Origin of the sequence: Salinisphaera japonica YTM-1 (assembly GCF_003788585.1) — a bacterium.
GTDB lineage: Bacteria > Pseudomonadota > Gammaproteobacteria > Nevskiales > Salinisphaeraceae > Salinisphaera > Salinisphaera japonica.
Genome location: NZ_AYKG01000028.1, coordinates 1 through 42159 on the forward strand (window position 1 = coordinate 1; position 42159 = coordinate 42159).

The 42159-nt window shown below is 63.8% G+C and carries 39 protein-coding genes; 20 read left to right on the forward strand and 19 right to left on the reverse strand.

Going from position 1 to position 42159, the window contains the following annotated elements:
• Positions 1-68: 68 nt before the first annotated feature.
• The 3 genes from SAJA_RS09375 to SAJA_RS09385 are packed head-to-tail and all read right to left on the reverse strand — an operon-like array spanning position 69 to position 1131.
• Complete coding sequence (locus SAJA_RS09375) at positions 69-341, reverse strand: type 1 glutamine amidotransferase family protein (RefSeq protein WP_123658414.1); 273 nt, start codon at positions 339-341, stop codon at positions 69-71.
• Positions 338-925: a hypothetical protein gene (locus SAJA_RS09380; RefSeq protein WP_123658415.1), complete on the reverse strand. Its 588-nt coding sequence runs from the start codon at positions 923-925 to the stop codon at positions 338-340. The genes SAJA_RS09375 and SAJA_RS09380 overlap by 4 nt, the downstream gene beginning before the upstream one ends.
• Complete coding sequence (locus SAJA_RS09385; RefSeq protein WP_123658416.1) at positions 922-1131, reverse strand: hypothetical protein; 210 nt, start codon at positions 1129-1131, stop codon at positions 922-924. Before SAJA_RS09385 ends, SAJA_RS09380 begins: the two co-directional genes overlap by 4 nt.
• Positions 1132-1270: 139 nt before the next feature.
• Between SAJA_RS09385 and SAJA_RS09390 the strand changes: the two genes are divergently transcribed.
• Genes SAJA_RS09390 through SAJA_RS09400 form a run of 3 tightly spaced genes read left to right on the forward strand, consistent with a single transcriptional unit; the run spans position 1271 to position 7024 of the window.
• Positions 1271-2548 carry a metallophosphoesterase family protein gene (locus tag SAJA_RS09390; RefSeq protein WP_123658417.1) on the forward strand — a complete coding sequence of 426 codons (1278 nt, stop codon included), beginning with the start codon at positions 1271-1273 and terminating at the stop codon, positions 2546-2548.
• Positions 2545-6063 (forward strand): ATP-binding protein, encoded by a 3519-nt coding sequence (locus tag SAJA_RS09395; protein ID WP_123658418.1) that lies wholly within the window; start codon positions 2545-2547, stop codon positions 6061-6063. The genes SAJA_RS09390 and SAJA_RS09395 overlap by 4 nt, the downstream gene beginning before the upstream one ends.
• Positions 6053-7024 carry a S66 peptidase family protein gene (locus SAJA_RS09400; RefSeq protein ID WP_123658419.1) on the forward strand — a complete coding sequence of 324 codons (972 nt, stop codon included), beginning with the start codon at positions 6053-6055 and terminating at the stop codon, positions 7022-7024. The genes SAJA_RS09395 and SAJA_RS09400 overlap by 11 nt, the downstream gene beginning before the upstream one ends.
• 212 nt (positions 7025-7236) lie before the next feature.
• Here the strand turns inward: SAJA_RS09400 and SAJA_RS09405 are convergent, their stop codons facing one another.
• Positions 7237-7620 carry a helix-turn-helix domain-containing protein gene (locus SAJA_RS09405; RefSeq protein WP_245963278.1) on the reverse strand — a complete coding sequence of 128 codons (384 nt, stop codon included), beginning with the start codon at positions 7618-7620 and terminating at the stop codon, positions 7237-7239.
• A gap of 21 nt (positions 7621-7641) precedes the next feature.
• Between SAJA_RS09405 and SAJA_RS09410 the strand changes: the two genes are divergently transcribed.
• Entirely contained in the window at positions 7642-8319 is a 678-nt protein-coding gene (locus SAJA_RS09410; RefSeq protein ID WP_123658420.1) for an XRE family transcriptional regulator, read from the forward strand.
• 63 nt (positions 8320-8382) lie between these two features.
• Here the strand turns inward: SAJA_RS09410 and panD are convergent, their stop codons facing one another.
• The 6 genes from panD to SAJA_RS09440 form a co-directional block, all read right to left on the reverse strand.
• Positions 8383-8793 carry an aspartate 1-decarboxylase gene (gene panD, locus SAJA_RS09415; protein WP_123658421.1) on the reverse strand — a complete coding sequence of 137 codons (411 nt, stop codon included), beginning with the start codon at positions 8791-8793 and terminating at the stop codon, positions 8383-8385.
• A 217-nt stretch (positions 8794-9010) separates the two neighbouring features.
• Positions 9011-9742, reverse strand: coding sequence for an SDR family NAD(P)-dependent oxidoreductase (locus SAJA_RS09420; protein WP_123658422.1), 732 nt, complete (start codon positions 9740-9742; stop codon positions 9011-9013).
• A 67-nt stretch (positions 9743-9809) separates the two neighbouring features.
• Positions 9810-10355, reverse strand: a complete 546-nt coding sequence (locus SAJA_RS09425; RefSeq protein WP_123658423.1) for a DUF427 domain-containing protein — start codon at positions 10353-10355, stop codon at positions 9810-9812.
• A gap of 28 nt (positions 10356-10383) precedes the next feature.
• The gene (locus tag SAJA_RS09430) at positions 10384-11238 is read right to left on the reverse strand and encodes a universal stress protein (RefSeq protein WP_123658424.1); all 855 of its coding nucleotides are present in this window, start codon (positions 11236-11238) and stop codon (positions 10384-10386) included.
• An 11-nt stretch (positions 11239-11249) separates the two neighbouring features.
• Positions 11250-12740 (reverse strand): SulP family inorganic anion transporter, encoded by a 1491-nt coding sequence (locus SAJA_RS09435; protein ID WP_123658425.1) that lies wholly within the window; start codon positions 12738-12740, stop codon positions 11250-11252.
• A 234-nt stretch (positions 12741-12974) separates the two neighbouring features.
• The gene (locus SAJA_RS09440; RefSeq protein ID WP_123658426.1) at positions 12975-13241 is read right to left on the reverse strand and encodes a DksA/TraR family C4-type zinc finger protein; all 267 of its coding nucleotides are present in this window, start codon (positions 13239-13241) and stop codon (positions 12975-12977) included.
• Between the two features lie 112 nt (positions 13242-13353).
• Here SAJA_RS09440 and SAJA_RS09445 point away from each other — a divergent pair, with 112 nt between their 5' ends.
• The 5 genes from SAJA_RS09445 (at position 13354) to SAJA_RS09465 (ending at position 18143) form a co-directional block, all read left to right on the forward strand.
• Entirely contained in the window at positions 13354-14577 is a 1224-nt protein-coding gene (locus SAJA_RS09445) for a hypothetical protein (RefSeq protein WP_123658427.1), read from the forward strand.
• Between the two features lie 3 nt (positions 14578-14580).
• Positions 14581-15399 carry a mechanosensitive ion channel family protein gene (locus SAJA_RS09450; protein ID WP_123658428.1) on the forward strand — a complete coding sequence of 273 codons (819 nt, stop codon included), beginning with the start codon at positions 14581-14583 and terminating at the stop codon, positions 15397-15399.
• Between the two features lie 25 nt (positions 15400-15424).
• Complete coding sequence (locus SAJA_RS09455) at positions 15425-16663, forward strand: MFS transporter (protein ID WP_123658429.1); 1239 nt, start codon at positions 15425-15427, stop codon at positions 16661-16663.
• 44 nt (positions 16664-16707) lie between these two features.
• The gene (locus SAJA_RS09460; RefSeq protein ID WP_123658430.1) at positions 16708-17745 is read left to right on the forward strand and encodes a DNA topoisomerase IB; all 1038 of its coding nucleotides are present in this window, start codon (positions 16708-16710) and stop codon (positions 17743-17745) included.
• Positions 17746-17867: 122 nt separating this feature from the next.
• Positions 17868-18143 (forward strand): hypothetical protein, encoded by a 276-nt coding sequence (locus SAJA_RS09465; protein ID WP_123658431.1) that lies wholly within the window; start codon positions 17868-17870, stop codon positions 18141-18143.
• Between the two features lie 262 nt (positions 18144-18405).
• Here SAJA_RS09465 and SAJA_RS09470 read toward each other — a convergent pair whose 3' ends face one another.
• The gene (locus SAJA_RS09470; protein ID WP_123658432.1) at positions 18406-19908 is read right to left on the reverse strand and encodes a sodium:solute symporter family protein; all 1503 of its coding nucleotides are present in this window, start codon (positions 19906-19908) and stop codon (positions 18406-18408) included.
• A complete protein-coding gene (locus SAJA_RS09475) occupies positions 19901-20146 on the reverse strand; it encodes a hypothetical protein (protein WP_123658433.1) in 246 nt (81 codons plus the stop codon). The genes SAJA_RS09470 and SAJA_RS09475 overlap by 8 nt, the downstream gene beginning before the upstream one ends.
• 215 nt (positions 20147-20361) lie before the next feature.
• On the opposite strand from SAJA_RS09475, the gene SAJA_RS09480 reads away from it, so the two are divergent.
• From SAJA_RS09480 to murI, 4 genes are all read left to right on the forward strand, one after another.
• Positions 20362-21255, forward strand: a complete 894-nt coding sequence (locus SAJA_RS09480) for a LysR family transcriptional regulator (RefSeq protein ID WP_123658434.1) — start codon at positions 20362-20364, stop codon at positions 21253-21255.
• A 1137-nt stretch (positions 21256-22392) separates the two neighbouring features.
• Positions 22393-23625: a CaiB/BaiF CoA transferase family protein gene (locus SAJA_RS09485; RefSeq protein WP_123658435.1), complete on the forward strand. Its 1233-nt coding sequence runs from the start codon at positions 22393-22395 to the stop codon at positions 23623-23625.
• Positions 23622-24545, forward strand: a complete 924-nt coding sequence (locus SAJA_RS09490) for a hydroxymethylglutaryl-CoA lyase (protein ID WP_123658436.1) — start codon at positions 23622-23624, stop codon at positions 24543-24545. Before SAJA_RS09485 ends, SAJA_RS09490 begins: the two co-directional genes overlap by 4 nt.
• Positions 24546-24600: 55 nt before the next feature.
• The gene (gene murI / locus SAJA_RS09495) at positions 24601-25404 is read left to right on the forward strand and encodes a glutamate racemase (protein ID WP_342777547.1); all 804 of its coding nucleotides are present in this window, start codon (positions 24601-24603) and stop codon (positions 25402-25404) included.
• Between the two features lie 6 nt (positions 25405-25410).
• Here murI and pdxY read toward each other — a convergent pair whose 3' ends face one another.
• On the reverse strand, positions 25411-26298 hold the full coding sequence (gene pdxY, locus SAJA_RS09500; protein WP_123658438.1) for a pyridoxal kinase PdxY: 888 nt from the start codon (positions 26296-26298) through the stop codon (positions 25411-25413).
• Positions 26299-26363: 65 nt separating this feature from the next.
• Positions 26364-27542 (reverse strand): MFS transporter, encoded by a 1179-nt coding sequence (locus tag SAJA_RS09505; protein ID WP_123658439.1) that lies wholly within the window; start codon positions 27540-27542, stop codon positions 26364-26366.
• Positions 27543-27730: 188 nt separating this feature from the next.
• Here SAJA_RS09505 and SAJA_RS09510 point away from each other — a divergent pair, with 188 nt between their 5' ends.
• Complete coding sequence (locus tag SAJA_RS09510; protein WP_123658440.1) at positions 27731-29053, forward strand: DUF2252 family protein; 1323 nt, start codon at positions 27731-27733, stop codon at positions 29051-29053.
• On the opposite strand, the gene SAJA_RS09515 is transcribed toward SAJA_RS09510, so the two are convergent.
• Positions 29048-30310, reverse strand: a complete 1263-nt coding sequence (locus tag SAJA_RS09515; protein ID WP_184999834.1) for an MFS transporter — start codon at positions 30308-30310, stop codon at positions 29048-29050. The two genes, SAJA_RS09510 and SAJA_RS09515, sit on opposite strands and share 6 nt — an antisense overlap.
• Before the next feature lie 141 nt (positions 30311-30451).
• Here SAJA_RS09515 and SAJA_RS09520 point away from each other — a divergent pair, with 141 nt between their 5' ends.
• The 4 genes from SAJA_RS09520 (at position 30452) to SAJA_RS09535 (ending at position 35199) form a co-directional block, all read left to right on the forward strand.
• Entirely contained in the window at positions 30452-31372 is a 921-nt protein-coding gene (locus SAJA_RS09520) for a LysR family transcriptional regulator (RefSeq protein WP_184999835.1), read from the forward strand.
• 198 nt (positions 31373-31570) lie between these two features.
• Positions 31571-33814: an NADP-dependent isocitrate dehydrogenase gene (locus tag SAJA_RS09525; RefSeq protein ID WP_123658443.1), complete on the forward strand. Its 2244-nt coding sequence runs from the start codon at positions 31571-31573 to the stop codon at positions 33812-33814.
• 182 nt (positions 33815-33996) lie between these two features.
• Complete coding sequence (locus SAJA_RS09530) at positions 33997-34680, forward strand: DUF6655 family protein (protein ID WP_123658444.1); 684 nt, start codon at positions 33997-33999, stop codon at positions 34678-34680.
• Positions 34681-34767: 87 nt separating this feature from the next.
• Positions 34768-35199, forward strand: coding sequence for a CBS domain-containing protein (locus SAJA_RS09535; protein ID WP_123658445.1), 432 nt, complete (start codon positions 34768-34770; stop codon positions 35197-35199).
• Positions 35200-35277: 78 nt separating this feature from the next.
• On the opposite strand, the gene htpX is transcribed toward SAJA_RS09535, so the two are convergent.
• Positions 35278-36147 (reverse strand): zinc metalloprotease HtpX, encoded by an 870-nt coding sequence (gene htpX / locus SAJA_RS09540; protein WP_123658446.1) that lies wholly within the window; start codon positions 36145-36147, stop codon positions 35278-35280.
• A 259-nt stretch (positions 36148-36406) separates the two neighbouring features.
• Here htpX and SAJA_RS09545 point away from each other — a divergent pair, with 259 nt between their 5' ends.
• A complete protein-coding gene (locus SAJA_RS09545; protein ID WP_123658447.1) occupies positions 36407-37471 on the forward strand; it encodes a putative solute-binding protein in 1065 nt (354 codons plus the stop codon).
• A 74-nt stretch (positions 37472-37545) separates the two neighbouring features.
• Positions 37546-38112 (forward strand): DUF2058 family protein, encoded by a 567-nt coding sequence (locus tag SAJA_RS09550; protein ID WP_123658448.1) that lies wholly within the window; start codon positions 37546-37548, stop codon positions 38110-38112.
• A 36-nt stretch (positions 38113-38148) separates the two neighbouring features.
• Here the strand turns inward: SAJA_RS09550 and ggt are convergent, their stop codons facing one another.
• From ggt to SAJA_RS09565, 3 genes are all read right to left on the reverse strand, one after another.
• Positions 38149-39951, reverse strand: a complete 1803-nt coding sequence (gene ggt / locus SAJA_RS09555) for a gamma-glutamyltransferase (RefSeq protein ID WP_123658449.1) — start codon at positions 39949-39951, stop codon at positions 38149-38151.
• Between the two features lie 83 nt (positions 39952-40034).
• On the reverse strand, positions 40035-41021 hold the full coding sequence (locus tag SAJA_RS09560) for an aldo/keto reductase (protein WP_123658450.1): 987 nt from the start codon (positions 41019-41021) through the stop codon (positions 40035-40037).
• 58 nt (positions 41022-41079) lie between these two features.
• The gene (locus SAJA_RS09565) at positions 41080-42030 is read right to left on the reverse strand and encodes an aldo/keto reductase (RefSeq protein WP_123658451.1); all 951 of its coding nucleotides are present in this window, start codon (positions 42028-42030) and stop codon (positions 41080-41082) included.
• Positions 42031-42159 lie beyond the last annotated feature (129 nt).

A 42159-nucleotide genomic window follows, 5' to 3' on the forward strand; every position in this document is an offset into this window, starting at 1 on the left:
CACTGCGCGGTGTGGGCTACGCCTCGTCTTGCCGCAAAACAGCGCTTGGCGCGGACTCGTATGAAACCTCAACACGCCCTACGCCCGGCCTCGAAGCGAAAACCGCTGCACACAGCCAGCCAGGGCAGATGCGTGATTGTGCGCATATCGGCATCGGGCAGCACGCGCATGCCGTTGGAGGCCGTGACCGCCGCGCCGTCTTCGCTGATCACCGTCCACGCGTAGGCCGCACGGCCCAACAGCCGGTTGGCGATACGCAGCGGCTCGGTCGCCGCGACAAAAGCCATCATGGAGAAGCCATCGACGAGCACGAACCCCAGCGATGTGCGTGTAACGCTCAATCGGCGGTGTTCGGGGTCGGTACCGGCTGGGCGCTGTCCATATCCTCGATAAGCACCTGTGATTGGACGCTCGTGGCGGTGCGTTCTGCCGGTTGGTAGGCAGTGCCGCCAAAAACCAGTCGCTGTGCGCTGCTTGACTGGCCCGAAGGGGCCGCGGCTTGCGTGACCAGATCGGCCCAGCCCGAATCGCTGTCGGCGCGGGTCAGCGGTGGCCTGGCCAGTGGCAGCCGGTTGAGTGCCGAGAACCGCTTATCCCGGCCCTGGAACACGAACAGATCACAGCCTTCGGCACAGCCGTTCGGGCCCTGGACGTAAGCCACGGCATCGGTCTGTCCGTCGTCGTTGAGATCCACGAACGCCGACTTGTACGACAGCTGCCCGGCATAGGGCGAATCCGCATAGATCAGCGCCAGGACGGCCGATAGGCGCGCCTCGGGCGTGCCGGCATCCGGGCTTTGTTCCAGCGCATCAGCGCTGTCTGCGTTCAGATCACTTTCGGGGGTGGTGGTATCGATCACGCAGCCCGACAGCAGTACGGCCAGCACGAGGCCAGCAGCGGCCCCTCGCCGAGCCGGCCCGTTCATACCGTCACCACATAATCGTCGCCGGCGATCAACGGCAGATCATAGTCGGTGGCCTCGGACACGGTGACGGTATAGGTGCCGTTACCGTGCACCGCCGCATGGCGATTGACCGCCCGCTCGGCGGCCTCCTGCGCGCTGCGGGCCTCCAGGATGATCTCATCGCCCGCCAATTCGCAGATATAGCGCAGTTCGTGTTCGTCGGTCATGTCGTATCCTTTGGCCCGAGTGAATGCGGTGAATTATCGCGGACTGATGCGTATGTGCAACGCGTTTCATGGTCATCGTTTTATCATGATCCGGACCCGCTTAGACTGAGTGGCCCCTGTCGACGACCGCCGGAACGTCTTGGCCACCTGTCGCTTCATCCACAGCGCCGATATCCATCTCGACAGCCCCATGCGCGGGCTCTCCGATGACGCGCCCGACACCGCCCGTCGGCTGCGCCTGGCCACGCGTGAGGCGCTGACGCATCTTGTCGACGCGGCGATCGAACGCGGCGTGGATTTTCTGCTCATCGCCGGGGATCTCTACGACGGCGACTGGCGCGATTATCAGACCGGCGTGTTCTTCGTCGCCCAGATGCAGCGCCTGGCCACGGCCGGCATTCCGGTCTATCTCATCCACGGCAACCACGACGCCCAGAACCACATGACGCGGGCCTTGAAACTGCCGGATAACGTGCACGTCTTTTCAGCCGAAAGTGCAGAAACCAAGACCGTGGCCGGGCTGGACGTGGCCCTGCACGGCATGAGTTATGCCGAGCGCGCGGTCACGGATAATCTCGTGCCCGGCTATCCGGCACCGAAGCCCGGCTGTTTCAATATCGGCCTGCTGCATACCGCACTCGGCGGGCGCGACGGACACGCCAACTACGCGCCCTGCACGCTGGCCGAACTCACGGCCAAGGGCTACGACTACTGGGCGCTGGGCCATGTCCACGGCGCCGAAGTGCTGGCGCGCGAGCCTCATGTGGTGTTCTGCGGCAACCTGCAGGGCCGCTCGGTGCGTGAGACCGGCGCCAAGCAGGCGTTTGAAGTGGTCGTCGAAGAAGGCCGCGTGGTCGAGATGACGCCCATCCACTGTGATGTCGCCCGGTGGGCCGTGACCGATATCGATATCAGTGCGGCCGAGGACTTCAATGATGTGCTGGCTGTCATGCGCCAGGCCTTGGCCGCCGAAGCGGCCGAGGCCGACGGGCGCCTGCTGGCGATTCGTCTGCGCCTGACCGGACAGACCGCCCTGCATGAGGCGCTGCTCGCCGACCCCGAGCGTCTTCTGGCCGAGGCCCGCACGAGCGCGGCCGGCACGGGCAGCGCCGAGATTTATGTCGAGGCCGTGCGCCTGGCCTGCCAGCCGACCGCGCATGCCGGCGACCGGGCCGAACGCGAGGACGCCCTGGGCGAGTTGGCCCGCCTGCTCGAGTCGGCCGCCGATGACGATGACGTTCAATCCATGGTGGCGGCCGATATCAGGCCACTGATCGAGCGTCTGCCGCACGATATCCGGGCCGACGTGGACGACGCGCTGCTGGCCGCGGCCATCGAAGGCGACACGGCCACACTCGTGCGCGGTGCCAGCCGCTATCTGCTGGCTCGATTGTCACAGGCGCCGGGTAACGCATGAGGTTTGCCGAACTTCAACTTCTCGCCTACGGGCACTTCACCGATCGCCGTCTGGATCTGGCGCCGGGTGACACCGATCTGCATCTCATCCACGGCGCGAACGAGGCCGGCAAATCAACGGCGCGCAACGCGGTCGCGCATTTTCTGTTCGGTTTTCCGCTGCGCGCCGAGCGGGCGGCCTTCATCCACAACTACAGGGATCTGCGCATCGGCGCGCGGCTGGACATGCGCGATGAAACCGTCGAGGCCGTGCGCAAGAAAGGCAACAAGAACACGGTGCTCGATAGCGACGGCCAGGCCGACGCCGAACGCGAAGCCAGCCTGACCCGCGAGCTGGCCGGCGTGGACGAGACATTTTTCACTCGCATGTTCAGCCTCGATCATGCCGCCCTACGGGCCGGTGGCCAGCAGCTGGCCGCCGCCGATACGGGCGCCGACACGGCGCTGATCGCGGCCGGCTCGGGCCTGGCGGACGTCGCCGCCGCCCGCACGGCACTGGCCGCCGAGGCTGATGCCCTATGGGCGCCCAATCGCTCGAAACACCGGGCTTATTACCAGGCCGCCGATCGGCTTGCCGCCGCGGAGGCCGAGATACGCGAGCACGCGGTCACCGTGGGCGACTGGCAACGCCAACGCGACGCCCTGGCCGCAGCCCAGGCCCACTACGACGAACTCACCGCGCGCCGCGCCGATTTACAGCGCCAGTATCGCGAGATCGAGCGTATCCGTCGTGTGGCACCGCCCGTGCGTCGCTATCGCGAACTCAGCGACGCGCTGGCCGGGCTGGCCGATACGCCGGTCATGGCTCCCGAGGCGCGCGAGACGTTCGATACCGCCCGTGCGGCTATTCATAGCGCCGAGGCCGCCGAAGCCGATATCAATCAGCGAATCGCGGCCATCGACGAAGAACTGGCCGGGCTGATAGAGGCGCCGGCCCTGCGGGCGCAGGCCGAAACGGTCGACCGACTGGCCGGCCGGCGCGCACAAATCGCCGAAGACCGCGAGCGTGAAGCCGAGCTAGCTCGTGCCCACGACGCGCTGACAGCCGACCTGGAGGCTGCGCGTGAGCGCTTGGCCACAGCCGGCGTTATCGCTCCCGAGCATTGGCCTGAACCGGCCGCGATCGATGTCGTGCGTCGCCTGGCCGGACACTACGGCGCGCTGGCGCAACGCCAGACACATGCCGCCGACGATCTGGCGCGCCTGGCCGAGGAAGAAACCACGACCCGGCGCGAGGCCGAGCGGCTGGGTCACTCACGGGACACCGCCGCGCTGGCGGCCTGGCAGGCCGCGGCAACCCGCAACGGCGATCTCGAGCTCGAGGCCCAGCGCGCACACGAAACGGCCGCGGCCCAGGACCGCGATATCAGCCGGCGGCTGGCCGACCTGGTGCCAAGCGTGGCCACTGCCGAAGCGCTGGCCGCCATGCAGCCACCCGATCGCGCGAGCGTCGAGGCCGCCGAGCGGGATCTGGCGACGGCCCGCCAGGCCTGCCAACGCCACGCCGACCATGTGGCTCAATTAACCGACGACGTCACCCGGGAGCGCGACGCCCTGGCTCGGCGTCGGGCCGATACCCAACTGCCGGACCGCCAGACACTGCTCACGCTGCGTGCCCACCGTGATGCTGCCTGGCGGCTCGTGCAGCGTCGCTATATCGAAGGCCGCGGGGCCGATCTGTTCGACGACGAAGTCGATCTCGACGCGACTGCACGGCGCGATCCGGTGGCCGCCGTGGCGCATTTGACCGACGAAGCCGACACCTTGGCCGATGCGCGTTTTGATGCCGCGACAGCCATCGCGGCCGATGCCCAGAGCGCGCGACATCTCGCCGAGCGCGAGCAGGCGCTGGCCCAGGGGCAGGCCCGTCTGACGGCCAGTGAACAGACCCTGGCCGAACACGAGGCGGCCTGGGAACACGCCTGGGCAGACGCCGATTTCGCCCCCGGCACACCGGCGACGATGCGTGAGTGGCTGGCCGAACGCCAACAAATCCTTGGCGCAAGCGCGGCCCGCGATGATGCCCTGTCCCGGGCGACGGCCCTTGAGCGGACCATCTCCTGCGAACACACGGCCGGACAGGCCCATCTCACCGCGCTCGGCGTTGACGATACACCTCTGGCCGAACCATCGCTGGCCGCACTGGTCGAACGCGCCCGTCGCGTAATCGCGGCCGAACAGCGGCGCGATGAGTCGATCGAGCGAGTCAACACAAACGCCGACCAGCAGGCTGCCCGCCGTCGCCAGCTCGCGACCGCCCAACAGGACGCCGACACGAGGCTGGCGCGTTGGCGTGACGACTGGCACGCCGCAATGGCACGGCTGGCACTCGATCCTGACCTGCCGGTCGACACCATCGATACTCCACTCGATGCGCTGGCGGCCGGCCATGCGCGTGCACACGAACGGGCCGCCAACGAGCGCGAACAAGCCGATATTCGTGACCGGCGCCGTCGTTTCGCCGACACGGTGGCCGAAGTTGTCAGCGCCACGGGGCATGTCTCAAATACCCAGGACATGCCCGAGCATACCGCGGCGATGTTGGCCGACGCGCTGGATGCGGCCCGGCGCGCCCACCAGACCCGCCTCACCCGGGAAGCCGATCGCGAATCCGACCAAGAGCGCGCCGCGGCACAGGCCAGGACCCGCCAGCAGGCACGGGCACGGCTTGATGAACTGGCCGCGCAGGCGGCCACGGCCGATCTCGAGGCGCTGGATCAGATCATCACACGCGCGGATCGACGCCGGGCAGCCGAGCGCGAACAGGCCGAGGCCCAACAAGCGATCGCCCGCCAGGGCGACGACAAACCGGTGGACGCGCTCATCGCCGCCGCCGAGGCCAGCGACGCCGACACGCTGGCCGAGCAGGTTGATACGCTGGATACCGAGCTGGCCGATCTGGAAACACGGATCGGCACCGCGCGCGACGAGCGAAACGCTGCTCATGCGGCTTTTGATGCCATCGGCGGCGACGAGCGCGCGGTCATCGCCGCCGGCGCGCGCCAGACGGCACTGGCCGACATGACGCGTGCCGCCGAGCGCTATCTGCGTACCGGCCTGGCCGCCCTGCTGCTCAAATGGGCGGGCCAGCGTTATGCCCTGGACAAGCACGCCACGCTGCTGGCCCGCAGCAGCACCCTCATCCAGCGCCTGACCGGCGGCTCGCTCGCGCATCTGACCGGCGAATTCGATGACAACGATGAACTGGCCATCGTCGGCGTACGCGCCGACGGCGCGCATCTGCCGACCACCGCCATGAGCGAGGGCACACTCGACCAGCTTTATCTGGCACTGCGTGTCGCCGCGATCGAGGATTACCTCACCCGAGCCGCGCCCCTGCCGGTGATCGCCGACGATCTGTTCATCAATTTCGACGACGAACGCGCCCTGGCCGGTCTGGACGTCCTGGCCCAGCTATCCAACCAGACCCAGGTGCTGTTTTTCACCCATCATGCCCACTTGAAAGACATGGCCGCCGAGCGCCTGGGGGATCGCGTGTGTATTCATGAACTCTAATCACGCAATCGAAGTCTCGGCGGCGATCACCGACGCGCTGGAAACACTGCGAGGCAGGCGTATCGCCCTGATCGCCCCCGCCGGCGGCGTGCGCGATGAGCGGATTGACGCCGTGTTGCGCGTGCTGGGCCATGCCGGGGTCGAGGCAATACCGGGCCGCCATATTCGCGATCATCATCGTTATCTCGCCGGTACGGCGGCCGCAAGGCTGGCTGATCTACACGCCGCCTTTGCCCGGCCTGATATCGATGCCGTGTGGTGCCTGCGCGGCGGCTACGGCAGCGCGCATCTCATGGACGGTATCGACTGGGAGGCTATCCCGGACCATGTGCCGTTGATCGGCCACTCGGATATCACCGCCTTGGCGAGCGCGTTCGCCGCGCGCGGCAAACAGGCAATTCACGGGCCGGTGGCGGTCGACCTACTCCGTGCATGGGGCGCTGATGAAGCCGAGTCATTCGCTGCATCCGTGGCAAGCCTGGCACCGGCGCTGCGTGGCCGTTTCAGTACCATGACGCTGGTTCATCACAGCGGCCCTCAACAGACGACATGCGCTTGCCTTTGGGGCGGCAATCTTACCGTTCTGGCCAGCATCGCCGATCTCCGGCTGGCGCCGCCCGGCGACGGGCCGATCACGCTTTTGCTCGAAGATGTCGGCGAAGCCGCTTTCCGGCTGGAACGCTGCTTTCATCAGATCGTCAGAGCGCCTTGGTTCGCCCGGGTGAACGCCGTCGTTCTGGGCGATTTTTACCGCTGTGCCTTGCCCGACGGCATGCCCTCTTTCTTAAGCGTGGTGCAGGATCATGTCGACACTGATCGTGTCAGCCTGTTCGACCAGGCCCCGATCGGCCATGGTCGATTTAACCAAGCCTGGTCATTGGGTGCGCCCGTTCGTATCAGCGATAAGCCAAGTCATGATCCGCGATCATCGACGCTCTCGCCCGTACACGAGACAGACTGACGCGGTAGCATGTTGGCTGCTCTTAATTTCTCGCCTGTCCGTTGTTCACCGCTCGTTTTCGTGCCTCGTTCAATGTGAATACAGCGCCGCAGTCGATACAGCGTCGTTTGTTGGCCAAACCCAACACTCGTTGCAACGCGCTGCGCCGCACAAGTGATACGCCATGGCTGTTGCAGCTCGGACATTTAGTCTTATTCATGAATTCCCCCCGATTAATCACGCCCAACCTCGTTTTTTGCACGCTTACCCTGTTTCAACAGACGTCGACTGGATTCCCCGTCCTTGCCATAGCGATTGGGCCAGATCTGCTCTGGCGTTTCACGTATAGCCATCGCGATGATTTGCTCAGCACGCGGCCACGAATGATACAGCGCTTTGGCCAATGATTCCGGCTTGAAGCCGTGATGCACGGATAAACGCCGCAACGACCAGCCCGACTTTTCAAGCGCTGCCTTGACGTCCGCCGGATGCCTGTCTTCTGCGGTAAAATACTCCGCTGGTAAGCGACTCTTCATGTAGAAACCGCAATAATAACGCCGGTCAAGAATACCAAAAAAGGTGCGCCTCGCAAGGCCGTGACAGATTATTCGTGTCATTAGTAATCCGGATAACCATTTATGCAGGACGATAGCGACCAAGAGCTGCCGAATCGCTTCAAGGCACTAAGAAAGGTGCTCGGACAAACACAGAAGGAAACTGGGGAATTGATCGGCGGCGGCTTGCGTACCTGGCAGAACTACGAAACGGGCCGCAGCTCACCCAGCTGGCGCGTGCTTCATACGCTGATTGGGATGGGTGTGAACGTGAACTGGCTGCTCACGGGCGCCGGCGACATGTTTTCTCGTAACGACGGGCCACGTGCCGGGCATGGCGTGTCCGAATCACGCGCGGTCTATGGCTCGACGGAGCCGGACTGGCACACGCTGCCAATGCTCAATCCCGTTGAAGAAATGCAATCGCCGCCAATGGCGTTTGATCTCAGTTTCCTCCGGCAGCTTGGCACACGCATCGACGCGCTGAGGCTGTATCAGGTGTCCGACAACACCGGTTCGGCCTATATCGAGGATGGCCGATTCGTCGTCGTGGACACGACCCGCACCTGTCTCACGGCCGGCGGGTATTATTTATTGAGACTCGGCCACGGATTCAGCCTTATGCAAGTTCAGCGTGATCACCACGACAACGTGTACCTGCACTCGGGCAACCAGCATTATCGAGAGATCGAGGTGCCAGCCGGCGAGATCGCATCGCTTGATATCGTCGGGCGCGCGGTCTGGTCTGATCGCGTACTGTAGGGGTGATAATCGAGTGCACACCTCGCGAGCAACGGTTTTAGTGACCGCATTCCCATAGGCGTGTCATGTCAGACGCCCGTCGATCTCGTCACTACCGCAGGCGGGTGCGGCCAGATCCTCGGACTGCTCGACGATGCGATTTTGGGCGTCGACGTGCACGACGTTGGCACCGTGGGTCTGTCGCTCGTCTTCGGACACGGCGACGAAGCTCATTATGATCACCAGATCGCCGGGATCGATCAGATGAGCGGCCGCTCCGTTGATGCCGATGACGCCGCTGGCACGCTGACCTTCAATAACGTAGGTTTCCAGGCGCGCGCCATTGGTCACGTCAACGATGAGCACTTTTTCACCTTCGACGAAGTCGGCGCGGTCCATGAGATCACGGTCGATGGTGATGGAGCCGACATAATGCAGATCGGCCTGCGTGACGGTGGCGCGGTGGATCTTTCCGTTGACGACAGTACGAAGCATGAGTGCAGGTCTCGGAGTCGGGCGGTGAACGAATCGGGCCGCTATTCTAACGATTACACTCGCCTCGGTCGTGATTGATGCGGCATCGCCTGTTGGCGGGACTGGACAGCTAGGGCGGGCCTGGTTAAAACATGACCAGGCCGGACCAGGCCTTTGACCACGGCGCGACGGGCGACCTGTTCACGCGGTTATCCACAAAATATGTGATTAAAGCCGATCAGCTCATGACCTTGCCGCCGTTGACGTTGAACGTCTGGCCGGTGATGTAGCCATTGCCGGCCAGGTGAACGGCCAGCGAGGCGACTTCGTCGACACGGCCGAACCGGCCGATGGGGATCAGGTCCGGCGTGATGTTGGGGTTGTCGTTGATCATGTCGGTTTCGATCAGCGCCGGGGCGATGGCGTTGGAGGTAATGCCCGTGCCGGCCAGCAGGTCGGCATAGCTGCGCATCAGGCCGAGTTGACCGGCCTTGCTGGCGGCATAGTGCGGGCCGATGACGCCCCCGATCTGGGCCGCGACAGACGACATCATCACGAGCCGGCCCCAGCCACGACGTCGCATGCCGGGGATGACCCGCTGCGAGATCATGAAAGCGGAGGTGAGGTTGGTCTGCAACGTGGTTTGCCAGGCTTCCAGCGTCAGGTCATCGATGCCGTGAACCGGGTTGATGCCGGCGTTGTTAATCAGAATATCCACCCCGCCCAGCTCAGCCTCGGCCGTGCCGACCAGCGTTTCGGCGGCGGCATGGGCCGATACATCGGCCGGAATGAGTGCAACTCGGCGCCCGGTTTCTCGTATCCGGTTGGCAATGTCTTCGGCGGCCTTGCGCGAATTGTTATAGCCGATGGCCACATTGCAGCCGGCGTGGGCCAGTGCCACGGCCGTGGCCGCGCCGATGCCACGTGAAGCGCCGGTCACCAGAGCGACACGATCTTTCAGATCATCCATGACGAGTTCCGCCTTCGATTGAATGCCTGAAATAATAGCCTTTTGACCGCCTGTCTTGCTGAACCGTTCACCAGGATTGCGTGCCGGGCTCGCCCTTGTAGGGGCCGACGATCTCGGCGGTTACCCAGCCACCGTAGAAGCCACCGGCCTGGGCACGCACGCGTTCGTCGCCAACGAAACAGACGAGTTTACCCGGATAGAACGCCAACATATGAGCCAACGCACCGTAGGCCGCTCGTGCATCCGGGTAGCCCCAGGCCGCATCCGCCACGCGGGTATCACCTGTCATCACGTGCCAATACGCGGCCCGGCCCTTCCACTCGCAGAAAGAGGCCGTCCGGCTCGCGACGAGCGCGCCGGGATCAATATCCGCACCCGGAATATAAAACGTGGGCGGGCTTGCGGTTTCGCACAGCCGCACCGCCGAGTGTGTTTCGGCCACGACGTGATCGCCTGCAATGACACGCACGGCGCGTGATTCGGGCCTGATGTCGGGCGGGCGCGGATAATCCCAGACCGACTCTTCGCCGGGCCCGGGCACCCGGGCAAACACCGGCCGATGATGGCCGCGATGGGCCCAGGCCGCGCGGGCATCGTTATCGTTGTCTGCCATCGTGAGGCTCTTCGCTCGTCAAGCGCGATCAGCGCGTGATCAGTACCGGCACCTCGGCCCGACGGATCATATCGGTGGTGGTGCTGCCCACGAGCATATGCCGGATGCGGGTATGGCCATAGGCGCCCATGACCATGAGATCACAGCCCTGCTCGTGCTGATAGGCATGCAAGGCCGGCTCGACCTCGCCAGAGAGCACGGCGGTATGCGTGGTCGCCCCGGCGCGCGTCAGCGTGTCGGCGGCCTTGTCGAGTCCGGCACGCCGTTTGTCATCGGCGTGGCCGACAAACACCAGATGTGCCTCGATGCCCGAAAGCAGCGGCGTGGCCGCAGCGCGCTGGATGAGATTTTCACCGGTAGGGCTGCCGTCGTAGGCGATCAACACGCGCTTGGGCGGTGTGAACGCCTGCGTGGTGATCAGCACCGGGCACGATACGCCGCGGATCACCCGCTCGAGGTTGGAGCCCAGATGATCATCGTCACCGGCCGACTCACCGCGCTTGCCGATGACCAGCAGGCGGATATCGTCTTCGACGTGTTGCAGGGCATCAAGCAGCTCGCCGTTACGCTGGATACGCGCCGGTTGGGCCAGTCCGGCGGCCTCGGCCCGTTCGGCGGCGCCGTCCAGCAGATCGGTGCCACGCTCTCGGGCCAGGCGTGCCCTATGTCCGTCCAACTCGGCCAACTCGTCGCGTAGATGCTCGCGCGAGCCCAGGCCGATCTGGCCCGAATAATCCTGGGCCGCACTGTGCTTGCGCCGGCTGATCACGTGCACGAACGTGCACGGCGCCCCCAGACGAGCCGCCGCCCATACCGCAGCATCACAGGCCGCCGCGGCATAGGCCGAGCCATCGATACAGGCCGCGATAGTGCGATCGGTCATGGCTTGGCCTTTCAGTGTTGGTTCTCGATGAGTTTTTCGGCGTCGGGCTTGTCATGAACGGCGACTTTGTCGACCAGTGTCTTGCTGGCTTCGTTCAAGCCGATGACCTCAACCGCCGTGCCTTCTCGACGATACCGCATCACGACCCGGTCCAAAGCCTCGACCGCCGAGATATCCCAGAAATGGGCGCGATGTACGTCGATCGTCACCGCCGGCAGGGCTTCATCGAAGTCGAAGGCATGACGAAACGTCGTCGACGAGGCAAAGAAGACCTGGCCCGTGATGTCGTAGATCCGCGTGCGGCCGTCATCGCTCAGGCGGCTGTCGATATACAGCAGCCGGCCCACCTTGTTGGCGAAAAACAGCGCCGAGAGCAGCACGCCCACGAACACACCGATCGCCAGATTGCCCGTGGCCACCACCACCGCCACAACCGTGAGCATCACGATGTTGGTGCTCGGCGGGTGCTTGGGCAGATCACGGATCGACTCCCAGGAGAACGTGCCGATCGACACCATGATCATCACCGCGACCAGCGCGGCCATCGGGATCTGGCCCACCCAATCGGACAGAAACACCACCATGATCAAGAGCGCCACGCCGGCTGTCAGCGTGGACAGGCGCGTTCGCCCGCCGGATTTCACGTTGATGACCGTCTGGCCGATCATGCCGCAGCCGGCCATGCCACCCAGAAAACCGGTCACGATATTGGCCATGCCCTGGCCCGCACACTCGCGGTTCTTGTTGGAGCCGGTATCGGTCAGGTCATCCACGATGGTCGCCGTCATCATCGACTCCATCAGGCCCACCACGGTCAGCATCAGACCGTAAGGCACCACCACCGACAGCGTATGCAGATTCAGCGGCACATCGGGAATCAACAGATACGGCAGGCTGTCGGGCAGCTCGCCCATATCGCCCACGGTATGAATATGCATGCCGGTGGCCATATAGATCGTGGTCATCACCACGATGGCGATCAGCGGGCTGGGAAAGATGCGCCCGATTACCGGCACGTAGGGAAACAGATAGATGATACCCAGGGCCCCGGCACACATCGCATACACCGGCCAGGTCACGCCCGTCAGCTCGGGTAGCTGGGCCATAAAGATCAGAATCGCCAGCGCGTTGACAAAGCCCGTGACCACGCTGCGCGAGACAAAACGCATCAGATTACCCAGCCGGAACACCCCGGCCAGAATCTGGAACACGCCCGTGGCCAGCGTGGTGGCCAGCATCATGTCCAGTCCGTACTGGGCCACCACCGTCACCAGCACCAGGGCCATGGCCCCGGTGGCCGCCGAGATCATCGCCGGCCGGCCGCCGGTGAAAGCGATCACCACACAGATCGAGAACGAGGCATACAGCCCCACCTTCGGATCCACGCCGGCGATGATCGAGAACGCGATCGCCTCGGGTATCAAGGCCAAAGCCACCACCAGGCCTGACAGCACGTCGGCCCGAATGTTGGAAAACCAGTGCTCTCGAATCAGTTGCAGCATGTCGCCCCGAACCAAAACCGCTCGACAGGGTATGGCCGGCCCGTGCCCCTGGCACACGCCACCCCCTGCCGCGCGGTAAAACGCTTATATAAGGAATACCGCAACAACGCGGCGGCGCGTAGTCTAGGGCCTGTTGCCGTTTCATGCGAGGCCGCGCCTCCGCCAACGCGGCGCACGACCCGTACACCAGCTTCGAAACGAGCCTTTCGACGGCTCTGACAGGACCGAGCCGGCTCAGCGCAGCAGGCTGTCCTTGCTTGCACGTCGATTCATACCGTTGCCGCGTTCATCGGCGTCGAGGTCGGCCTGGCAGGCCACACAGCGACGCACGCCGGGGATCAGCTCGCGGCGACGTTCCGGGATCGGCTCATCGCACGCTTCGCAATACGCCAGGCTCGGCCCGGCGTGGGCGAGCCTGGCCCGGGCATCGGCCACCGCGTCATTGACCGTTGAATCGATCTGCTCCTGAACGGCCCCTTCCTGAGCCCAACCGCTGGCCATGCCTGTGCTCCTATTGCGTGCCATCTATAGTTCAAAATGTCGATAACCGGGTCGGCTTGCAAGTCGCACGGCAGCGGTATACTCACGGGTCTGATTCGATAAACAGCCGCGCATGGCTTCTTCGCAGGCAGACGATCCGACCGACGATGACGCATTGGCACCGTTCATCGCGCTGGCCGACTACGACGTGCCGTCAATGCCCACGCGCGATGCGTTTAGCACGTGGTGGACGCGCCTGCGTGAGATGATTCGACGCAAGCCCGCCGAGCCGATGATTGCCAACGATCGGCTGCGGCGGTCCACGCTCGAACGCCTGGATGAGATCGCTTCACCGCCGGCCTGCGGGCCGCTGGTCGCTGAACTCGAGGCCACCCTGGCCGACTGGCGGAGCGACCCGGAGCGGGCTCTATTGCATCAATTGATCGTCCTGCCGCCGGGTGATCGTAACCACGTCATCGCCGAGTGGGCGCGTGCGCGCGGCCATGAGGTGCTGGCCCGGCCGGCCCGCGAGGACATCATCGGGGCCAATGCGCATGACCTTCCCGTCATCGAAGACAGCGATCGGCTGCTGGTGGTGGCCGCGCTGGAAGACTGGTTCATAAGAGACCTGCACGGCCTGGCCCTGGTGCGCGCCCTGCTCGATCGGCTCGACCGCCTGAAACGCCCGGTGGTCGTGGGCTGTAACAGCTGGGCCTGGCAGTATCTCGTACGCGCCGTACAGGCGGATGCAATTCTGCCCACGCCGATTATCTTCAAGCCCTTCGATGCCAAGCGGCTGAAACACTGGCTGGGCCAGATCGCCGAACACGATGGGCCGGGCAGCGTGGCATTTCGTGATGCCAAAAGCGGCGATGACATCATGGCCGAAGACGAGGACGGCAAGCCACACGAGTTGCTGGAAAGCCTGGCCGCACGCAGCCACGGCATTCCATGGGTCGCCTGGCGATTATGGCGGCGCAGCCTGCGACGCCGCACCGAGATCGAGCAGGACAACGACCCAAACAGCAGCGGCGCCGACGACGAGACCGGCGACAGTCAACGCGCCAGTGCCGATCAGACGCTCTGGGTGATCGCGCTAGAGGAGTTCCTGCTGCCCGACACCGACAATGCCGTCACCCTGCTTTTATTACAGGCCCTGCTCATCCACGGCCGGCTGCCACAGACCCTGTTGGCACGCACCGTTCCCGAGCCACATGCCCAACGCCTGTTGCCGGCCTTGATCCATGCCGGGATCGTGGAGGCCGACGATAACCGTGTACTGGCCTGTGCGCCGGCGGCCTATCCCTCGATTCGCGCCGCGCTGAGCGCGGCCGGTTTTCCCATCGCCCCGGTATGACCCATGGCTGAGACATCCACCGCCGCCCAGGCCGATCAACTCATGCGCAGCCTGGGCGACATCAACTTCGTCAAGATCGCGCTTATCGTTATCGGCACATGGGCCACGATATTTCTGGCCCGGCGCATGCTGCCCTATCTGGCCGAGCGCGGGCCGAGCCGGGCACGGCTGTTCTTGCTGGGTGGGGTGCCGGTGGCTCGCCTGGGCCTGCTGATCGTGGCGATCGGCTGGATCGTGCCGCTCGTGTTCAACGTCACGTTCCAGAACTTTCTCGTCATCGCCGGTGCGGCCAGTGTCGCGATCGGCTTTGCCTTCAAGGATTATGTCTCGAGCCTGATCGCCGGCATCGTGGCGATCGTGGAACGGCCCTACCGCCCCGGCGACTGGGTCAAGTTCGGCAAGGATTACGGCGAAGTCACCAACGTGGGCCTGCGAGCGGTCACGGTGAACACGCCCGATGACAATGTTGTCACTGTGCCCCATGAAACGCTGTGGACATCCAATATCGTCAACGGCAACGATGGCGCGCGCACGCTGCAATGCGTAGCCGAGTTCTATGTCGCGCCCGAACACGATGCCATCGCCCTGCGCGCTGCACTCACGGACGTGGCACTGACCAGTGCGTTTCTATCCTATGACCACGCCGTGACCGTCGTGCTCAAGGAAACGCCCTACGGCACCCACTACAAGATCCGCGCCTATCCGTTCGATATGCGCGATCAATTCGTGTTCATCAGCGATATGACCGCGCGTGGCAAGCAGGCCATCACCAGCTGCGGGGCTTGTCAGGTCATCGTGCCGGCTGGCGCGGCCGCAGCCTGAGCGTGGCCGTCATCCGGCACGCCCGATGATCCAGGCGTTCACGCGCCTGCCGCGCGATACACGGCTGCTCTTAAGCGCGCGGGCCGCGCGCAGTATCGGCCAGGGCGCGCTGATCGTGGCGTTTGCGCTGTATCTGGCAGCCCTTGGCTGGTCGCCCGTGGCCATCGGCGGGCTGTTCACCGCCGGCCTGTTGCTCGATGCGCTTCTGGTCATGGTTTCCGGACCGGCCTCGGATCGGTTCGGACGCAAACGCTTTCTCATCATCTTCGAATGTGCCCAGTCCGGCGCGGCGGTCATCGCCCTGGCCACCGCCCAGCCCGCCTGGCTGATCGTGGCCACGCTGGTCGGCGGTTTCGGGCGCGGCGTGAACGGCAGCAGCGGGCCGTTTTCGCCCGTCGAGCTGGCCTGGCTGTCGCAGGCGTTGCCCCGCCAGGCCCGCGGGCCGGTCTATAGCCTGAACATGGCGATCGGCTTCACCGGCATGGGCCTGGGCGCACTGCTGGCGGGATTGCCGAGCTGGCTGGGCGATACGTTACCCGGCGCATTGGCCTATCGGCCGCTATTCGTATTCACGCTTGCTGGCTCGCTGATCTGTATCGCGCTGTTGCTGGCCGCCAACGACCGGCCCGACCCCGCACCGGCGCACGCCGCTCGGCCCGGCGATACCCGCCAGCGCGACGAGAACTGGCTGTTGGTGAAACTGTTTGGCATCAACACGCTCAACGGCGTCGGCATCGGGCTGGTGGGCCCGCTGATGGCGTACTGGTTTGCCGCGCGCTTTGATCGCGGGCCGGCCGATATCGGCGTGGTGATGGCCATCGGGTACTTCGTGACCGCGGGCGCCTCGGTCGCCGCCGCACGGCTGGTGGATCGTATCGGCACGGTCGCTGCCGTGGTCTGGATGCGCGGGGCCAGTCTGTTGATGCTTCTGGCTCTGCCCTTGATGCCGAGTTTCGCGCTGGCTGCCGCGCTCCATATCGTGCGCTCGGCGCTCAATCGCGGCACGGCCGGCGCACGCCAGGCCCTCACCGTGAGCCTGGTCCGCGGGCACCGGCGCGGTACGGCTGCCAGCACGTCCAGCCTGGCGATACAGCTACCACGCGCCGCCGGGCCGGTCATCGCCGGGGTCTTCTTCGGCGCCGGCTATCTGGCGGCCCCGTTCTATGTGGCCGCCGGCTTTTTTGCCGGTTATATCGTGCTGTTTCGTTGGGTGTTCGCCGCCCATGACCCGTCCCGCCCGGGACCGGACAAGCGCGACACTTAAGGCCGGTGCATCTGAAGCCGCGGGCTCCAACTATTGTCGACTCGATGCGTAAAGACAAACCCCAAACGCCGGCCCGTGGTGATCTGCCCCCTCACGTTTATCGCAAACCCTGGGGTCAGGGATATACCTATCGCGATGAAAACGGCCAGACCTTGACGAACAAGCCGTGGCGGCGGTGGATCAAGCGCCTTGCGATCCCACCGGCCTGGGAAGCCGTCGAAATCACGCTGGATACCGAGGCCCGCGTATTCGCCAGTGGGCGCGACAGCGCCGGGCGCAAGCAGTATGTCTATAACCCGGCGTGGCGTTCGGCGCGCGAGGCAGCCAAGTTCGATCGGCTGCTGGATTTCGCCAGGCGCCTGCCGCATATGCGACGTGTCACCGGCCAGCATCTGCGCCGCAAGGCCCATAATCGCGAACAGGTGCTTGCCTGCATGGTGCGTCTGATCGATACCGCCTATTTCCGGCCCGGCTCGGCCCGATATGCCGCCGAGAACGCCTCTTACGGCCTGACCACGATGCGCTCCAAGCACCTGAGCGTGGACGGCAATACGCTGATCTTCGACTATCAGGGCAAGTCCGGCCAAACCCAGCATCGCGAGATCGCCGACCAACGGTTGGCCGAGATTGTGGCCGAGCTGGACGAGCTGCCGGGTTACGAGATCTTCAAGTATTACGACGACAACGGCCAACGAGTGGACGTGGATTCCGCCGACCTGAACGATTATATCCACGAGATCATGGGCTGCGCGTTTTCGGCCAAGGATTTCCGCACCTGGGCCGGCACGTCACTGGCCGCCCTGGCCCTCGACGAGCTTGGCCCCGTCGACGAGGAGAACAGCCGTAAAAAGAACGTCGTGGATGCGGTCAAACGCGTGGCCGAACGGCTGGGCAACACACCGGCGATCGCCCGCGAAAGCTATATCCACCCGCAGGTCATCGAACATTATCTCGATGGGCGCACGCTGCGTCATTTTGCCGAGCTGGTCGAGGATCAGCTGGATCGCGAGGCATGGGCCGGCCCGGAAGAACGGGCCGTGCTGGCCATGCTGGACGAACGCCTGACAGAGCAGGCGCGCTGATTATCGGCGATTCTCTATCCGGAAAACGACGTAACCCTTTTGGCTAATTGTTGGATGCCTGTTGGCGCGCGCACCATGTTTGACATCGTCTGATGATAACGACGCGGATACAGGAGTCCGTCATGCAGACCCACACGATCGATGCCGAACAGGCCCGTAACAACATGCAGACCGCCAGCGAAGGCCCGGCCGAGGCGGTTGAGGCGCTCAACGAAGCCATTCGCGATGCCTCGCAGAAACATCGCGGACACACGGTGGCGTTCTTGTCGCGCGATAACATCGACGCCGAGGATCTCGACAAGATCAAGCGTCACTTCCAGCGCCGCGGTTTCCGGGTGGACGACCGCTGTCACAACCGCGAAACCTTTGCCATGACGATCAGCTGGTATCCGGAATAGCCGGACACCCGATCAACGGGTGGATCGGATGAAGCTGCGACCGGGGCGATCGCCGGTCATAGGGCGTGTCGTCATAGGATAAGCCGGCGCACCGGCGGCCAAGCCGAGGCAAGACAAGGCATCGCGCGTGCGGCGTGGTTATTCCACGTGAACGAGCGATAACGCCGGATTGCCGGGGCTTGGCCACCGGCCCATTCGGGTTGCCCGCGCCGGCATATCCTATGACGACACGCCCTTGTGTCTTTGCATGCCACGCCGCCGATCAGACGTGCGTCAGCTCACGCGCGCGGTTCTGCTCGGCCATACTCGGCGGTAACAGCAGGCTGCCACCGACACAGATCGCCAGGTTGAGCAAAAAGCCCCACAGACCGTTGAACAGGCCAAGCGGGCGCAGGCCGGCCAGCGTCAACGCCGAGGCAAAGATGGCCCCGATCACCATGCCGGCCAGGGTGGCGCGCCGACTCATGCGCGTCCAGTACAGACCGATCATCAGGGCCGGGGCCACCTGGATGAGCAGCTCGAACTTCAGCACGAAGATCTGATACAGCGTGGCCGGTGGATACCAGGCGATGATCACCAGCACCACGACAGCCACCAGCCCCACCAGCTTGCCCACCATGATCTGGCGCGACTGCGCGGCATCACGATTGACGAAGCGCCCATACAGATCGTGCGAGACGATCGAGCAGAACGTGAGCAACACCGAATCCGCGGTGGAGACGATCGCCGCGATCACGCCGCCGAACAACAACACCATCGCCCAGTAGAATATAGCGCTCTGGTTGGCCAGCGCACTGGCCATACGCCCCACCAGCTGCTCGGAGCCGGCCGTATCCAGGCCCGGAAACGCCGCGATACCGATGATGCCCACCACGAACACCACCCCGGCCGTGGCAAACGGCATATAGGCCATGCGAATGAACGAGCGCTTCAACGTGGCCTCGGAGCGCGCCGAGAATATCCGTTGTACGGCGTGCGGATAGACCGCGGCCCCCACGCCTACAAGTAGTAACAACGACAGCCAGCGCAGCAGCCCCGGGCCGTCGGGTGGCGCCAGTTTTTCCGGCGTGTTGGCCGCCATGATCGCGGCCGCGTCACCGGGGGTGCCGAAATACATCAACGAGCCCACCAGCAGCATGATCACGCCGAACAGGAGTGCGATGCCTTGCATGGTGTCGGTATAGGCCACCGAACGCATGCCGCCCAGCCAGCTGTAGACCACCATGATCACGATGAAAAACACGACGCCGACCTGGTAGGGAATCGTGCCGCCGGTCAGACCGGACACCCCCTGGCCGATCGCCACGAACTGTTCGAGCAGGTAATTGGCCAGCGCATAAAGCATCAAAATCGCGGCCACGGTCGTCAGCGCCCGCGACTGAAAGCGATGATGAATCCAGTCCACCGGTGTGACCAGCGACAACCGCCGGCCCAGCGTGTACAGCCGGGGGGCAAAGACCAGATAGGCCAGAATGATGGTGATGAAGAACGGGATCGACACCAGATAGGCATAGCCCACGCGATAGGCCTGTGGCGGATACCCCACCACCGTGTTGCCCGAGTACTGCGTGGCAAAAAAGGTGAAGAACAACACCATCACGCCGAGGCCGCGCCCGCCCAGATAGTATTCATCCACGCTCTGGTGCAGGCCGCGATTGGCCAGCCACGTGATCACGCCAACGCCGAGCATCAACAGACCATAGGCCACCAGCACCGTGATGCCTGATGCCCCGGCAAACGCCAGCTCCACGCCGGAATCATTCATCGGATTCATCCCCGGTCTGCCAGTACACCGCGCACACGAAATGCAGGAACACGGACAATGCCAGGCATACCGCCAGAATCACCCAGGCCCAGAGCGGCACGCCGCCAACCAGGCGGCTTGAACCTGCTGGGAAATACCAGGGATTGAGCAACACGAACAGAACAGCGAACACGCCCCAGATCCAGCGCGTACGAATAGGCTCACGCCGAGGCGCGTTGCCCACGGGCTTTCGACTCATGACCGACTCCTCTTGTCGCAAGACGCATCGAGCCCGATGCGCCGGATATCACGGTCGACGTGCGCCGTGATTTTGTTATCGCTTGAGCATGCCCAGAGGCGCGGGGCCGCCACAATCAGACGATGGCCAAGGCTGCCTTCGTGGTTCACGAACGCTGACGCGACAATCTGGCATCATCAAACCGCCACGTTGCCGACCGTCCGACGGCTCACCGTATGAAACGTATCGATTTCGTCACCCTGCGGCTGTTCGTGGCCATCGCCGATACCGGCGCCCTGACCGCCGCCGCCGAGCGTGAGCACACCGCCCTTGCCGCCGTGAGCAAGCGCATCAGCGATCTCGAGGCCAGCCTGGACACGAAACTGCTCTATCGCCAGGCCCGCGGGGTTGCCCTCACGCCGGCCGGGGATGCGCTTTTACATCATGCCCGCACCCTGCTCGACGCCGCCGGACGCTTGAGCGCGGATTTGAGCGAGTACAGCCGCGGGGTACGTGGCCATGTGCGGCTGCATGCCAATACCTCGGCGATCATCGAGTTCCTGCCCGCCGAGCTGGCCGCGTTTGCGCGCGCCCATCCGGAGGTGAAGATCGATCTCGAAGAAAAGATCTCGACCGAGGTGATTGCCGCCGTACGCGATGGCTTGACCGATATCGGGCTCTACGCCGGTCACGTGCCCGCCAACGGACTGGCGACCTTCGACTGGCGCAGCGACCGGCTGGTGCTGGTCACCCCGGCCGATCATCGCCTGGCCGCACTGGATGAGGTCGCACTCGTCGAAGCCATCGACGAGGATTTCGTTGGCCTGCAACAAGACACCTCGTTGCATCGGCTGATCGCCGCCGCTGCGGAATCCGCGGATCGACGCCTGCGCATGCGTATTCAGGTGCGCAGCTTCGAGGGCATCTGTCGCATGATCGCGTCTCGTCTTGGCATCGGCGTATTGCCCGAAGCCGCCGTGACCGGGCATCTCCACCCGTTGGGCCTGGCGCGTATCCCGCTGACCGACGCCTGGGCCCGCCGCGACCTGCGCATCGCCGTACGCGACATGGACGCCCTGCCCGTCCTGGCCCGCGAAATGGTCGCTCACTTGCGTGCGGGTGGGTCTTAGGCTTCGTTCTTCAAGACAATCCGCCGATGGGCGCCGATGAACACAGATGGCGGTTGTGTCACGAGACACAAGTACGTTCTAGGCGCCTCCGAGTATGGGGCGCTGTTCTTTAAAACTATCCGCAGATTTCACAGATTGCGCAGATTGCGGATGCGTTTTGAGGCGTTGCAGGTTCGCGGCGCTGTTGGTTTGCTGGGCTTCGTTCGTTCAAGACTATCCGCCGATGAACGCCGATGGCGGGCTGGCCGCGAGGCGTTACACGCACGGGGCGCAACCGCTTTGTTGGCTTCGTTCTTTCAAGCTATCCGCAGATTACACAGATTGCGAATAGGCCTTGCGCCATTTCGGATACGGGGCGCTATCGGTTTTTCGAGCTTCGTTTGCTTCGCACTGTCCGCGGATGAACGCGGATGGCGAACGGGTTTTGCGAGGCAACGAGTGGTTGGCGCCACCTTTATTGATGACTCCGTCGCAAGACACGGTCGCGCCTATCTCGCTATTAAAAGCCTGACCACACGCTTTCAAAGAACCGGGCCCCGATAAACGGTGGCGCCCGCAAAGGCCCTACGTCTCTGGGCCCATCCGCCATCTGTGTATTTCTGCGTGCATCGGCGGATTGCCTTAAAGAACGAAGCCGATAAAAGCCGTAACGCCCGCGTCATCTTTCGACAACTCGTGCACGTCCGCGATCTGCGTAATCTGTGAAATCTGCGGATAGCCCTGAAAGAACAAGGCCCCGATAAACGACGGCGCCCACAACGGCCGCTACGCCTCTGCGCCCATCCGCCATCAGCGTATTTCTGCGTCCATCGGCGGATTGCCTTAAAGAACGGAGCCGATAAAAGCCGTAGCGCCCACATCATCTATCGCCCCTCGTGCGCGTCCACAATCTGCGTAATCTGTGAAATCTGCGGATAGCCCTAAAAGAACCAGGCCCCGATAAACGACGGCGCCCACAAAAGCCACTACGCCTCGGCGCCCATCCGCCATCAGCGTTCATCTGCGTCCATCGGCGGATTGCCTTGAAGAACCCAACGCCAAGCCTTTCCAAACGACGAACGCTGTCTTGTCCGTTTATTGATTGCGACACGCTGCACGGCGTCTTAGCGTGCAGATATCGCCTCCATCGAGTTCGTCATGAGCGGTTCTACTTTGCAGGATGCGCCCCAGGCTTTGGCCGGGCTGAAGGTACTGGAACTCGGCCAGCTGATCGCCGGGCCGTTCGCGGCCAAGATGTTTGGCGAGTTCGGCGCCGATGTCGTCAAGATCGAGCCCGTCGGCACGGGCGATCCGCTGCGGCGTTGGCGCGTGATGCGTGACGGCACGTCGCTGTGGTGGCATGTCCAGACACGCAACAAGCGCTCGGTGGCACTCGATCTGAAATCGGCCGAAGGCCAGGATATCGTCAAGCGCCTGGTCGCCGAGGCCGATATCGTCATCGAGAACTTCTCGCCCGGCCGGCTCGAGAAATGGGGCCTGGGCTGGGAGGTGCTCTCCGCACTCAACCCGCGACTGATCATGGTGCGTATCTCCGGCTACGGCCAGACCGGGCCCTATCGCGATCGGCCGGGCTTTGGCGTGATCGGTGAGGCCATGGGCGGGATTCGGTATCTCACCGGCCAGCCGGGCGAATCGACCGTGCGTGTGGGCGTGTCGCTAGGCGATTCGCTGGCCGCACTTTACGGCGTGATCGGCGCCCTGCTGGCCTTGCAAGAACGTCACACCTCGGGCAAAGGCCAGTATATCGATGTCGCGCTCTATGAGTCGGTGTTCGCGATGATGGAGTCGCTCATTCCCGAGTACGACGCCGCCGACGTGATCCGCGAGCCCGGCGGCTCGGCGCTGCCCGGCATCACGCCCTCCAACGCCTATCGCTGCGCCGACGGGCGCGAGGTGCTGATCGCCGGCAACGGCGACTCGATCTTCAAGCGCTTGATGAACGTCATCGGCCGCGACGATCTGGGCGAGGACCCCGAGCTGGCCCACAACGACGGGCGCAACACCCGCGCGGCCGAAATCGATGCCGCGATCGGCGAGTGGACGGCCCAGCACACCCGCGAGGACGTGCTGGCCGCACTCGAAGCCGCCCGCGTGCCCTCGGGCCACCCGTACAACGCCGCCGATATCGTGGCCGACCCGCACTACGCCGCGCGCGAGATGATCCAGCAGATCACGACCCCCGAGGGCCGCGATCTGAAAGTACCGGGCGTGCTGCCGCGCCTGTCACGCACGCCGGGGCGCATCGGCGGCGGCGGCCCACAGCTGGGCGCGCATACCCGCGCCGTACTCGACGAGCTGGGTATCGATCGCGCCACCCAGGACGCGATGGCCGAGCGCGGCCTGCTAGAAGACGCCGGAGATGAGGCATGAGCGCACAACGTGTCACTATCAACGATGTAACCGCCCGTGACGGCTTCCAGATCGAGCCGACCTGGATCCCCACGCCCGACAAGATCGCGCTGATCGATGCACTGTCGGCCACCGGCCTGGCCAAGATCGAGGCCACCTCGTTCACCTCGCCCAAGGCCATCCCCAACCTGGCGGACGCCGGCGAGGTCATGAGCGGCATCACACGCGTCTCGGGCATCGATTACGTCGCCCTCATTCCGAATGAAAAAGGCGTGGAACGCGCCCTAGACGTCGGTACCGACGAGCTCAACTTCGTCATGTCGGCCTCGGATTCACATGGGCGTGCCAATCTGCGCATGACCGCCGAGCAGTCGCTGGCCCGTTTTGCCGATATGGTGGACATGGCCGGCCACAGCACGCGCCTGAACGCCTCGATCTCCACGGCGTTTGGCTGCCCGTTCCAAGGCCCGGTGCCCGCTGAGCGCGTGCTGGAAATCGTGGCCGCGATTGCCGATCTGGGCATCGACGGGGTCACGCTCTGTGACACCACCGGCATGGCCAACCCGCTACAGGTCGCCGCGCTTTGTGAAGCCGTGGGCGAGCGCCACCCGGGGCTGCAACTCACCCTGCACCCCCACGATACCCGCGGCATGGGCCTGGCTAACGCGTTGGCGGCCTGGCAGGTCGGCGTGATGCGCTTTGATGCCGCGCTCGGCGGGTTGGGCGGCTGCCCCTACGCGCCGGGGGCCTCGGGCAATATCTGTACCGAGGATCTGGTACACATGTTCGAGTGCATGGGCATCGCCACCGGCTGTAATCTGGATAGGCTCATCGCCGCAAGCGCCACCCTGCCCGCGCTCATCGGCCACGACACCCCCGGCCAGGTGGTCAAGGCCGGCAAGGCCGACCGGCGTTATTCCCTGCCCGAACACGCCCGCTGAAGCTAGACTGGGCGGCATGTCTGATGCTGCGCCCGTGTCGCCCCCTGCTGAGGCTTTGCTCGTCGATCGCGATGCCCCGATCATCGTGTTCGACTCCGGCGTGGGCGGTCTGTCGGTATTGCAGGGTATTCGCGCTGCGCTGCCACAGGCGCCGCTGGTTTATGCCATGGATCGGGCGGCTTATCCCTATGGCCAACAGGCAGAGGCCACATTACTGGCTCGCGTGCCCGCGCTTCTGGGCCGCCTGGCCGAGCGTTATCGCCCACGCTTGATCGTCATGGCCTGTAACACGGCCTCGACCGTGGCGCTGGCGGCCGTGCGCGAAGCGCTTCAGGTCCCGATCGTGGGCACCGTGCCGGCCATCAAACCCGCCGCCTGCATGACACAAACCGGCGTGATCGGCGTGCTGGGCACGGCCGCGACGGTGCGCCAGGCCTATGTCGATCGCCTGAGCGCGGCCTTCGCCGCTGATCGGCTCGTGCTGCGCCACGGCGCGCCCGCGCTGGTTGATTATGCCGAGGCACGGCTACGCGGCGCACCCGGAGACGGCGATGCGCCGCGAGCCGCGATCAACGCGTTGTTGGCTCAGCCCGGCGGCGATCGGCTGGACACGATCGTGCTGGCCTGCACGCATTTCCCGCTCGTGCGCGATGCCCTGGTTGAGACGGCCCCGCGGCAGCTGCGATTCATCGACGGCACCGAAGGCATCGCCCGTCGCTGTCAGGCACTAACCACCGGCCAGTCCTGGCCGGCCCAGGCACCGACCGGCATCACGCTGACCACGGGTGAGCCGGCCGAGTGCACGCTACTCGTCGAGACCCTGGCGCGCTTCGGGCTCGGCCCGGCACAGGCGCTCTGAGCAGCCCTAACGCAATCGCTCGATCTCAATATGCGCCGGCACGGGTCCGCGCAGCGCGGCTGTGATCTCGTCTTGGGCCGGGATGAGTGCCAGCTCGCGCGTGCCGGCATCCCGGGTGGCCGCAAACAGGATCTCGACCGCCGCCGCCGTGCGGGCCAGCGCCCGCGCCGGGCCATCTTCGCCAAGGCCATCGGCCAGGCAGCCGGCGAGAAACACGGCCGTGGTGAAGTCTCCGGCACCGTTGGGAGCCGTCGCGAAGTCGATTCGCGGCGTGGACACACGCCAGCTGCCCTGGGCGGTATCGACCAGCATGGCGATCCGATCCGCTGCCGTGTCTTCAACGGCCATGCTGGTCATCAGAACCACACGCGGGCCCAGCGCGCGCAGATCCGCGGCCGCGGCGAGCGCGTCCGCGCGCGTGGTGATCTCGCGCCCGGCCAGCCAGGACAGCTCGAACTGGTTGGGCGTGACGATATCCGCTGCCGGCACGCTGAGCTCGCGCATCCACTCGGGAATGCCCTCACGCACGAAAAACCCGCGCCCGGTATCGCCCATCACCGGGTCACAGCAATACAGCGCGCCCGGGCGGGCCTGGCGAATACGCGCCAGCGCATCGAGCATGACCTCGCCGCTGCGCTGATCGCCCATATAACCGGTCAACAGAGCGCGCACGCCGGCAAGCCCGGTCAGCTCGGCCATGCCGGCAAAGACATCAGCCACGTGCTCGGGCGAAAACACCTCGCCCGTGAACTGCCCGTAACCGGTGTGGTTGGAAAACTGCACGGTATTGATCGCGGTGACGTCATAGCCCAGACGCTGCAGCGGAAACACAGCCGCCCGGTTGCCGACATAGCCATAGGCCACGTGGCTTTGAATCGAGACAATATTGTCCATGAGCGATCAATTATCCAGATGCGTGAGGCGTTATGGTGCGCCTTGCGCGGATAAACACCAATCGTCTAGGCGGTGGCGGCATTCATGCCGCGGCGCTCGAACGCCCAGGTGATGGCCCACATCACCAACCCGGCCAGAGAAAGCCCCGCCCCCACGTAGCCGGCCGTTTCGGCGCCGTGGCCGTAGGCGATCACCATGCCGGCACACAGCGGGCCCAGCGCATTGGCGGCGTTGAAGGCGACATGGTTCATCGCTGCGGCCAGATTCTGGGCATCCCCGGCCACGTCCATCAGCCGGGTCTGAAGAATCGCGGCCAACGCCACGCTGATGCCGATCAGAAACACATCGATCGTCACGGCGACCGCGTTGTGACTGGCCAGCGGAAACGCCAGCAGCGCCAGGAACGACCAGACGAGCATCACCCCGGCGGTGGGCATCTGGGCACGATCGGCAAAGCGCGGCACGACCATGTTGCCCACGGTCATCCCCAGGCCAAACACACCCAGCACGATCGGCACGAGGGCCGTGGACATGCCCGTCACCTCGGCCAGCGTGGTCGTCAGGTACGTATAGACCGCAAACACGCCGCCAAAGCCGACGGCTCCGATCGACAGCGTCAGCCATACGTCCGGCCGGGCCAGCGCGGACAGCTCGCGCAGCGGATGGGCATCACTCTGCGCGCCCTGATAAGGGGCAAAGATCAGAATCAACAGACACGCAGCCGCGGCAATGGCCGTGACCGCCCAGTAACCCGCGCGCCAGTCCAGCAGGCTCGCCAGCCACGTCGCCGCCGGCACGCCGAGAATCGTGGCCACGGTAAGGCCCAGCATGACGTAACCCACGGCCTGGGTGCGCCGATGCGGCTTGACGATAGAGGCCGCGACCAACGAGGCCAGGCCGAAATACGCCCCGTGCGGCAGCCCGCTGATGAACCGGAACAACATCAGCCAGCCATAGGACGGCGCCAGCGCGGACAGACCGTTGCCCAGCGCAAAGACCACCATCAGGCCGATCAACAAAGGCTTGCGCGAGACACGCGCGGCCATGACGGTGATCACCGGCGCGCCGATCACCACGCCCAGCGCATAAGCACTGATGATGTGGCTGGCCGTGGCGGCATCAATGCCCATGGCATCCTGAATCAACGGCAACAGACTCATGGTGCCGAACTCGGTGGTGCCGATGGCAAAACCGCCGGTTGCCAGTGCGATGAACACCAGAATCTGTAGCAAACGACTGGGCATGGACACTCCGCGCGAATGAGAAGACGCCGTCGATGCCCACCGTGGGCCACCGGACGAAACCGGTTCCATGATAACCGGCCCCACATTCTAATACTAAAGTCTTAGGCCGTGTCGTCGAGCAGGCGCGGTGGTTCTGCTTTATCTGATTGCGTAGAGTCGAACGCTGCTCCCGGAACCCGGCCTGCTCGATGACTTTTAAATTTCGGCGTGCCAGCCGCCGCCAGATCGTGATCGACGCGATCGATAACGCCAATGCGTCACTGTCCGATATCGACCGGGCCCGCAAGTACGCCAAGATGTCGCGCTCACCGTATCGTTTCTTTCGTGGCACCAATCATCTGTTCTGGGCCGATGTCTGGAACGACTGGCGTTCGTATCTGTTCGGCGGCCTGCTCGACTCCCAGACCTGGCTGCAGGGCGATGCTCACGTCTACAACCACGGCGCTTACGGCGATGATCGCCAGGGCATGCACTACGGCATGGACGATTTCGACGATGCCGTGATTGCGGATTATCAGTACGACCTCTGGCGACACACCGCCTCGATGGTGCTCGACGCCGAGGAAAATGCGGATCTGTCGCCGGCCAAGACCAAACGCGCGATCCGTCATTTCCTGACCAGCTATCTGGACACGCTGGCACAGACCGCCGAGGGCGCTTCGCCCGACGATATTCACGTGGCCTACGAGGAAAAGCCGCTGTCCCGCTTCATGAAGAAGGTCGAAGACAAACGCGGCGTGTCGCGACAACTGGGCAAGTGGCTGGTCGAGGACGCCAACGGCGGGCCGGTCTTCGATCTCGAGTCCGACAAGCTCGGCGGCGTATCAGCGGCCCAGCGCAGTCAGATCGTCAAGGCTCTGGAGAAGGAATACCCCGCCACGCTGCATGAGGCCGGCGAGCATCAGCGGGCCAATTTTCGAGTGCTGGATGTCGCACGCCGGCTGAATGCCGGTACCGGTTCACTCGGCCTGGATCGTTTCTATGCGCTGGTCGAGTCCATGGACGACGATATCGATACCTACGTGCTGCTGGATATCAAACAGCAGACCCGCCCGCCGGCCTATGACTGCATGACGACGCGCGAAAAACGCCGCTGGCGCGAAGCGTTCAAGCACGAAGCGCATCGTCACTTCGAGGCCTTTTATGCGCTGTCGCAGCATCCGGACGGCTATCTGGGCTGGCTGTCGCTCGGCGATAACTGGTTCTCGGTACGCCGGCGCTCGCCGTACAAGAAAGATTTCCCGACCCACAAGATCAACGGGTTCAAGGATTATCGAGCGCTTACCACCCAGTGGGGCCGTATCCTGGCACGCGAACATATCCGCGGCGCGGCCAGCCTACGCCCGGATGATCCCGGTTATTTTCATCGTGCGGTCACAGCCCGTATCGGCGCCGACCGCGAAGCCTTCAAGAACGTCGTCGCCGACTTTGCCTTCACCTATGCCGAATGCGTGCGGCGCGATTATCGTGCCTTCATCGAAGAACGCGGTACGCCTGTGGCCGGCTCATGAGCCCTCGACGACAGCAGCCGGCAGTCCGCGCCGAACCGGCACGATCATCCAAGCAAGCGCAATGAACTGGGCACAGACTAATCCGCCGAGCGCCAGTTGGTAGGCCGTATCCGGCGGCGTACCGTCGGCCCCGGCCGGCCACAGCCCCACGAACCAGCCCACACCGTTCTGGATAGCAAACGCCGCACCCGCCCCACACATGTTCAACAGCGCGATCGCCCGCCCCATGAGCCGACCGGGCAACACCTGAGCGATTCGTGCATAAGCCATCACCGAGCCTGCGGTCGCCAGGCCGAAAACCACCCACAGCGGACCCACGAGCCAGGCCGGCGCAAAGACGATGCCGGCCTGGGCCGCCACGAAAACAGCCACGATCGCTGCCATGACGTGATCCAGGCGCAGGCTGCGCCGGGTGAGCTGATCAGCGAAGGCGCCGAGGCCGAGCTGGCCCACGATCACGGCAACGGCCAGCCACATCAGATGCGTGGCGGCCAGTGTGTCGCCCATGTCGTTGACCTGGCGCAGCCAGACACCGGCCCAGAGCCCCTGATACCCCATCCAGACGCCCTCACACAGCAGCACCACGGGCGCGACCTTCCAGAACAGCGGCTCGGCGAACACGGCCGATAGCCGGGGTTGTGCACTGGCTGGCTCATCGTCGTGGGCGCATTCGTCCGGATGATCGGGTACGAGCCACCACACCAACACGGCCATTACGGCAATGATGCAGGCGATACCACGAAACAGCGTACGCCAGCTCATGTAATCCAGAGCAATGGCTGTGGGCAGCGTGGCCGCCAGCGCACCGATCCCCGAGATACCCAGCAGCGCGCCGTTGACCAGGGTGGCCCGCTGCGGCGACCACCACAGCGCATTGGCCTTGTAAGCGCCAACCCAGCAGGCAGCCAGGCCGGCGCCGGTCAGCATTCGGCCCATCAACACGAGCGCATAGCTGTGGGCCGTGAAAAGGACGGTACCGGCAGCTGCCAGCAACAAGAAAAGACTGACGACACGCCGCGAGCCGAACCGGTCGAGCAGTATGCCGACCGGCACCTGCAGCACCGCGATGGCGACCATGAAAACGCCGCTCAAAAGACCCAGCTCGCCGGCCGATAGAGACAACGACTCACGTAGGGCCGGCGCCGCCACGCCGCCAACGTTACGCAGCATTTCAGACAGCATATAAACGGTCGTGAACGGCGCGAAGACACGTAGCAAGAGCACGGCCACCGGCGCCTGTCGGGCGAGCGGTTTCATGACGGCGATCCAAGCGGAATATGACAGAATCGAAAACACCGCCGGCAGCCGCCGACGGGCGATATACACTGAAGGCGCGATCGCCATGTCACACGCTGAAAAATTCGAGGTCTGGCCTCGACACTGTTTGGGGCTGTGCGGGTGAGCCGAACAACGCCATCGCTCCAGGCGCTGCACGTATTCGTTACCGTTGTGGATGCAGGCAGTATTCGCGAGGCGGCTGAGCGCCTGCATCGCACCGAGTCGGCGGTCAGCCATCAGCTGCGCACGCTGGAGCGCCAGCTCGATGCCCCGTTGATCGAGCGCCTGCGCCGGGGTATTCGCCCGACCGCCCTGGGCGCACGTTATGCCGAACGGCTTGGCGGGCCGTTCGCCGACATCGAACGCGCCACGCAACAGTTGTTCGAGCCGGCCACGCGCCGCAGCATGTCGCTTACGCTGTCGCCGGTACTGGCCAGCCTGTGGCTGGTACCGCGCCTGGCCGAGTTCGAAGCCGCCTTTGATGATCTCTCGCTACGGCTCGTCACGACTGATCGCTGGCTGGATCTGGCCGGTGATGGCATCGATATCGCGATCCGCTATCACGCCCGCCGCCCGAGCGGCCCGTCGAACCGATTGTTCATAGAACGCGGGTTTCCGGTCTGTAGCCCGGCCGTTGCCACCACCGAAAATCAAATGCGCCGCGCGCTCGCCGAAGGCCGTATTCTCGTCAACCAGGCACAGATCGACGAATGGCGTCTCTGGCGCGCGGCGCTAGCCGAACCGCTCGAGCTTTCCCGCCGGCGCGAACGATTGGCCGATTCCAACCTGACGCTCGAAGCGGCGGCCCAGGGCTATGGTATTGCCATGGGTCGCGAGCCACTGGTGTTCGATTTGTTGCAACGCGGACGGCTTGTCGCCCCGCTCGGTCTGGATTTTCCGACCGGCGGCGTCTATGAGGTTCAGCTTCGCCAGGGCGCGACACGCACCGATGTGCATCAAGCTGTCGCGGCATGGCTGGGAGATGCCCTGGCGCAGGCGATGGTTACGGTGCCCGCCGAGCCCGAAGTGGCGCCGACGTGAGCGCCTCGTCTTTGAGAAAAGCGCGCGTTTTAGAATAATCAGACTTGTGGTGGCTGAAACGGCATCATCGTCGTGCTTGCTGCGTTACGAAATGACAGCACTTTGTTCGACACTCGTGTGCCGCGGCTTGCGAAAACCTGTCACCATCCCAATCTAAAATTGGGTTGAATCATTTGCTCCAGCGAGGTCGAGACGCCCGTGTCTGATACGCCGAAGATTATCTATACGCTTACCGATGAAGCGCCCGCTCTGGCGACACGTTCGTTGTTGCCGATCATCGATGCCTATACCGATTCGGCCGGCATCCGGGTCGAGACACGAGATATCTCGCTAGCGGCGCGTATCATCGCGCATTTCCCGGACTATCTCTCCGATGATCAGGCGGTCGACGATCATCTGGCCGAGCTCGGCGAGATGACGGGCAAGGCCTCGGCCAACATCATCAAACTGCCGAACATCAGTGCCTCCACGCCGCAGCTCAAGGAAGCCATCGGCGAGCTGCAGCATCAGGGCTATGACCTGCCCGATTATCCCGAAGACCCGCAGAGCGACGAGGAAAAAGAAATCGCCTCGCGCTATGAAAAAGTCAAGGGCAGTGCCGTGAACCCGGTATTGCGCCAGGGCAACTCGGATCGGCGCGCTCCGGCCTCGGTCAAGGCCTATGCCCGCAAATACCCCCACAGCATGGGCGAGTGGCACGCGGACAACCGTGCCGAAGTCACCCACATGAACGCCGGTGACTATTATCAGACCGAGGACTCGCACACCTTCGAGGACGATGCCGAGCTCACGGTCACCTACTTCGGCGATGCCGCCGAAACCGCGGTGCTCAAGCAGGGCGTCAAGGTACAGGCCGGCGACGTCATCGACGCCGCGGTCATGCACGCCGAGCCGTTTCGGGATTTCGTGCGCAAGGAGATCGCCGACGCCAAGGAAAAGGATCTGCTGTTCTCGGTGCACCTGAAAGCCACGATGATGAAGGTCTCCGACCCCATCATGTTCGGCTGGGTGGTCTGTGAGTACTACAAGGAAGTTCTCGACGCCCACGGCGAGACGCTCGACGAGGTCGGTTTTGATCCGCGCTCGGGCCTGGGTGATCTATACAAGAACATCCAGTCGCTACCCGACGACAAGCTGGCTGCCATCGAGGCCGACATAGCCCGTGTAAACAACGAATCCGCCCCGCTGGCGATGGTGGATTCGCATCGCGGCGTGTCCTGCCTGCACTGGCCCAACGACATCATCATCGATGCCTCCATGCCGGCTATGATTCGGGATTCAGGCACCATGTGGGGCGCTGACGACAATCAGCACGCCGCCAAGGCGCTGATCCCCGACCGCTGTTATGCCGGCATTTACAAGGCCATGGTCGACGACTGCCGCGACAACGGCGCGCTGGACCCCACCACGATGGGCACCGTGCCCAACGTCGGCCTCATGGCCCAGAAGGCCGAAGAATACGGTTCGCACGACAAGACCTTCCAGGCCCCGGGCCGCGGCGTGATCCAGGTCACCGACACCGCCGGTGACGTGGTGTTCGAGCACAACGTGGCGCGCGAGGACATCTGGCGCATGTGCGTGACCCGCGATGCCGCCATCGCCGACTGGGTCAAGCTGGCCGTGGCGCGTGCCCGCGATTCCGGCATGCCGGCCGTGTTCTGGCTGGACAAGAAACGCGGCCACGACAGCGAGATCATCGACAAGGTCAACAAGTATCTTGCCGATCACGACACCGACGGCCTGGATATCCAGATCATGGAGCCGGTGGCCGCGATCAAGCACGCGCTGGCGCGTGCACGTGCCGGCAAGGACACGATTTCGGTCACCGGCAACGTGCTGCGTGATTATCTCACCGATCTGTTCCCGATCATGGAGCTGGGCACCAGTGCCAAGATGCTCTCGATCGTCCCGCTCATGGCCGGCGGCGGCCTGTTCGAAACCGGGGCCGGCGGCTCCGCGCCCAAGCATGTCCGTCAGCTGCAGCGCGAAGGCCATCTGCGCTGGGATTCGCTCGGTGAATTCCTGGCCCTGGCGGCCTCGCTGGAGCATCTGGCCAAGACCTACGACAACCCGCGTGCCCAGGCCATGGCCGATGCGCTGGACAAGGCCAACAGCCAGTTCCTGACCGAGAACAAATCGCCCTCGCGCAAGGTCGGCGAGATTGATAATCGCGGCAGCCATTTCTATCTGGCCATGTACTGGGCCCGCGCGTTGGCCGATCAGGACCAGGACAGCGAGCTGTCCGAGATCTTCGGCGAACTGGCCGATACGCTGGAAGCCAACGAAGACAAGATCCTGCAGGAACTTAACGACGCCCAGGGCGAGCCGGAAGACCTGCACGGCTATTATTACCCCGACGACGAGCGCGTGAGCCAGATCATGCGCCCGAGCCCCACGCTCAACGACGCCATCAAGAAAGTGGCGGAGCGTGCGAAGGGCTGACGATACCAGCCCGATGACCTGGCCATGAGGTCAGGCCATCGGGCGCGGCAGCGTGAAACAGGCCGGCATCTTTCGGGGTGCCGGCTTTTTTTGTGCGCTCGTGCGCGCTTGTGCCCGAGTCAATCGCGGGCAAGGCATCTGCTAGCATGGCCGGTCCCACTCGCTTTCTTTCATGTCTGCCCATGTTCAAACAGTGCACCGCACTCGCGCTTGTCGCCGTTGCCGCCGCCGGCTGTACCACGGTGCGCGAGACCCAACCCACCCAGACCGCGCGACAGCAGCTCGTCATGTCGAGTGCCGCCGATTACGCCAGCGCACAGATCACGCCGAATGTGCCGCGCGGTAACGCGATCTTCGTCGACACCACGGATTTCCTGGCCGACGGCGAATATCGCACCGGCTATGCCATGTCCAGCATTCAGTCACGGCTGCTGGACGAGGGTTACAAGATCGTGGGCTCGGTCGATCAGGCCGACACCATCGCCCGCATCAGTACCGGCGCGCTGTCAATCAACCAGTCGGACACGCTATTCGGCATACCCAGCATTCCGATCCCGATTCCGCTGACCGGCACGGTATCCACGCCCGAGCTGGCGGCCTACAAGAAGGCGCGTCGTACCGGTGTCGCCAAGTTTCTGGTGTCGTTCTACGACGCCAAGACCGGCAACATGCAGGACGTCGTGGGCCCGGTCTACGGCTTTTCGCACGACAACAAGTCCACCCTGTTCGGCGTGAGCTGGCGGGCGCAGAATCTCGTGCCCGAGGAAATGCAGGACGAGCTGCAAGGCAAGGTCGACAAGAAGACCTTCAACACGGCCCCCGTTACCGACGACTCGGCGCCGGTGCGTACCGAAACGCCGCAATAAGCCAGGACGTTGGCGCGGCCGGCCACGGCCGCGCTACTCTTTCTCTCGAAATACAACAACACGCGATCACGCGTGACGAGAGGAGAGATGACCACAATCAACGACCTGCTGCGTGACAAGCCACGCGATATCTGGAGCGTCTCGCCAGACGATTCCGTTTACGACGCATTGCAACTGATGGCCGACAAGAACATCGGCGCGGTGCTGGTCATGGATGACAAGCATCTGGTGGGTTTGCTGTCCGAGCGCGATTATGCCCGCAAGCTGATACTGGCCAACAAGGCCTCACGTGATACCGCGGTACGCGACGTGATGACCACGCGCGTGGCCTATGTCGCGCCCTCGAAGGAAGTCGAGGAATGCCTGGCGCTGATGACTGACAAGCGCTTTCGTCATCTGCCGGTCATGGATGAGGGCCGGGTCGTCGGGCTGGTATCCATCGGCGATCTGGTCAAGGCCATCATCGAAAAGAAGCAGTTCATGATCGAACAGCTCGAATCTTATATCTCGGGCCAGTAGTCCGACGCCAATCCCCATAAAAAAGCCCCGAGCCAATGATGGCTCGGGGCTTTCACAGACGCCGCACTGGGCGATGTGCTACATCCGAGCTTGGCCGTGCATCGCCTCAAGACGCTGGATCCGCTCGGCCGTCGGCGGATGAGTCGAAAACATCTTGCCGATATTCAGACCCGATAGCGGGTTCACGATAAACAGATGCGCGGTGCCCGGGTTACGAGCCGCACTTTCCATCGGCTGTTTCTGATTGGCCGACTCCAGCTTGCGCAAGGCGTTGGCCAGACCCATCGGGCTGCCGGCGATTTCTGCCCCGCCCTTGTCGGCGCTGTACTCGCGCGCCCGCGAGACCGCCATCTGAATCAGCGTGGCGGCAATCGGGGCCAGTATCATCATGGCAATCCCGCCCAGCATGCCCGGGCCTTCTCCATCCTCGTCGTTGCCACGAAACCCGCCGAACAGCATCGTCCACTGCGCCATATTCGCGATCATGGCGATGGCGCCGGCAAACGTGGCCGCCACGGCGCTGATCAAGGTATCGCGATGCCGCACATGGGCCAGTTCGTGCGCCAGTACCCCGCGCAGCTCGTCGCGATTCATTAGGCGCATCAGCCCGGTGGTCGCGGCTACGGCCGCGTGCGAGGGGCTACGCCCGGTCGCGAACGCGTTTGGCGTATCCGATTCCATCACGTAGACCTTGGGCATGGGCAGCTGGGCGTTCTGAGCCAGTTCGCGCACCAGGTTATACAGCTCGGGCGCCTCAGCTGGCGTGGCCTCTTTGGCCCCGTGCATCTTCAGCACCATGCGATCCGAAAACCAGTAGCTGCCCAAGTTCATGAGTGCCGCGAACACAAAAGCGATCAACATGCCGGCCCGGCCGCCCAGCGCACCGCCGACCAGCACCAGCAGAACGGTCAGACCGGCCAATAAAACGGTTGTCTTGATGAAGTTCATAATCGTGCCCGTGGTGGAACGATGATCGCGCGAAATGCGAAATGCGATCCTATCGTTACTAGATAGCATCGCTTTGATACGAATCAAGCACCGCTCGGCGTGTCTTTTATCGCACGAGGCATCTGTGTGCCACCGCCTCGTTTTTCACGCCGATGCGCGGACGGCCTGGCCCGAACATGCCATTGGCGGCTGTTTGTGGTTTGATAAAGGTCGCGGCGTCGCCATCATTTCGCGAGCGCTCATCGAAAGGTTGACGGACATGCGTGTTATTTCTCTTATAGCTCTTGGTTTATCGGTATTTGCCGCGCCCGTAGTGGCCCAGGCGCAGGCTGACTCGAACACGAGCGCTACGGCCAAGACATCCGGCGCCAATACGCGCGTGGCCTGTATCTTCGACCCCACCGGCAAGGCGGGCCCGTTATACGATCTGTTCCAGCCTTATGTGGCACAGGTCGCTGATTGGGGCTATGAGGTCGAAACACGTGTTTATGCCGACGAATCCGTCGCCGCCGGCGATTTTCGTGCCGGACAATGCGATATGGCGATCCTCACGGGCCTGCGCACGATTCGCTTCGTCCGTTTTGCCGGCAGCCTGGATATGGTGGGCGGCGTGAAAAGCTACGCGGAAGAAAAAGAAGCCATCGATGCCATTTCGGCCCCGAAGGCGGCCAAATACATGCAACAAGACGACTACGAAGTGGCCGGCGTAACGCCCTTGGGCCGCTCGTATCTGCTGGCCCGTGATCGAGACGACCTCACGGATCTCGATCATCTGGCCGGCAAGCGCGTGGCCGTACTCAATTACGACAAGCAAGCCGTGACCCTGGCCGATCAGGCCGGTTTGTCACCGGTGCCGGCCAGCACGACGTCTTTTGGCCCCATGTTCACCAGCGGCAGCGTCTCTATCGCTTATGCGCCAGCCCTGGCATTCAAACCGCTCGAGCTTTATGAAGGCGTGAATAACAACGGTGGCATTGCTCAGTTTCCGCTCGGCATGCTGTCGAACCAGATACTGATTCGCAAGGATCGCTTTGCCGACGGTTTTGGCCAGAAATCCCGGACGTGGGTGGCCAATAACCTGTTCGAGCCGGCCGCCCAACAAGCGCGCGGCGCAGAAAACGCCGTGCCAGAAGAATACTGGGTCACGATTTCCGACGAGCAACAAAGCGCCTACAACCGGTTATTCCGTAGCGTACGCGAGCAACTCTGGGATGACGGCTGGTACAACCACCGCATGCAGCGACTACTGAAAAAGATTCGGTGTGATGCCGATCCCGCGAGCGCGGAATGCAGCCTCGACAGCGAGGGCGGCGCGATCGATTGATCGAACGCTATCCCTTGCCTGTCGCACAGCCTTTAAACTAGCACTATTGCTTCAAACCGTGGATTGCCTGCCTCATGGGACAGTCACTTCAAGACCAGCTGCTCAACAGCGGCCTCGCTAACAAGAAACAGGCTCGCAAGGCCGTTCAGGACAAAAAGAGCAAGAACACGCGCAAGAAAAAGAACAAGAGCGGCGCCAATACAGGTCCAACTGAGCAGGAGCAGATCGCCCGCGAGGCCGCCGAGGCGGCCCAGGCCAAGCGCGCGCAGGACAAGGCCCAATCCGAGAAGGCCAACGCCGAGCGTGCCGCGCGCGAGGAAAAAGCCGCGGCCGAGCAGCTCATCGACCGGCATCGCGTCGCGCGTGAGCCGGCCCCCGAAGCCGACCCGCCCTATAGCTACACGATGGGCGGGCGGATTCGGCGCCTACCGGTCAGCCGTAATCAGCGCACACAGCTGGCTAACGGCCGGCTGGCGATCGTGGCCCGCGGCGAACAGGTCTTTTTGGTCGAGCGTCGTATCGCCGAACGGCTGATCGAGCGTATCCCCGATCGAGTATGCATGGTCGAGGACACCCCGCCCGAGACTGATCCCGACGATCCCTATGCCGGCTACGAAGTGCCCGATGATCTGATGTGGTAATGGGCCCGGCCGCAGGGTCCGGCGGCCGGTTTCGGCTCAGAAGCCTTCGGCCAAACCCGCCGGCCGGCGTCGATCGTTGGCGCCGTGGCGCTTGCCCGTGGCGGGATCCACAAGAACCGCTTCATCCGCGCCCCAGGAATCGCTTTCCTTGAAGGAATGCCCCATGGCTTCGAGCGCTTTACGCGTGTCGGGGGTGAGATAGCCGGTTTCCACGCGCGTGACGTCCGGCAGCCATTGGTTATGAAGGCGCGGCGCATTCACGGCCTGTTGTATGTTCATGTCGAAATCCAGTACGTTGATCATCGACTCCAGCGTGGTGGAGATGATGGTCGAGCCGCCCGGGCTGCCGGTGACCATGAACACGTCGCCGTCGTCGTCTAGCAGCATCGAGGGCGACATCGAGGATAACGGCCGCTTACCGCCCTCGACCTGATTGGCCTTGCCCTGCACCAGGCCAAAGGCATTGGGCACGCCCGGCTTGGCGGTGAAATCGTTCATCTCGTTGTTGAGGAAAAACCCGGTATCGCCGGCGATCTTGCCATTGCCGAACAGGTAATTGATCGTATAGGTCACGCCCACGGCGTTACCGGCCGAATCCACGATCGAGTAGTGCGTGGTGTGGGTGCCCTCGTCGGGGCCGAGGCTGGCCTGAATATCCGACGACGGGGTGGCTGCCTCGGCATCGATCGATGCACGGCGCTTGTCCAGATGCGTATCGGCCAGCAGCGCATCGACCGGGTTGTCGACGAAGTCCGGGTCGCCCAGATAAGTGTTGCGGTCGGCAAACGTACGCCGCTCGGCCTCGATCAGATAGTGCGATGTCCTGGCGGAGGCATAACCCCAATCGGCCAGCGGCAGCGGATCGACGATGCCCAGAATCTCGCAGATCGCGGTACCGCCAGAGCTGGGCGGCGGCGCTGATACGACGGTTTTGCCGTCATAGTCACAGCGGATCGGCGCCCGCCATTCGGCGGTGTAGTTGGCCAGATCGGCCCGGGTGAGAATGCCGTCGTGGGCGTGGCTCGCCGCGACCAGTTCGTCGGCGATATGGCCCTTGTAGAACGCATCCGTGCCTTTCCTGGCGATCGCCTTCAGGCTTGTGGCCAGCTCGGGCTGCTTGAGCGTGTCGCCCGCGGCGTAGGGCGCACCGTCTTGCAAGAAGATATCGGCCACGTTGGACTGGTCGGCGAAATCCTGGGTACGCGTCTTCAGAATATTGATATCGCCGGTCTGTAGCGTGTACCCGTTTTCGGCGAGATGGATCGCCGGCGTCATCAACCGCTTGCGCGACATCGTGCCCAAGCGTTTGCGCGCGGTCTCCAGGCCCATCACGGTGCCCGGCACGCCCACGGCCCGATACGAGTCCGTGCTCAGGCCGTCGACCACCTCGCCGTCCTCGTTCTGAAACAGCGTGGGCGTAGCCGCGGCGGGCGCTTTTTCCCGAAAATCCAGGAACAGATCCTTCGCGGGCGCCTCTTTGGTCTTGGCCAGATGCACCACCATGAAGCCGCCGCCGCCGATATTGCCGCAGCACGGATGCACCACCGCCAGGGCATAGCCCACGGCCACCGCCGCATCCACAGCGTTGCCGCCATCCTTCAGCACGCCCAGGCCAACGCGGGTCGCCAGATGCTGGGCCGTGACGACCATCGCATTGTCGGCCACGACGGGCACGTCGTCGGCCAATGCCTGCCGGGTCGTGCTGGCGGCCGTGGAGTCCAGGGCCCGGCTATCGATCTCGGCCGTGTTGTCCTTGGCGACCGCCCCGGTCGCCAGGCCGGCCCAGAGCGGCACGGCCAATGACAGGCTCAGGGCGTTACGAAACAGGCGCGGCGGCATAGATCACTCGAAACAAGCTGGGTGCATCGCACTATAGCGCGGCCGACAGACGTATTTCGACACGCCCATTCGGGCTTACCCGATTACTCGGGCACCACCGCCGATTCCGGCAACAGCCCCTGGGCCTTGAACTCGGCCCAGACATCCACGGGAATCGTCTCGGCCATCAACGCTCGATTATCCTCAATCCGACTCGGGCGGCTGGCCCCGGGAATGATCGACGAAACAGCCGGATGAAACGCGGTGAACTGCAGCGCCGCGGCTTTCAGATCCACGCCATAGCGTTTACAGACCGCGGCCATCTGATCACGACGCGCCGTGATCTCGTCCGTGGGCGTGTTGTAGTGATAATGATCCCCGCCGGCCAACAGCCCCGAGCCGAACGGTGAGCCCGCGACGATGCCCACGCCCCGCTCGCGGCATTTGGGAAACAGGGTCTCCGAGCCGGCCGGGTTGAGCAGATCGTATTGTGTGGCCAGCAGGAAGACATCCGGATCGGCTTCATCCAGAGCGCGCAGGCACGGCTCGATACGATTGACGCCCAGACCCCAGGCACCGATGTGGCCGGCGTCACGCAACTCGGTCAATGCACGGGCGGCACCCTGCATCGCGATCTCGAACTGCTGAGTCCATTCATCACCGAGATGATCGGGCGCGATATCGTGGATATAGACGATATCCAGGTGGCCGGTGCCCAGGCGCTGCAGGCTGTCGTGCACGCTTTGCAGCGCGGCTTCATAGCCATAGTCCACCCGGCGCTTGAAATACAGGCCGTTGACGAACGGGGGCGCCACGCCCGGTTCGGCGGCCGGCTCCAGCACCCGACCGACCTTGCTCGAAAGCACGTATTCGTCGCGCGGCTTGTCGGCCAGGAAATGGCCGAAACGCTGCTCCGACAGGCCGGCGCCGTAGTGCGGTGCGGTGTCATAGTACCGAATGCCCCCGTCCCAGGCGGCTTGCAGCGTGGCCGCGGCATCGGCCTGGCTGATGGTCTTGAACATATCGCCCAGCGGCGCGCCGCCGAAGCCAACAGCGTCCAGGTACGAAAAACGGCTCGTGAAATCGGTCATGAATCGTGGTCTTGTTGCGATAGTGTCGGCGGGTTCGACAGATGCCGAGGCATCGGGTTCATCCCCGGCTGGCTTCGTCCAGACGTGTCATGGCCGTGTCGTCCAGCTCCAACGTGGTCGCGGCGATCAGCTGATTGAGCTGATTGTTGGATGTCGCCGAGACGATGGGCGCCGTGACGGTCGGACGTGTCATCAGCCAGGCCAGTGCGACGGCGGCCGGCGTGGTGTCGTGGCTATTTGCGACCTCGTCGAGGGCGTCGAGAATCGCCATGCCCCGGTCATCGAAATAATCGCCCAGGAACGGCTCGCGAGCCGTGCCGGCGATACCCGCGTGTTTCTTGTACTTGCCGGTCAGAAACCCGCTGGCCAGGGCAAAGTACGGCGTGACGCCCAGCTCGTGCTCACGACAGATCTCGGCCAGATCATCCTCGAAGTCGTGGCGGTCGTAGAGGTTGTAATGCGGCTGGAGCACGTCGTAGCGCGGCACCTCCAGATCACGCGCCGAGCCCAGCGCCGACATGAGCCGCGATCCGTCGTAGTTCGAAGCACCCAGATAGCGCACCTTGCCGTCTTGGACGAGCCGATCAAAGGCAGCCATGGTTTCGTCAAGCGGCGTGTTCTGATCGTCGGTATGCGCGAAATACAGATCCAGGTAATCCGTATTCAGCCGCTTGAGCGAGGCCTCGACCTCGCGCGTGATCCAGTCGCGCGACAGCCCGCGCCCGGCCTCGGGCATCTCCATGCCGACCTTGCTGGCCAGCGTGATGCGATCGCGATTACCGCGCGCGGCGAAATAACGCCCCAGCACGGCCTCGGATTCCCCGCCCGTATGCCCCTCGGCCCATTTCGAGTACACATCGGCCGTGTCGATCATGTTGAAGCCGGCGTCCAGCCAGGCATCGATCATGTCGAAACTTTCTTTTTCGTTTAGCGTCCAGCCAAAAACATTGCCGCCGAAGATCAGCGGCGCGGTTTCCAGATCCGTACGGCCCAGGGTGCGCTTTTGCATGGAGATGCCTCGAATGCTGTCGTATGAAACAGTTATCCGAAAGTAGCACTGCACGGGCTACGACGTAACTAGGGCCTGTTGCCGTTTCATGCGAGCCCGCGCCAAGCGCTGTTTTGCGGCAAGACGAGG

Coding starts and splice junctions, on each gene's coding strand:
- SAJA_RS09440 (WP_123658426.1), bottom strand. CDS start 13,241: ATGGCCAGCGGTTGGGCTCAGGAAGGGGCCGTTCAGGAGCAGATCGAT.
- SAJA_RS09400 (WP_123658419.1), top strand. CDS start 6,053: ATGAACTCTAATCACGCAATCGAAGTCTCGGCGGCGATCACCGACGCG.
- SAJA_RS09485 (WP_123658435.1), top strand. CDS start 22,393: ATGAGCGGTTCTACTTTGCAGGATGCGCCCCAGGCTTTGGCCGGGCTG.
- SAJA_RS09395 (WP_123658418.1), top strand. CDS start 2,545: ATGAGGTTTGCCGAACTTCAACTTCTCGCCTACGGGCACTTCACCGAT.
- SAJA_RS09445 (WP_123658427.1), top strand. CDS start 13,354: ATGGCTTCTTCGCAGGCAGACGATCCGACCGACGATGACGCATTGGCA.
- SAJA_RS09530 (WP_123658444.1), top strand. CDS start 33,997: ATGTTCAAACAGTGCACCGCACTCGCGCTTGTCGCCGTTGCCGCCGCC.
- SAJA_RS09380 (WP_123658415.1), bottom strand. CDS start 925: ATGAACGGGCCGGCTCGGCGAGGGGCCGCTGCTGGCCTCGTGCTGGCC.
- htpX (WP_123658446.1), bottom strand. CDS start 36,147: ATGAACTTCATCAAGACAACCGTTTTATTGGCCGGTCTGACCGTTCTG.
- SAJA_RS09405 (WP_245963278.1), bottom strand. CDS start 7,620: ATGACACGAATAATCTGTCACGGCCTTGCGAGGCGCACCTTTTTTGGT.
- pdxY (WP_123658438.1), bottom strand. CDS start 26,298: ATGGACAATATTGTCTCGATTCAAAGCCACGTGGCCTATGGCTATGTC.
- SAJA_RS09460 (WP_123658430.1), top strand. CDS start 16,708: ATGCGTAAAGACAAACCCCAAACGCCGGCCCGTGGTGATCTGCCCCCT.
- SAJA_RS09545 (WP_123658447.1), top strand. CDS start 36,407: ATGCGTGTTATTTCTCTTATAGCTCTTGGTTTATCGGTATTTGCCGCG.
- SAJA_RS09490 (WP_123658436.1), top strand. CDS start 23,622: ATGAGCGCACAACGTGTCACTATCAACGATGTAACCGCCCGTGACGGC.
- SAJA_RS09455 (WP_123658429.1), top strand. CDS start 15,425: ATGATCCAGGCGTTCACGCGCCTGCCGCGCGATACACGGCTGCTCTTA.
- SAJA_RS09420 (WP_123658422.1), bottom strand. CDS start 9,742: ATGGATGATCTGAAAGATCGTGTCGCTCTGGTGACCGGCGCTTCACGT.
- SAJA_RS09475 (WP_123658433.1), bottom strand. CDS start 20,146: ATGAGTCGAAAGCCCGTGGGCAACGCGCCTCGGCGTGAGCCTATTCGT.
- ggt (WP_123658449.1), bottom strand. CDS start 39,951: ATGCCGCCGCGCCTGTTTCGTAACGCCCTGAGCCTGTCATTGGCCGTG.
- SAJA_RS09425 (WP_123658423.1), bottom strand. CDS start 10,355: ATGGCAGACAACGATAACGATGCCCGCGCGGCCTGGGCCCATCGCGGC.
- SAJA_RS09560 (WP_123658450.1), bottom strand. CDS start 41,021: ATGACCGATTTCACGAGCCGTTTTTCGTACCTGGACGCTGTTGGCTTC.
- panD (WP_123658421.1), bottom strand. CDS start 8,793: ATGCTTCGTACTGTCGTCAACGGAAAGATCCACCGCGCCACCGTCACG.
- SAJA_RS09410 (WP_123658420.1), top strand. CDS start 7,642: ATGCAGGACGATAGCGACCAAGAGCTGCCGAATCGCTTCAAGGCACTA.
- SAJA_RS09550 (WP_123658448.1), top strand. CDS start 37,546: ATGGGACAGTCACTTCAAGACCAGCTGCTCAACAGCGGCCTCGCTAAC.
- SAJA_RS09470 (WP_123658432.1), bottom strand. CDS start 19,908: ATGAATGATTCCGGCGTGGAGCTGGCGTTTGCCGGGGCATCAGGCATC.
- SAJA_RS09385 (WP_123658416.1), bottom strand. CDS start 1,131: ATGACCGACGAACACGAACTGCGCTATATCTGCGAATTGGCGGGCGAT.
- SAJA_RS09480 (WP_123658434.1), top strand. CDS start 20,362: ATGAAACGTATCGATTTCGTCACCCTGCGGCTGTTCGTGGCCATCGCC.
- SAJA_RS09450 (WP_123658428.1), top strand. CDS start 14,581: ATGGCTGAGACATCCACCGCCGCCCAGGCCGATCAACTCATGCGCAGC.
- SAJA_RS09565 (WP_123658451.1), bottom strand. CDS start 42,030: ATGCAAAAGCGCACCCTGGGCCGTACGGATCTGGAAACCGCGCCGCTG.
- SAJA_RS09435 (WP_123658425.1), bottom strand. CDS start 12,740: ATGCTGCAACTGATTCGAGAGCACTGGTTTTCCAACATTCGGGCCGAC.
- SAJA_RS09515 (WP_184999834.1), bottom strand. CDS start 30,310: ATGAAACCGCTCGCCCGACAGGCGCCGGTGGCCGTGCTCTTGCTACGT.
- SAJA_RS09505 (WP_123658439.1), bottom strand. CDS start 27,542: ATGCCCAGTCGTTTGCTACAGATTCTGGTGTTCATCGCACTGGCAACC.
- SAJA_RS09465 (WP_123658431.1), top strand. CDS start 17,868: ATGCAGACCCACACGATCGATGCCGAACAGGCCCGTAACAACATGCAG.
- SAJA_RS09510 (WP_123658440.1), top strand. CDS start 27,731: ATGACTTTTAAATTTCGGCGTGCCAGCCGCCGCCAGATCGTGATCGAC.
- SAJA_RS09535 (WP_123658445.1), top strand. CDS start 34,768: ATGACCACAATCAACGACCTGCTGCGTGACAAGCCACGCGATATCTGG.
- SAJA_RS09430 (WP_123658424.1), bottom strand. CDS start 11,238: ATGACCGATCGCACTATCGCGGCCTGTATCGATGGCTCGGCCTATGCC.